Annotated in this window: 54 protein-coding genes (2 of these 54 cut by a window edge); 41 read left to right on the top strand and 13 right to left on the bottom strand. The window is 72.3% G+C overall.

From position 1 onward, the window contains the following. The 3 genes in view from ACTMTB_RS06125 to ACTMTB_RS06115 are tightly spaced (at most 40 nt apart) and all read left to right on the top strand, a layout consistent with a single transcriptional unit that may run on beyond the window. Positions 1 to 363, top strand: partial view of an ArsR/SmtB family transcription factor gene (locus tag ACTMTB_RS06125; protein WP_441143101.1) — the 3' portion only. Its footprint begins 222 nt before the window's first position; 363 of the gene's 585 nt are visible here — the last part of the coding sequence; its start codon lies beyond the left edge, outside the window; the stop codon is at positions 361 to 363. Positions 364 to 403: 40 nt separating this feature from the next. Next, positions 404 to 1705 (top strand): MFS transporter, encoded by a 1302-nt coding sequence (locus ACTMTB_RS06120; protein WP_441143099.1) that lies wholly within the window; start codon positions 404 to 406, stop codon positions 1703 to 1705. Positions 1706 to 1738: 33 nt separating this feature from the next. After that, positions 1739 to 2590 carry a menaquinone biosynthetic enzyme MqnA/MqnD family protein gene (locus ACTMTB_RS06115; protein ID WP_179802732.1) on the top strand — a complete coding sequence of 284 codons (852 nt, stop codon included), beginning with the start codon at positions 1739 to 1741 and terminating at the stop codon, positions 2588 to 2590. 54 nt (positions 2591 to 2644) lie between these two features. Here the strand turns inward: ACTMTB_RS06115 and ACTMTB_RS06110 are convergent, their stop codons facing one another. Continuing rightward, complete coding sequence (locus ACTMTB_RS06110; RefSeq protein ID WP_441143097.1) at positions 2645 to 3577, bottom strand: hypothetical protein; 933 nt, start codon at positions 3575 to 3577, stop codon at positions 2645 to 2647. Then, positions 3577 to 4563, bottom strand: a complete 987-nt coding sequence (locus ACTMTB_RS06105) for a hypothetical protein (RefSeq protein ID WP_441143095.1) — start codon at positions 4561 to 4563, stop codon at positions 3577 to 3579. The genes ACTMTB_RS06110 and ACTMTB_RS06105 overlap by 1 nt, the downstream gene beginning before the upstream one ends. Before the next feature lie 367 nt (positions 4564 to 4930). Here ACTMTB_RS06105 and paaA point away from each other — a divergent pair, with 367 nt between their 5' ends. From paaA to ACTMTB_RS05965, 28 genes are all read left to right on the top strand, one after another. Continuing rightward, a complete protein-coding gene (gene paaA / locus ACTMTB_RS06100; RefSeq protein WP_441143093.1) occupies positions 4931 to 5998 on the top strand; it encodes a 1,2-phenylacetyl-CoA epoxidase subunit PaaA in 1068 nt (355 codons plus the stop codon). Beyond that, positions 5995 to 6282 carry a 1,2-phenylacetyl-CoA epoxidase subunit PaaB gene (paaB, locus tag ACTMTB_RS06095; protein WP_088959289.1) on the top strand — a complete coding sequence of 96 codons (288 nt, stop codon included), beginning with the start codon at positions 5995 to 5997 and terminating at the stop codon, positions 6280 to 6282. The genes paaA and paaB overlap by 4 nt, the downstream gene beginning before the upstream one ends. Continuing rightward, a complete protein-coding gene (gene paaC, locus ACTMTB_RS06090) occupies positions 6279 to 7004 on the top strand; it encodes a 1,2-phenylacetyl-CoA epoxidase subunit PaaC (protein WP_441143090.1) in 726 nt (241 codons plus the stop codon). The genes paaB and paaC overlap by 4 nt, the downstream gene beginning before the upstream one ends. 40 nt (positions 7005 to 7044) lie before the next feature. Next, a complete protein-coding gene (gene paaD, locus ACTMTB_RS06085) occupies positions 7045 to 7521 on the top strand; it encodes a 1,2-phenylacetyl-CoA epoxidase subunit PaaD (protein ID WP_441143088.1) in 477 nt (158 codons plus the stop codon). Next, complete coding sequence (gene paaE, locus ACTMTB_RS06080; RefSeq protein ID WP_441143086.1) at positions 7518 to 8627, top strand: 1,2-phenylacetyl-CoA epoxidase subunit PaaE; 1110 nt, start codon at positions 7518 to 7520, stop codon at positions 8625 to 8627. The genes paaD and paaE overlap by 4 nt, the downstream gene beginning before the upstream one ends. Positions 8628 to 8658: 31 nt before the next feature. Beyond that, on the top strand, positions 8659 to 8937 hold the full coding sequence (locus ACTMTB_RS06075; protein WP_441143084.1) for a type II toxin-antitoxin system Phd/YefM family antitoxin: 279 nt from the start codon (positions 8659 to 8661) through the stop codon (positions 8935 to 8937). Then, positions 8934 to 9344 (top strand): type II toxin-antitoxin system VapC family toxin, encoded by a 411-nt coding sequence (locus ACTMTB_RS06070; RefSeq protein WP_441143082.1) that lies wholly within the window; start codon positions 8934 to 8936, stop codon positions 9342 to 9344. Before ACTMTB_RS06075 ends, ACTMTB_RS06070 begins: the two co-directional genes overlap by 4 nt. 76 nt (positions 9345 to 9420) lie before the next feature. Further along, positions 9421 to 10611 (top strand): cyclic dehypoxanthinyl futalosine synthase, encoded by a 1191-nt coding sequence (mqnC, locus tag ACTMTB_RS06065; RefSeq protein WP_210774444.1) that lies wholly within the window; start codon positions 9421 to 9423, stop codon positions 10609 to 10611. Positions 10612 to 10781: 170 nt separating this feature from the next. Then, positions 10782 to 11975, top strand: coding sequence for an LPXTG cell wall anchor domain-containing protein (locus ACTMTB_RS06060; RefSeq protein WP_441143080.1), 1194 nt, complete (start codon positions 10782 to 10784; stop codon positions 11973 to 11975). 551 nt (positions 11976 to 12526) lie between these two features. Further along, positions 12527 to 13756, top strand: a complete 1230-nt coding sequence (locus ACTMTB_RS06055; protein ID WP_441143079.1) for a PT domain-containing protein — start codon at positions 12527 to 12529, stop codon at positions 13754 to 13756. A gap of 110 nt (positions 13757 to 13866) precedes the next feature. Then, positions 13867 to 14577, top strand: coding sequence for a demethylmenaquinone methyltransferase (locus ACTMTB_RS06050; RefSeq protein WP_441143077.1), 711 nt, complete (start codon positions 13867 to 13869; stop codon positions 14575 to 14577). A gap of 87 nt (positions 14578 to 14664) precedes the next feature. Then, the gene (locus ACTMTB_RS06045; protein ID WP_088959280.1) at positions 14665 to 14889 is read left to right on the top strand and encodes a hypothetical protein; all 225 of its coding nucleotides are present in this window, start codon (positions 14665 to 14667) and stop codon (positions 14887 to 14889) included. Positions 14890 to 15023: 134 nt separating this feature from the next. Further along, positions 15024 to 16301 carry a geranylgeranyl reductase family protein gene (locus ACTMTB_RS06040; protein WP_280840671.1) on the top strand — a complete coding sequence of 426 codons (1278 nt, stop codon included), beginning with the start codon at positions 15024 to 15026 and terminating at the stop codon, positions 16299 to 16301. A 131-nt stretch (positions 16302 to 16432) separates the two neighbouring features. Next, entirely contained in the window at positions 16433 to 16798 is a 366-nt protein-coding gene (locus ACTMTB_RS06035; protein ID WP_088959279.1) for an NADH-quinone oxidoreductase subunit A, read from the top strand. A gap of 14 nt (positions 16799 to 16812) precedes the next feature. Continuing rightward, complete coding sequence (locus tag ACTMTB_RS06030; protein WP_088959278.1) at positions 16813 to 17490, top strand: NuoB/complex I 20 kDa subunit family protein; 678 nt, start codon at positions 16813 to 16815, stop codon at positions 17488 to 17490. Beyond that, positions 17487 to 18224, top strand: a complete 738-nt coding sequence (locus ACTMTB_RS06025) for an NADH-quinone oxidoreductase subunit C (RefSeq protein WP_377609758.1) — start codon at positions 17487 to 17489, stop codon at positions 18222 to 18224. The genes ACTMTB_RS06030 and ACTMTB_RS06025 overlap by 4 nt, the downstream gene beginning before the upstream one ends. After that, positions 18221 to 19546 (top strand): NADH-quinone oxidoreductase subunit D, encoded by a 1326-nt coding sequence (locus ACTMTB_RS06020; protein WP_179802748.1) that lies wholly within the window; start codon positions 18221 to 18223, stop codon positions 19544 to 19546. The genes ACTMTB_RS06025 and ACTMTB_RS06020 overlap by 4 nt, the downstream gene beginning before the upstream one ends. A 52-nt stretch (positions 19547 to 19598) precedes the next feature. Further along, positions 19599 to 20744: an NADH-quinone oxidoreductase subunit NuoE gene (nuoE, locus tag ACTMTB_RS06015; RefSeq protein WP_441143073.1), complete on the top strand. Its 1146-nt coding sequence runs from the start codon at positions 19599 to 19601 to the stop codon at positions 20742 to 20744. After that, positions 20741 to 22057, top strand: coding sequence for an NADH-quinone oxidoreductase subunit NuoF (gene nuoF, locus ACTMTB_RS06010; protein ID WP_154940357.1), 1317 nt, complete (start codon positions 20741 to 20743; stop codon positions 22055 to 22057). Before nuoE ends, nuoF begins: the two co-directional genes overlap by 4 nt. Then, entirely contained in the window at positions 22057 to 24573 is a 2517-nt protein-coding gene (locus tag ACTMTB_RS06005) for an NADH-quinone oxidoreductase subunit G (RefSeq protein WP_441143071.1), read from the top strand. The genes nuoF and ACTMTB_RS06005 overlap by 1 nt, the downstream gene beginning before the upstream one ends. Beyond that, the gene (gene nuoH, locus ACTMTB_RS06000; RefSeq protein ID WP_441143069.1) at positions 24570 to 25922 is read left to right on the top strand and encodes an NADH-quinone oxidoreductase subunit NuoH; all 1353 of its coding nucleotides are present in this window, start codon (positions 24570 to 24572) and stop codon (positions 25920 to 25922) included. The genes ACTMTB_RS06005 and nuoH overlap by 4 nt, the downstream gene beginning before the upstream one ends. 1 nt (position 25923) lies before the next feature. Next, positions 25924 to 26580: an NADH-quinone oxidoreductase subunit NuoI gene (gene nuoI, locus ACTMTB_RS05995; protein ID WP_441143067.1), complete on the top strand. Its 657-nt coding sequence runs from the start codon at positions 25924 to 25926 to the stop codon at positions 26578 to 26580. Then, the gene (locus ACTMTB_RS05990; protein ID WP_441143065.1) at positions 26577 to 27347 is read left to right on the top strand and encodes an NADH-quinone oxidoreductase subunit J; all 771 of its coding nucleotides are present in this window, start codon (positions 26577 to 26579) and stop codon (positions 27345 to 27347) included. The genes nuoI and ACTMTB_RS05990 overlap by 4 nt, the downstream gene beginning before the upstream one ends. Beyond that, complete coding sequence (nuoK, locus tag ACTMTB_RS05985) at positions 27344 to 27643, top strand: NADH-quinone oxidoreductase subunit NuoK (RefSeq protein ID WP_088959269.1); 300 nt, start codon at positions 27344 to 27346, stop codon at positions 27641 to 27643. The genes ACTMTB_RS05990 and nuoK overlap by 4 nt, the downstream gene beginning before the upstream one ends. A gap of 11 nt (positions 27644 to 27654) precedes the next feature. Beyond that, positions 27655 to 29613 carry an NADH-quinone oxidoreductase subunit L gene (gene nuoL / locus ACTMTB_RS05980; protein WP_441143062.1) on the top strand — a complete coding sequence of 653 codons (1959 nt, stop codon included), beginning with the start codon at positions 27655 to 27657 and terminating at the stop codon, positions 29611 to 29613. A gap of 64 nt (positions 29614 to 29677) precedes the next feature. After that, a complete protein-coding gene (locus tag ACTMTB_RS05975; protein ID WP_441143060.1) occupies positions 29678 to 31210 on the top strand; it encodes an NADH-quinone oxidoreductase subunit M in 1533 nt (510 codons plus the stop codon). Continuing rightward, on the top strand, positions 31207 to 32760 hold the full coding sequence (gene nuoN, locus ACTMTB_RS05970) for an NADH-quinone oxidoreductase subunit NuoN (protein ID WP_441143058.1): 1554 nt from the start codon (positions 31207 to 31209) through the stop codon (positions 32758 to 32760). The genes ACTMTB_RS05975 and nuoN overlap by 4 nt, the downstream gene beginning before the upstream one ends. A 91-nt stretch (positions 32761 to 32851) precedes the next feature. Continuing rightward, the gene (locus tag ACTMTB_RS05965; protein ID WP_441143056.1) at positions 32852 to 33937 is read left to right on the top strand and encodes a polyprenyl synthetase family protein; all 1086 of its coding nucleotides are present in this window, start codon (positions 32852 to 32854) and stop codon (positions 33935 to 33937) included. A gap of 61 nt (positions 33938 to 33998) precedes the next feature. On the opposite strand, the gene ACTMTB_RS05960 is transcribed toward ACTMTB_RS05965, so the two are convergent. Continuing rightward, positions 33999 to 35183 carry an MFS transporter gene (locus ACTMTB_RS05960; protein ID WP_441143054.1) on the bottom strand — a complete coding sequence of 395 codons (1185 nt, stop codon included), beginning with the start codon at positions 35181 to 35183 and terminating at the stop codon, positions 33999 to 34001. Between the two features lie 156 nt (positions 35184 to 35339). On the opposite strand from ACTMTB_RS05960, the gene ACTMTB_RS05955 reads away from it, so the two are divergent. Further along, a complete protein-coding gene (locus tag ACTMTB_RS05955) occupies positions 35340 to 36122 on the top strand; it encodes an IclR family transcriptional regulator (RefSeq protein WP_441143052.1) in 783 nt (260 codons plus the stop codon). 205 nt (positions 36123 to 36327) lie between these two features. Here the strand turns inward: ACTMTB_RS05955 and ACTMTB_RS05950 are convergent, their stop codons facing one another. Continuing rightward, complete coding sequence (locus ACTMTB_RS05950; RefSeq protein ID WP_441143051.1) at positions 36328 to 38448, bottom strand: PhoX family protein; 2121 nt, start codon at positions 38446 to 38448, stop codon at positions 36328 to 36330. 234 nt (positions 38449 to 38682) lie between these two features. Between ACTMTB_RS05950 and ACTMTB_RS05945 the strand changes: the two genes are divergently transcribed. Further along, positions 38683 to 39177, top strand: a complete 495-nt coding sequence (locus ACTMTB_RS05945) for a sigma-70 family RNA polymerase sigma factor (RefSeq protein ID WP_088959261.1) — start codon at positions 38683 to 38685, stop codon at positions 39175 to 39177. After that, positions 39174 to 39872, top strand: a complete 699-nt coding sequence (locus tag ACTMTB_RS05940) for an anti-sigma factor family protein (RefSeq protein ID WP_441143049.1) — start codon at positions 39174 to 39176, stop codon at positions 39870 to 39872. Before ACTMTB_RS05945 ends, ACTMTB_RS05940 begins: the two co-directional genes overlap by 4 nt. A 7-nt stretch (positions 39873 to 39879) precedes the next feature. Here ACTMTB_RS05940 and rarD read toward each other — a convergent pair whose 3' ends face one another. The 4 genes from rarD to eccE all read right to left on the bottom strand — a co-directional run bounded on the left by rarD (position 39880) and on the right by eccE (position 43656). Further along, entirely contained in the window at positions 39880 to 40803 is a 924-nt protein-coding gene (rarD, locus tag ACTMTB_RS05935) for an EamA family transporter RarD (RefSeq protein ID WP_280840686.1), read from the bottom strand. Then, positions 40800 to 41285: a GNAT family N-acetyltransferase gene (locus ACTMTB_RS05930; RefSeq protein WP_441143046.1), complete on the bottom strand. Its 486-nt coding sequence runs from the start codon at positions 41283 to 41285 to the stop codon at positions 40800 to 40802. The genes rarD and ACTMTB_RS05930 overlap by 4 nt, the downstream gene beginning before the upstream one ends. A gap of 111 nt (positions 41286 to 41396) precedes the next feature. After that, positions 41397 to 41783 carry a phage holin family protein gene (locus ACTMTB_RS05925; RefSeq protein WP_280840688.1) on the bottom strand — a complete coding sequence of 129 codons (387 nt, stop codon included), beginning with the start codon at positions 41781 to 41783 and terminating at the stop codon, positions 41397 to 41399. Between the two features lie 55 nt (positions 41784 to 41838). After that, a complete protein-coding gene (gene eccE, locus ACTMTB_RS05920) occupies positions 41839 to 43656 on the bottom strand; it encodes a type VII secretion protein EccE (protein ID WP_441143044.1) in 1818 nt (605 codons plus the stop codon). Between the two features lie 265 nt (positions 43657 to 43921). Here eccE and ACTMTB_RS05915 point away from each other — a divergent pair, with 265 nt between their 5' ends. Together ACTMTB_RS05915 and ACTMTB_RS05910 are read left to right on the top strand one after the other, a co-directional pair. Next, the gene (locus ACTMTB_RS05915; RefSeq protein WP_441143042.1) at positions 43922 to 44239 is read left to right on the top strand and encodes a WXG100 family type VII secretion target; all 318 of its coding nucleotides are present in this window, start codon (positions 43922 to 43924) and stop codon (positions 44237 to 44239) included. Positions 44240 to 44263: 24 nt separating this feature from the next. Next, positions 44264 to 44557, top strand: coding sequence for a WXG100 family type VII secretion target (locus tag ACTMTB_RS05910; protein WP_088959255.1), 294 nt, complete (start codon positions 44264 to 44266; stop codon positions 44555 to 44557). 67 nt (positions 44558 to 44624) lie between these two features. Here ACTMTB_RS05910 and mycP read toward each other — a convergent pair whose 3' ends face one another. Continuing rightward, positions 44625 to 45848, bottom strand: coding sequence for a type VII secretion-associated serine protease mycosin (gene mycP, locus ACTMTB_RS05905; RefSeq protein WP_441143039.1), 1224 nt, complete (start codon positions 45846 to 45848; stop codon positions 44625 to 44627). 140 nt (positions 45849 to 45988) lie between these two features. On the opposite strand from mycP, the gene ACTMTB_RS05900 reads away from it, so the two are divergent. Together ACTMTB_RS05900 and ACTMTB_RS05895 are read left to right on the top strand one after the other, a co-directional pair. Beyond that, positions 45989 to 49252, top strand: a complete 3264-nt coding sequence (locus tag ACTMTB_RS05900; RefSeq protein ID WP_441143037.1) for an SseB family protein — start codon at positions 45989 to 45991, stop codon at positions 49250 to 49252. Next, positions 49249 to 49614 (top strand): hypothetical protein, encoded by a 366-nt coding sequence (locus ACTMTB_RS05895; RefSeq protein ID WP_441143035.1) that lies wholly within the window; start codon positions 49249 to 49251, stop codon positions 49612 to 49614. Before ACTMTB_RS05900 ends, ACTMTB_RS05895 begins: the two co-directional genes overlap by 4 nt. 16 nt (positions 49615 to 49630) lie before the next feature. Here ACTMTB_RS05895 and ACTMTB_RS05890 read toward each other — a convergent pair whose 3' ends face one another. Further along, complete coding sequence (locus tag ACTMTB_RS05890) at positions 49631 to 50563, bottom strand: alpha/beta fold hydrolase (protein ID WP_358000711.1); 933 nt, start codon at positions 50561 to 50563, stop codon at positions 49631 to 49633. A gap of 171 nt (positions 50564 to 50734) precedes the next feature. On the opposite strand from ACTMTB_RS05890, the gene ACTMTB_RS05885 reads away from it, so the two are divergent. Genes ACTMTB_RS05885 through ACTMTB_RS05875 form a run of 3 tightly spaced genes read left to right on the top strand, consistent with a single transcriptional unit; the run spans position 50735 to position 52108 of the window. Continuing rightward, positions 50735 to 51082, top strand: a complete 348-nt coding sequence (locus ACTMTB_RS05885) for an ArsR/SmtB family transcription factor (RefSeq protein ID WP_441143034.1) — start codon at positions 50735 to 50737, stop codon at positions 51080 to 51082. Continuing rightward, positions 51079 to 51546: an SRPBCC family protein gene (locus ACTMTB_RS05880; protein WP_441143032.1), complete on the top strand. Its 468-nt coding sequence runs from the start codon at positions 51079 to 51081 to the stop codon at positions 51544 to 51546. The genes ACTMTB_RS05885 and ACTMTB_RS05880 overlap by 4 nt, the downstream gene beginning before the upstream one ends. After that, positions 51533 to 52108, top strand: coding sequence for a TIGR03086 family metal-binding protein (locus ACTMTB_RS05875; protein WP_441143030.1), 576 nt, complete (start codon positions 51533 to 51535; stop codon positions 52106 to 52108). Before ACTMTB_RS05880 ends, ACTMTB_RS05875 begins: the two co-directional genes overlap by 14 nt. A gap of 8 nt (positions 52109 to 52116) precedes the next feature. Here the strand turns inward: ACTMTB_RS05875 and ACTMTB_RS05870 are convergent, their stop codons facing one another. The 3 genes from ACTMTB_RS05870 to ACTMTB_RS05860 form a co-directional block, all read right to left on the bottom strand. Next, complete coding sequence (locus ACTMTB_RS05870) at positions 52117 to 52527, bottom strand: hypothetical protein (RefSeq protein WP_441143028.1); 411 nt, start codon at positions 52525 to 52527, stop codon at positions 52117 to 52119. Between the two features lie 204 nt (positions 52528 to 52731). Continuing rightward, entirely contained in the window at positions 52732 to 55119 is a 2388-nt protein-coding gene (locus tag ACTMTB_RS05865) for an immune inhibitor A domain-containing protein (protein ID WP_441144000.1), read from the bottom strand. 318 nt (positions 55120 to 55437) lie between these two features. After that, on the bottom strand, positions 55438 to 56569 hold the end of the coding sequence (locus ACTMTB_RS05860; protein ID WP_441143026.1) for an immune inhibitor A domain-containing protein. Its footprint extends 1175 nt past the window's final position; the window shows 1132 of its 2307 coding nt (coding positions 1176-2307); its start codon lies off the right edge, out of view — the gene reads right to left on this strand; it ends in the stop codon at positions 55438 to 55440.

The following is a 56569-nucleotide window of genomic DNA, read 5'->3' as shown; positions in this document are numbered from 1 at the left end:
AGCCGGGGCGACGCGCGGGAGCGGGTCTGGCGCACGTTCAGCCACGCCTGGATGGTGGATGCGGGCCAGGACGCGGGCCCCGAGGCCCGCGCCGCCGAGCAGGCGCTGGTGGAGGCGCACGCCGCCCGCGACATGGAGCGCACCCGGGACTGGTTGCGGCGCGCCGGGGGCGAGCCTCCCGAGTGGTACGACGTGGCGCTGTTCAACGACAGCCTGCTGCTGCTCACCCCCGCCGAGTTGGCCGAGCTGAACGAGGCGGTGCTGGCCCTGTTGCGGCCGTACCGGCAACGGAACCGGCAGGCCGACCCGCCCGCCGGGGCCCGCTCGGTGGCGGTCCAGTACAAGGCGGTGCCGCTGGCGTAGGGGGTTGAATCGATCAGGTGTGAAGGATTATTTTCGAAGTATGTCCTTCACACCTGACGGTTCCCGGTGGTCCGACGTCTGGCTGGCCGCCACCGCGCGCGGCACCACCATCTGCGGCGACTTCCTCGCCGCCACCGCGCTCGCGCTCGCTCTCCAGGCCGCCGGCGCCAGCGGGCTCGCCGTCTCCGGGCTGCTGCTGGCCGCGACCCTGCCGCTGGTGGTGCTCGCCCCACTCGCCGGGCGGCTCGCCGACCGGGTGGACAGCCGCCGGCTGCTGGTCAGCGTCGGGCTGGTGCAGGCCGCGCTCTGCGCCCTGCTCGCCTTCGCCGAGCATCCGGTCCTGGTCATCGGGCTCGTCGCGCTGCTCGCCTGCGGGCTCGCGGTCACCCAGCCCTGCCTGGCCGCGCTGCTGCCGGCGATGGTGCGCCCCGACGACCTGCCCCGGGCCAGCGCGGTCAACCAGACCGCCGTCTCCCTCGGCGCGCTCGCCGGCCCGGTGCTCGCCGGGCTGCTGGTCGGGCAGTTCGGCACCCGCGTACCGCTGCTGCTGGACGCCGTCAGCTACCTCGCGCTGGTGGTCGCCGGCCTGCTGCTGCGTACCCGGCGGGGTGGCCGGCGGACCGTGACCGCCACGGCCGCGACCACCACCGGACCGGCGCCGGCCTGGCGGCTGCGCCGCGACCCGCTGCTGCTGGCCATGGTCGTCACCACGGCCGCGGTGATCGCCGCGATCGGCGGCATCAACGTGATCGAGGTGTTCTTCATCCGCGACACGCTGGACAGCTCGGCCACCGTCTACGGGCTGGTCGGCGCGGCCTGGATGGCCGGCATGCTGCCGGGCAGCTGGCTCGCCGCGCGGCTGGCCCGCCGGCTCACCGACGACGCCGCCCTGGTGTACGGGGTGCTGGCCACCCTCGGCGGCTGCAGCCTGATGGTGGTGCTCGCCTCCGCCGTGCCGGCGGCCGGACTGCTGGTCCCGCTCTGGCTGGTGGGCGGCGCGGCGAACGGCGGGGAGAACGTCTTCGCCACCGTGCTGACCGCCCGGCGGGCCCCCGAGGCGCTGCGCGCCCGGGCCTACGCCACCTACGGCGCGGCCGTCCAGGGCGGTTCGATGGCCGGGTACCTGGCCGGCGGCGCGCTGCTGGCGGTGCTGCCGCCGCGCCCGCTGATCGCGGTGGCCGGGGTCGCCGGCCTGCTGGTCGTGCTCGCGTTCGTGCCCATCGTCGTCCGCGCCGTCCGGCGCGCGGGATCGGCCGTCGGCCCGGCCGAGCCGGCAGCGGCGGCCGAGCCGCGTGGACGGGCGGTGGATGCGGAGTTGGCCACTCCGGTGCCGGGCCGCTGAGCAGGCCGAGGAGCACGGGGCTACGGTCGGGTCATGGTTGAACGCGTGGCGCGCCCCCGGGTCGGGCACATCCAGTTCCTGAACTGTCTGCCCATCTACTGGGGGCTGATGCGCTCCGGCGCGCTGCTCGACGTCGACCTGCACAAGGACTCGCCGGACCGGCTGAGCGCCGCGCTGGTCGCCGGCGACCTGGACATCGGGCCGATCTCGCAGGTGGAGTACCTGCGGCACGCCGACGAGCTGCTGCTCCTGCCCGACCTCGCGGTCGGCAGCGACGGGCCGGTGCTCTCGGTCAACGTGGTCTCCACGAAGCCGCTCACCGAGCTGGACGGCGGCCGGGTCGCGCTCGGCTCCACCTCGCGTACCGGGGTGCTCCTCGCCCAGCTCCTGCTCGGCGAGCGGTACGGCGTCCGCCCCGACTACTTCCGCTGCCCGCCGGACCTGACCCAGATGCTGCTGGAGGCCGACGCGGGCGTGCTCATCGGCGACGTGGCGCTGCGCGCGCTCTACGAGGCCCCGCGTCGTGGCCTGGAGGTCACCGACCTCGGGCAGGCCTGGCGGGAGTGGACCGGACTGCCGATGGTCTTCGCCGTCTGGGCGGTACGCCGCGACTTCGCCGCCGCCCACCCGGGCATGGTCAAGGAGGTGCACGAGGCGTTCCTGCGCTCCCGTGACCTGTGCCTGGCCGAGCTGGACCAGGTGGCCGAGTCGGCCGCCCGCTGGGAGCCGTTCGACGCGGCGACCCTCGCCACGTACTTCCGTACCCTCGACTTCTCCCTCGGCGAGCGGCAGGTGGCCGGGCTGCGCGAGTTCGCCCGGCGGGCCGCGGCGATCGGCGAGGCCCCGGCGCTGCCGGACGGCGGTCCCGAGTTCTTCGCCGGCTGACCGCGCCGACGGGCTGATCGACACCGCCACATCGGTGCAAGGGTGGGAAGCGGCTCAGGTGGCCGGGCGGAGCACCGCCTCGGTGATCTTCTGGCAGTTCTTCATGCCGTACTCGTAGCCCATGCCGACCGGGTAGCGGACCATCACGCCCATCGTCCAGTTGTCGCCGATGGCCAGGCAGTTGATGTGCATCTCCTGCTCGCGGGTCCGGTCGACCCAGCCGTTCTTGATGGCGATGGCCTTCCGCTCGGCGAGCGGGAACGCCTTGCGGATGCCGAAGTCGCCGGTGCCACGGACCTGGCGCATCTCGTCGAGCAGCCACTTGGTCCACTTCGGGCCCGCCGCGCGACCGTCCTTGATGCACGCTCCCAGCCGGGCGGTGTCCCGGGGGGAGAGGTTGGTCCGGCTCCAGCCGCCGTCGGCGGCCGGACCGCTGTCGGTGGTCTTGCAGATGGAGACCATCCGCTTGATCGACGCGGACCGCCCGATCGAGTTGTAGAACTGCTCGGCCCGGGTGTTGTCGCTGTCCCGGATGATCCGGGTGGCATCGGCGAGCTTGGCGTCGCTCGGCGTCTGCCCGGCCTCGGCGGCCTTGCGCAGGTAGTCGGCGACGATCCAGGACTTGATCAGCGACGCGGTGGTGCTGGTCTCCTCCATGTTCTCCGAGCCGATGATCTTCCCCGTCCGGGTGTCCAGCACGCTCCAGGCGTACCAGCCCTTGATGTCGAGGTCGATCTGCTGGTCCGCGAAGGGCAGCGGCTCCAGCGACGGCGTCGGGGACGGCTTCGGGCGGTTGCTGCGGTCGGTGGGCTGGCCGGTGGAGCGGTCCGGTGCGGGCTCGCCCCAGTGCGAGGCGGCGGCCGACTGCAGCGGTGAGCCGGGCAGCAGCCGTAGCGACACCAGCACCGCGCCGATCAGGATGGCGGCGACGGCGGCCAGTGTCAGTGGCGTGGCGTTGCGCCGGTCACCACGGCGGCTGCCGGCCATCAGAGCTTCCCGACCGGCTGCTGCGGCACCTTCAGCGCCGCACCGGGCTGCGGCGTGACCAGCTGGGTCGCGACGCTGGCGCAGACCTTCGCGCCGTACTCCAGCTTGCTGCTCTGCGGGTAGCGCAGCATCACCGCGAGGCTCCACTTGTCGGTGACCGCGAGGCAGCTGACGTGCCAGTTGCCGTCGTAGCTGAGGGGGGTCCAGCCGTTCTTGATGGCGACCGGGCCCTGCGCCTTGATCTCGGCGGGCAGGCCGTCGACGATGCCCCACTTGCCGCCGCCGGACCTGGCCTGCTGCACCTTGACGCTGCCGCGGACCTGCGCCATCTCGTTGAGCACCCACTTGGTCCATTTCCGGCCGGCCGCCTTGCCGTCGGCGATGCAGTCGCCGAGCCGGACCGCGTCCCGGGGGGACATCCGGGTGAAGCTCCACCAGCCCTCGTAGGTGGCCACGTTGCCGCGCTTGGTGTCGGTGAGGCCGCAGATGCTGATCGCCCGCTTGACCACCGGGCCGGGCTGCCCGCCCGCCGGCACCTTGTACGAGCCGCCGGCGGCCTTGTAGACCCGGTTCGCCGCGTCGTCGTTGCTGTCCCGGATCGCGAGGCTCGCGTCCCTCTTGAGCGAAGCCGAGGGCTCCTTGTCGCCGAGCTGGCGCAGGTAGTCGGAGACGATCCAGGCCTTGAGCATCGACTCGGTCGAGCTGGTCGAGGCCAGGTTCTTCGAGCCGGAGATCTTTCCGGTCTTCCGGTCCATCAGGGCCCAGCCGAAGAACTCGCCCTTGAAGTTGACCGAGACCGGGCCGGCGGCCAGCGTCGGCGGCGGGGGCGGGGTGGGCGTCGGGGCGGGGACCTGCGCCCCGCCGCCACCGATGCCGCCGAGGCCGCTGCCGTCGCCGGCCAGCTTCGCGTACGCGGTGGGCACCAGCAGGCCGGCGCCGAGCAGGACCGCCAGGACGGCGAGCACCATGGTCACGCGAGATCGCATGAGTGGGTGAGCTCCAGATGTCAGGGCCGGGGGGCCGGCTGTTTCCGCATTGGTCGGCTCGACCGCTGAGGCCGGGGGATGGCCGTCGTCGTGGTGCGATCGTCAGCAGCCGATCGGTGGTGACCGGGGGAAGTCTACGTCCGGACGGGCGACTCGCCAGAACTGGACGCACGGCAACTTGCCGTGAACCCGGGATAAACAGCAGGTTTGCCGGCCTTGGGGGGATTCATCTTCAGTAAGTGACGCATGTCACAGGCGGAAGCCGGTGCAGGTGTCCACCCAGAGCGGCTGTCCGGTGACGCAGAGGCTTCTCGCAATCCTGTTACACCCTCTGGTGCCATCGGGGATGAGCTGTAACACTTGGACCATGTATGGCAACGACTTCGCCGCCGAGGGGGACGCTCCCGGTGGTGACCTGCTCGGTCAGGTCGAGGCGGCCGAGGCGGCGCTGCGCGAGGCGGCGGCGCGCGGTCGGCGCGGTGCTCCCGAGCCCGGTGCCGACCTGGCGGACTACTTCGCCGAGGTCATCGACGCGGACCAGAAGATCGAGCCGCGTGACTGGATGCCCGAGGCGTACCGCCGGACGCTGATCCGGCAGATCGCCCAGCACGCGCACTCCGAGATCATCGGCATGCAGCCCGAGGGGAACTGGATCAGCCGGGCCCCCTCGCTCAAGCGCAAGGCGATCCTGCTGGCCAAGGTGCAGGACGAGGCCGGCCACGGGCTCTACCTCTACGCGGCGGCCGAGACCCTCGGCATCAGCCGGGACGAACTGGTCGAGATGCTGCTCAACGGGCGGCAGAAGTACAGCTCGATCTTCAACTACCCGACGCTGACCTGGGCCGACGTCGGCGCCATCGGCTGGCTGGTGGACGGTGCCGCGATCGTCAACCAGGTGCCGCTGTGCCGCTGCTCGTACGGGCCGTACGCACGGGCGATGATCCGGGTCTGCAAGGAGGAGTCGTTCCACCAGCGGCAGGGCTACGAGATCCTGCACACGCTGGCGCACGGCACCCCCGGGCAGAAGGCGATGGCCCAGGACGCCGTCGACCGCTGGTGGTACCCGTCACTGGCGATGTTCGGCCCGCCGGACGGCGACTCGACCCACTCCGCGCAGTCGATGGCCTGGAAGATCAAGCGCTTCTCCAACGACGAGCTGCGCCAGCGCTTCGTGGACATGTGCGTGCAGCAGGCCGAGATCCTCGGCCTCACCCTGCCCGACCCCGACCTGCGCTGGAACGACGAGCGCCAGGCCTACGACTACACCCAGCCGGACTACGACGAGCTGATGCGGGTGATCAAGGGCGAGGGCCCGTGCAACCGGCAGCGGATCGAACACCGCCGCCGCGCGCACACCGAGGGCGCCTGGGTACGTGAGGCCGCCGCGGCGTACGCCGCCAAGCGGGCGCAGCAGAGGGAGAAGGTGGCCGCATGAGCAAGGAGTCCTCGCCGCTGTGGGAGGTGTTCGTCCGGGCCCGGCGCGGGCTGTCGCACACCCACGTCGGCAGCCTGCACGCCCCCGACGCCGAGCTGGCCCTGCGCAACGCCCGCGACCTCTACACCCGCCGCCAGGAGGGGGTGTCGATCTGGGTGGTGCCGGCGAGCGCCATCACCGCGTCCAGCCCGGACGAGAAGGACGCCTTCTTCGACCCGGCCGCCGACAAGGTCTACCGCCACCCCACCTTCTACGAGGTGCCGGACGGGGTGGCGCACCTGTGAACGGCCCCTTCGACTTCACCCTCGCGCTCGCCGACGACGCGCTGGTCGCCGCGCAACGGCTCGGCGAGTGGGCCACCCACGCGCCGGAGATGGAGGAGGACATCGCGCTGGCCAACATCGCCCTCGACCAGCTCGGCGCGGCCCGCCTGCTGCTGTCGTACGCGGGCGAGCTGGAGGGCGCCGGCCGGGACGAGGACGCGCTGGCGTACCTGCGCGACGACCGTGAGTTCCGCAACTGCCTGCTGGTGGAGCTGCCCAACGGCGACTTCGCGGTGACCATGGTGAAGCTGCTGCTGCTCTCGGCGTACCAGCTGCCGCTCTACACCGCGCTGGCCGGGTGCGCCGACGAGCGGCTGGCCGCGATCGGCGCCAAGGCGCGCAAGGAGTCCGCCTACCACCTGGACCACAGCTCGCTGTGGGTGAAGCGGCTCGGCGACGGCACCGAGGAGTCGCACCGCCGGGCCCAGGCCGCGCTGGACCAGGTCTGGCCGTACCACCACGAGCTGTTCACGGCGGACCCGGCGGCGCCGGTCGACCCGGCCACCCTGCGAGCCGACTTCGACACGTGCGTGTCCGCCGTGCTCGACGAGGCGACGCTGACCCGCCCGGAGACCGGCTGGGCGCCGGCCGGCGGGCGGGCCGGCGTGCACACCGAGCACCTGTCGTACCTGCTCGCCGAGATGCAGGTGCTGCACCGCGCGCATCCGGGGGCGAGATGGTGAGCGCGGCGCGGCGGAGCTTCGCGGACGGACGATGGCACCGGTGACCGACCCCAGGGCGGCCGTGGCGGCGGTGGTGGACCCGGAGATCCGGGTCATCACCATCGACGAGCTCGGCATCCTGCGGGCGGTCGACGAGGACCCGGCCACCGGCCGGGTCGTCGTGACCATCACCCCCACCTACACCGGCTGCCCGGCGATGGACGTGATCCGCGCGGACATCCGCCGGGCGCTGGCCGCCACCGGTCACCCGGACGCCGAGGTGCGCACGGTCTACAGCCCGGCCTGGAGCACCGACTGGATCTCCGACAGCGGGCGGGCCAAGCTGGCCGCCGCCGGCATCGCCCCGCCCGCCCCGGCCCGGACCGCGACCGTGGTGCCGCTGACCCTGGCCGTCCGCTGCCCGCGCTGCGGCTCCCCGGAGACCGAGCAGGTCAGCCGCTTCGGCTCCACCGCGTGCAAGGCCCTCTGGCGCTGCCGCGCCTGCTCCGAACCCTTCGACCACCTGAAGGCGCTGTGACTGTCACCATCACCCGACCCGTCCGCCGCCGGCCGGTCTTCCACCCGCTGGCCGTCGCCGCCGTCGACCGGCTCACCGACGACGCCGTGGCGATCACCTTCGCCGTGCCCGAGGAGCTGCGGGAGACCTTCGCGTTCTCCGCCGGCCAGCACCTCACCGTGCGCCGCGCGGGCGCGGACGGCGCGGAGGTGCGGAGGTCGTACTCGATCTGCTCGACTCCGGACGAGCTGGCGCGGCACGGCCGGCTGCGGATCGGCGTGCGGGAGATCCCCGGCGGCGCGTTCTCCGCGTTCGCCTGCGGGGCGCTGCGTGGCGGTGACACCGTCGAGGTGCTGCCCCCGCTGGGGCACTTCACCACGGCGTTCGCGCCGGAGCGGGTCCGGCACTACGGCGCGGTCGTCGCCGGTTCCGGCATCACCCCGGTGCTCTCGCTGGTCGCGACCGCCCTGGCCGTCGAGCCGGCCAGCACCTTCACCCTGGTGTACGGCAACCGCACGGCCAACACGGTGATGTTCGCCGAGGAGCTGGCCGACCTGAAGGACCGCTATCCGACCCGGCTGCACCTGGTGCACGTGCTCTCCCGGGAGCAGGGCGAGTCGCCGCTGCTGTCGGGGCGGATCGACGCCGAGCGGCTGGGCCGGCTGCTGGAGACCATCGTGCCGGGCGACGCCATCGAGGAGTGGTTCCTCTGCGGCCCGTACGGCATGGTGGTGCCGGCCCGGGAGCTGCTGACCGGGCGCGGCCTGCCGGAGTCGGCGGTGCACACCGAGCTGTTCCACGTCGATGCCCCGCCGGAGCCGGTGCGCCGCCCCGGTGACGAACCGGGTGCCGGGGCGGAGGTGACGATCCTGCTCGACGGCCGGTCGTCGAGCTTCACGATGGGGCGCGACGAGCGGGTGCTGGACGCGGCGCTCAAGGTCCGCGGCGAGCTGCCGTACGCCTGCAAGGGCGGCGTCTGTTCCACCTGCAAGGCGAAGGTCGTCGACGGGGCGGTGACGATGGCCCGCAACTACGCCCTGGAGCCCGACGAGGTGGCCGCCGGGTACGTGCTGACCTGCCAGTCCAGCCCGACGACAGACAAGCTCACCGTCGACTACGACGCGTGACCTGTAGAACGTTTCGTTCTACACTCGTGTGATGGAGCAGATCGCGGTTCGAGAACTGAACCAGCACACGAGCAGGGTTCTGGCCCGGGTGCGCGCCGGTGAGACGGTCGAGGTGACCGACCGGGGGCAACCGATCGCCCGCCTCGTTCCTGTTGTGGCCGGCGATGCGCTCCTCGGTCGGCTGGTCACCGAGGGGCGCGCCGCCGCGCCGACCGCCACCGGACCGCTGCCGATGCCGCCGGTCCTCGGTGACCCCACGGTCGACGTCGCGGCCACCCTGGCCGCATCCCGGGAGGAAGAGCGCTGGTGATCTACCTGGACTCGGCGGCGGTGATCAAACTCCTTCGCCGCGAGCAGGAGACCGAAGAACTGGTCACCTGGCTCAACGACAAATCCGGGTTGTCCCTGGTCTCCTCGGCGCTCGTGGAGGTTGAGGTGCCGCGAGCCCTTCGTCGCGCCGCGCCGCAGGCGCTGGTTGGCGTCCCCACGGTGCTGGCGCGGCTGTACCGCGTGGAGATCGACGGGACAATCCGTGCGGCCGCCGGCGCCTACCCCGATCCTTTGCTGCGCAGCTTGGATGCCATCCACCTCGCCACGGCGCAGATCCTGGCCGCTCAGGCGGGCGCCGACTTCGCCGCCTTCGTCACCTACGACCGTCGGCTGCTGGACGCGGCGAAGAGCACCGGCCTTCCCGTCGCCAGCCCGGGCATGGCCTGAGTCCCGTCGTGGGGCCCACGTCACCGGGGGCGGAGCGGCGTGCCGGCCTCCAGAGGGGCGACGTAGGCTCGGAGGCGTGACGGTGAGCCGGGAGATCGACGACATCCTGCAGCGCGGCGCGGACGGCGGGCGGATCACGCCCGAGGAGGCCCTGCTGCTCTACACCGAGGCGCCCTTCCACGCGCTGGGCGAGGCGGCGGACGCGGTACGCCGCCGGCGCTACCCGGACAACATCGTCACGTACCTGATCGACCGCAACATCAACTACACCAACGTCTGCGTGACGGCGTGCAAGTTCTGCGCGTTCTACCGGGCCCCCAAGCACAAGGAGGGCTGGACCCACCCGACCGAGGAGATCCTGCGCCGGTGCGGCGAGGCGGTCGAGCTGGGCGCCACCCAGGTGATGCTCCAGGGCGGCCACCACCCGGACTACGGCGTCGAGTACTACGAGGAGCTCTTCTCCTCGGTCAAGCAGGCGTACCCGCAGCTCGCCATCCACTCGATCGGGCCGAGCGAGATCCTGCACATGGCCAAGGTCTCCGGCGTGAGCCTGGACGAGGCCATCGCCCGGATCAAGGCGGCCGGGCTGGACTCGATCGCCGGCGCCGGCGCCGAGATGCTGCCCGACCGGCCACGTAAGGCCATCGCCCCGCTCAAGGAGTCCGGCGCGCGCTGGCTGGAGGTCATGGAGCTGGCCCACCGCCAGGGCATCGAGTCGACCGCGACGATGATGATGGGCACCGGCGAGACCAACGCCGAGCGGATCGAGCACCTGCGGATGATCCGTGACGTGCAGGACCGCACCCAGGGCTTCCGGGCGTTCATCCCGTGGACGTACCAGCCGGAGAACAACCACCTCAAGGGCCGCACCCAGGCGACCGCGCTGGAGTACCTGCGGCTGGTCGCGGTGGCCCGGCTCTTCTTCGAGACCGTGCCGCACCTGCAGGCGTCCTGGCTGACCACCGGCAAGGACGTCGGCCAGCTCTCGCTGCACATGGGCGTGGACGACCTGGGCTCGATCATGCTGGAGGAGAACGTCATCTCCTCGGCCGGCGCGCGGCACCGCTCCAACCTGCACGAGCTGATCGCCATGATCCGCTCGGCGGGCCGGATCCCCGCGCAGCGGGACACCCTCTACCGCCGCCTCGCGGTGCACCACACCCCGGCCGACGACCCGACCGACGAGCGCGTGGTCTCGCACTTCTCCTCGATCGCCATGCCCGGCGGCGGCGCCGGTAAGTCGCTGCCGCTGGTCGACGCCCGCTGACGGGCGGCGACCGGAGCCGACAACACCGGGGCACGGAAGACGCCGGTCAGGGAAGCGGGGATCGGCAGCAGTCGGGATGGTGACCGGACGACGCACGGGGCAGCGCGGCGGATGATCCGCCGCTAGCCTGCGCCGTACCTGTCGTCTTTTCCCACGGGGGGAACCGTTCCATGATCTTCCGCAACCGGCCGTTGGCGCGGCTGGGCGCCGTCGCGCTGCTCGCCTCCGGCGCGTTCACCGTCCTCGGCACCCCGGCGTACGCCGACAACCCGGCCACCGACCTGTCGCTGGACGTCGTGGGCACCCGCGTCGCGGCGGGCACCCCGGGCAAGATCGCCTTCGCCAAACTCTCCAACAAGGGCGAGAACACCCCGACCGAGGTCGTGCTCGCCGTCGATGTGTCCAAGCTGGACTCCACCAAGGTGGACGTCATCCCTCTGCTCGAACAGTGCGAGGAAATCACGGTCGAGGGGCGGCGCACGTGGGCGTGCGCGCTGACCAAGGAGGAGATCCCGACGCCGGGTGCGACCCTCGAGCTGCCGGCGCTCGCGTTCAAGGACACCGACGCGGTGACGGGCGAATACTCGGCGCCCGTCACCTTCCAGATCCAGTCGGAGAATGACACCGACACCGCGAACAACTCTCGGACCACCCAGGTGGAGTTCACCGCCGAGAACGGCGTCGACCTGCTGGTGCTGGCGCCGGACGTCCGTACCCAGATCTTCTGGCGGGCCAACGGCGAGCCGGACGTGAAGAAGCCGACCCTGAACCCGGGTGACGAGACGACCGTCTTCGCGCTCATCCTCAACCAGGGCGACATGATCGCCGACGGGGTCGACCTGAAGATGTCCCTGCCCAAGGGCGTCACCTTCAGCCAGGACCTGAAGGAGTGCGAGTACACCGCCGACCGGCGTACCGCCGACTGCAGGAGTGGCCTCACCCGGCTCAAGCCCGGCGCCGACCTGTACGGCGTCTTCCCGGTGAAGGTGGCGGCCGACGTCGATGCTCCGGTCAGCCTGACCGGCGGCGCCGTCGAGGTCAGCTCCCGGGGCGCCCTGCCGGCCAACGAGCGGAGCCTGGCCAACACCCCCAGCGAGCTGGCCTCGTTCCTCACCACGACCGCGCCGGCCGGGCTGGCCAAGGACGTGGACCCGAGCGACAACAGCGACAACTTCGCCGTGATCGTGGCCGCCCCGGCCGGCGGCGAGGGTGGCGGCGGTGGCCTGCCGGTGACCGGTCCGCAGGCCGGCCTGATCGGTGGCGTCGGTGCCGCGGTGCTGGCCGCCGGTGGCGCGCTGTTCGTGCTGGCGCGTCGTCGCCGGGTGGTCCTGGTGACCCCGGGCGACGAGAAGCCGACGGCCTGACCGGCGGGAGTGGATCGACCGGCCGCGACGAGGCCGGTGGACGCGGGGTGGGACGGGCGGCCGTCCCACCCCGCGCCGCGTCCCGGGGTCCATCCCGCCGCGACCGGAAGTCGTGGCCGCGGGGGGTCGGATGGGCATTCATGGCGGCCGTTCGGACGACGGTTGGCGGGTGAGCATCGGTGCAAGGCCGGTGATCCGGACAATCGCCTGGTGGCGGCTGGGGCACAGCTCGGAAACGATCGGCGCGCAGGGATGGTGGGGCCCCGCCGGCGACGGCTAACGTGCGGCCGACGCACCTGCTTCTTCCCGGGATTCGCCGGCGGCGGGAAGCGGGCAACCCGGGGGCACGTCCTCCATCGGCCCATGAGGGCCGTTCACATATAACGCACGGCAGTGGGGGCGGGATGGGTGACCATCCCGCCCCCACTGTTTCGTCCGGACGGGCACCGATGGCCGCGAATCGCGCGGCGGCGCTGGCGTACGCCCGTCGATCTCCGATACCGTCCGCTCGGTCCGCAACCCATTCCACTGTCCCTAACCCCGGGGGATCGATGACACTGTTCCACCGCTCGGCCCTGGCGCGCGCCGGTGCCGTCGCCCTGCTCGCCGCCGGTGGTCTCGCCACCGTCGCCGCCCCGGCGCACGCCGCCGACCAGGCGGACCTCGAGCTGATCCCGATCAGCAAGGAGTTGGCCAAGGGCGTCAAGGAGGCCAAGGCCAAGCCGTTCAAGTTCCAGGTCGACAACACGCGCGGCGCCGTCGACGCCAAGGACGTCGCGGTCACCGTCGAGACCAAGGGCCTCAAGGCCGGCAAGGTCGGCGTGGTCGTCCCGGACGGCTGCGAGGTCGAGGACACCCGCTTCACCTGCCTGCTCGGCGACCTGACCGCCGGCACCACTGAGGACTTCGGCATCCCGCTCTTCTCCACGGGCGGGCGCGGCGACGCCGGCACGCTGACGGTCACCATCAGCGCGGCCACCGCCGACCCCGACCTGGAGAACAACACCGTCGAGCACGACATCACCGTCGCCCGACCCGGCTACGACCTCACCACCTGGGTGCAGGATGTGTACGCCGACGTGGCGGTCGACGGCGACGAGGCCGGCGAGTCCGGCCTCAAGCCGGTCAAGCCCGGCGACACCGCCCCGCTGGACTGGGCGATCTACAACGACGGCAGCCGGAAGGCGACCGGCGTCGCGTACGGCATCACGCTGCCGGCCGGCGTCACCTTCGCCGAGGTGCCCGAGGGCTGCGTCGAGCAGGAGCTGGGCGGGCTCGCCCAGGTGTACTGCGAGGACGCCGGCGCGGTGCTGCGGCGGGGCCAGTTCTACACCTCCGACGTACGGGTGAAGGTCGGCGCGGACGTCACCGAGAAGGTGCTCCGGCCGGGCTTCGTCTTCGCCGCCGGTCTCGACGCCGCCGAGGGACAGCCGGAGGAGGAGCCGCAGGTCGCCAGCCTCGGCCAGCGCCGGGCGTTCACCGAGACCGACGACCTGGACAACACCGCCCAGTTCGACGTCTTCGTCGACCTGAGCACCGGGCCGTCGCCGAGCCCGACCGGCCAGCCCACCGCCACGCCGAGCGGCCAGCCGACCGCGACCCCGACCTCGGGCGGCGGCACCGGTGGCGGTGACGGCGGCCTGCCGGTGACCGGCGTGCAGGTCGGCCTGATCGGTGGCATCGGCGGTGCGGTGCTGCTCGCGGGCGCGGCACTGCTGGTGCTCTCCCGCCGGCGCAAGGTGGTGCTGGTGACCCCGGGCGACGAGAAGTCCGAGGACTGATCCGACCCACGACGCGAGGGCGGGGTGGGCGACCATCCCGCCCTTTCGCGTACCCGCCGGCCGACCGACCCAGCGGCCGCCGGCCGGAGCCGGGCTGGCAGAGTGGAGGGGTGAGCCGTACCCCGCAGGGCCAGCGCGCCAGCCTGGACAAGCAGCCGCACGAGGTCGCCGCGATGTTCGACGGCGTGGCGGCCCGCTACGACCTGACCAACACCGTGCTCTCCTTCGGGCAGGACCGGTCCTGGCGGCGGGCCACCCGGGCCGCGCTCGACCTGCGGCCGGGGGAGCGGGTGCTGGACGTGGGCGCGGGCACCGGGGTCTCGACCGAGGAGCTGGCCCAGTCCGGGGCGTACGCAATCGGCGCCGACCTGTCGCTGGGAATGCTGCACGCCGGCAAGCGGACCCGGCCGGAGGTGCCGCTGCTGGCCGGTGACGCGCTGAAGCTGCCCTTCGCCGACGCCAGCTTCGACGCGGTGACCATCTCCTTCGCGCTGCGCAACGTCAACGACACCGACGCGGCGCTGCGCGAGCTGGCCCGGGTGACGAAGCCGGGTGGCCGCCTGGTGGTCTGCGAGTTCAGCACCCCGGTCAACCCCGCCTTCCGCACGGTCTACCTGTCGTACCTGATGCGGTCGCTGCCGGCGGTCGCGCGGGCGGTGTCCAGCAATCCCGACGCGTACGTCTACCTGGCGGAGTCGATCCGGGCCTGGCCCGACCAGGCGGCGCTCGCCGCCCGGGTCGGCGCGGCCGGCTGGGGACGGGTGGCCTGGCGCAACCTGACCGGCGGCGTGGTGGCGCTGCACCGGGCGATCCGCGACTGACGACGCCGGGCCGGCGATAATCCGGCCAGACCGCCTTCTTTCGTGAATATCCGGCTTTGGTCCACTTTGCCCCGTAGGCTCGCCCCCATGACGGGACCAGAGCAGGTGGGTGGGGCCACCGACGACGACGCCGCCGAACTCATCGCCCAGCTCAAGGAGCTGGCCGGCGCGGATCCCGCGGACGTCCGTCAGGTCGTCGCCGAGGTGCTCGCCGCGCTGGACCGCGCCGCCGGCGGGGCGCTGCGCGAGCACCTGCCCGAGACGATCCGGGTCGACGCCGGCCTGGACACCGCCGCGCCGGCCCGCCCCTGACCTCGGCATGGACGCCGAACGGCGGATTTCCGGCGAGTTAGGTACCCCTCATCCGGCGGTGGTGTAACGCCGGTCATAGACTCCAACCCGATCGGCTTGTGAAGCATTTCACGAGCATGCGGGAGGAGGCGCAGATGACCGCGGTGGAGAACGACGCCGACGTGATCGTCGTGGGCGCCGGTCCCGGAGGATCGGCGACCGCGTACCACCTGGCGCGGCACGGCGTGCGTGTGCTGCTGCTGGAGAAGACCGAGTTCCCTCGGGAGAAGGTCTGCGGCGACGGGCTCACCCCGCGCGCCGTACGGCAGCTCGTCCGGATGGGTGTGGACACCTCACCCGAGGCGGGTTGGCTGCACAACAAGGGCCTGCGGGTGATCGGCGGCGGAGTACGCCTCGAACTGGACTGGCCCGACCTGGCCAGCTTCCCCAACTACGGCCTGGTCCGCACCCGGCTGGACTTCGACGACCTGCTCGCCCAGCGCGCGGTCGCCGCCGGCGCCAAGCTGCGCACCAGCGTGAACGTGGTCGGTCCGGTGCTCGGCGCCGACGACCGGGTGATCGGCGTGCAGGCCGAGGTCGGCCCGGAGAAGGAGCCGGCCACCTTCCACGCGCCGCTGGTGGTCGCCGCCGACGGCGTCTCCGGCCGCTTCCCGCTCGCCCTCGGGCTGGCCAAGCGGGAGGACCGGCCGATCGGCGTGGCCGTCCGGCGCTACTACCGCTCGCCGGCCAAGCACGACGACAACTACCTGGAGTCCTGGCTGGAGCTGCGCAGCAAGGACAGCGGCGACAACCTGCTGCCCGGCTACGGCTGGATCTTCGGCCTCGGCGACGGCCGGGTCAACGTCGGCCTGGGCGTGCTCAACTCCTCCTCGGCCTTCGGCAAGACCAACTACCGCCGGCTGCTCACCGACTGGCTGGCCAACACCCCCGAGGACTGGGGGATGACCGACGAGACGAACGCCGAGGGCCCGATCCTCGGCGCGGCGCTGCCGATGGGCTTCAACCGGGTTCCGCACTACACCCGGGGCGTGCTGCTGGTCGGCGACTCCGGCGGCATGGTCAACCCGTTCAACGGCGAGGGCATCGCGTACGCGATGGAGTCCGGCGAGCTGGCCGCCGAGGTGATGGTGCAGGCGCTGGCCCGGCCCGCCGGCCCGGAGCGGGAGCGCGCGCTGGCGGCGTACCCGACGGAGCTGAAGGCGCGGTTCGGCGGCTACTACCGGCTCGGCGGGATCTTCGTGAAGCTGATCGGCCGTCCGGAGATCATGCGCATGGCCACCAAGCACGGCATGCCGCACCCGACGCTGATGCGCTTCGTGCTCAAGCTGCTGGCCAACCTGACCGACCCCCGCGGCGGGGACGCGATGGACCGGGTCATCAACGCGATGACGAAGGCGGCGCCAGCCGTCTGAAGGACCACGTCCGGGCCGGTGCCGGCCCGGCGGGACAGAGATCGACCCCCGCTGGAGGACCCGGCGAGGGACGTGAATAGTGTGATTTTCGTCAAGCACCAGGGGCAGGGGAAGGACGAGCAGGAGAAAAGATGTCGCTCTCGCCTTACGCACCGATCATCGGGCTGTTCGCCCTCGCCGCGGGGTTCTCGCTGTTCTCCGTGGCCGCCGCCCGCTTCGCCGGTCCCCGGCGCTTCAACAAGGCCAAGCTCGAGGCGTACGAGTGCGGCATCGAGCCGAGCCCGCAGCCGGTCGGCGGCGGTCGGTTCCCGATCAAGTTCTACCTGACGGCGATGCTCTTCATCGTCTTCGACATCGAGATCATCTTCCTCTACCCCTGGGCGGTCTCGTTCGACGCCCTGCCGATCTTCGGCTTCGTGGAGATGGTCATGTTCATCGTCGCGGTCTTCGTCGCTTACGCCTACGTGTGGCGGCGCGGCGGCCTGGACTGGGACTGAGGGAGGTACGTCAGATGGGCATCGAGGAGAAGCTCCCCGCCGGCGTCCTGCTCACCTCCGTGGAGAAGCTGGTCAACTGGTCGCGGAAGTCGTCCGTCTGGGGCGCCACCTTCGGCCTGGCCTGCTGCGCCATCGAGATGATGGCCGCCGGTGGCCCGCACTACGACATGGGCCGCTGGGGCATGGAGGTCTTCCGGGCCTCGCCGCGTCAGGCCGACCTGATGATCGTGGCCGGCCGGGTGAGCCAGAAGATGGCTCCGGTCCTGCGCCAGATCTACGACCAGATGGCGGAGCCCCGCTGGGTGCTCTCCATGGGCGTCTGCGCCAGCAGCGGCGGCATGTTCAACAACTACGCGATCGTCCAGGGCGTCGACCACGTGGTGCCGGTGGACATGTACCTCCCCGGCTGCCCGCCCCGGCCCGAGATGCTCATCGACGCGATCCTCAAGCTCCGCGAGAAGATCATGTACGAGCCGCTGGGCGCGAACGGCCGCAAGATGCTCCAGGCCCGCCAGGAGCGCGGCGACGTCCCGGTCGTGCCGTACGGCTCGATGCCGTCCTCGTACCGCAACGACAAGGCCCGGCGTGCCGAGTGGACGAAGGCCGTCCGCGAGGGGCGCGAGGAGCAGTTGCGGATCGAGAACTGGATGAACGCCCAGAACCACCTCCACGCGCACGGGGGCCCGAAGTGACCGCACCGAACGACAGGACCAACGACGGCGGGGTGCCGGTACCGGTCACCCCGGCGGGGGCCAGCAGCGGCGCCCCCGCCGAGCACCCGCCGTCCAGCCCGGCCGGCCGCGGCATGTTCGGCAACCAGGGCAGCGGTGACGTCTCCGGCTACGGCGGCCTGGTCCGCCAGCGCCGGCCGATCGAGGAGACCCCCCGGCCGTACGGCGGGTACTTCGACGAGGTCCGCGACGCGCTGGAGGAGGCGTACCCGGCCTTCGGCGACGCGATCGAGAAGGTCGTCGTCGACCGCGGCGAGCTGACCCTGCACGTCCGCCCGGAGCGGATCGCCGAGGTCTGCCAGGTGATGCGGGACGACCTGGCGCTGCGCTTCGAGCTGTGCTCCTCGGTCTCCGGTGTGGACTACCTCGGCGCCGACGACCGGCGGCTGCACGTCGTCTACCAGCTCACCTCGATGACCTACCGGCGTCGGGTCCGGCTGGAGGCCGCGGTCTCCGCCGAGCAGCCGCACCTGCCTAGTGTCACCGCCGTCTACCCGACCGCCGACTGGCAGGAGCGGGAGGCGTACGACATGTTCGGCATCGTCTTCGACGGCCACCCCAACCTCACCCGGATCCTGATGCCGGACGACTGGGAGGGGCATCCGCAGCGCAAGGACTACCCGCTCGGCGGCGTGCCCGTCGAGTACAAGGGCGCGGAGATTCCCCCGCCGGACCGTAGGAGGTCCTACCAGTGACCACGTCCAACTACGCGACCGAGCGCGAGACCACCGAGGGCAGGGTCTTCACCGTCACCGGTGGGGACTGGGACCAGGTCGTCGCCGGCACCGACCCGATCAACGACGAGCGGATCGTCGTCAACATGGGTCCGCAGCACCCCTCGACGCACGGCGTGCTCCGGCTGATCCTGGAGCTGGAGGGCGAGACGGTCCGCGAGGCCCGCTCGGTCGTCGGCTACCTGCACACCGGCATCGAGAAGAACCTCGAATACCGCAACTGGGTCCAGGGCTCGACCTTCGTGACCCGGATGGACTACCTCTCCCCGCTGTTCAACGAGACGGCGTACGCGCTGGCGGTGGAGAAGCTGCTCGGCATCACCGACGAGGTGACCGAGCGGGCCACCACCATCCGGGTCCTGATGATGGAGCTCAACCGGATCTCCTCGCACCTGGTCTGGCTGGCCACCACCGGCATGGAGCTGGGCGCGATCTCGATCATGCTGTACGGCTTCCGCGAGCGGGAGTACATCCTCGACATCTTCGAGACCATCACCGGCCTGCGGATGAACCACGCGTACGTCCGGCCGGGCGGCGTCGCGCAGGACGTGCCGGACGAGGCGATCGCCAAGATCCGCGACTTCCTGAAGATGATGCCGAAGAAGCTCAAGGAGTACGAGGACCTCCTCTCCGGCCAGCCCATCTGGACCGAGCGGACCAAGGGCGTCGCGGTCCTCGACGTGACCGGCTGCGTCGCGCTCGGCGTGACCGGCCCGGTGCTCCGCTCCGCCGGCCTGGCCTGGGACCTGCGCAAGACCATGCCGTACTGCGGGTACGAGACGTACGAGTTCGACGTCCCGACCCACCCCGACGGCGACGTGTGGGGCCGCTACCAGGTCCGGCTCGCCGAGATCCGCGAGTCGCTGAAGCTGGTCGAGCAGGCGCTGGACCGGTTGAAGCCGGGCCCGGTGATGGTCGCCGACCGCAAGATCGCCTGGCCGGCGCAGCTGGCCATCGGCGTGGACGGCATGGGCAACTCGCTGGAGCACGTCGCCAAGATCATGGGTCAGTCGATGGAGTCGCTGATCCACCACTTCAAGCTGGTCACCGAGGGCTTCCGGGTTCCTCCGGGCCAGGTGTACGTCGGCATCGAGTCGCCCCGCGGCGAGCTGGGCGTGCACGCGGTCTCCGACGGTGGCACCCGGCCCTACCGGGTGCACTACCGGGAGCCGAGCTTCGTCAACCTGCAGGCCCTCCCGGCGATGGCCGAGGGCGGCCTGATCGCCGACGTGATCGCCGGTGGCGCCTCGCTGGACCCCGTCATGGGGGGGTGTGACAGGTGAGCGCGAGGAGTGAGCTTGCGAGCCCCGCAGTCGCGAACGGAAGGCGGCTCTGATGACGACTTTCACTGAGCAGACCCGGGAGCGGGCGCGGGAGATCATCGCCCGGTACCCGGCCGACCGGTCCCGGTCGGCGCTGCTGCCGCTGCTGCACCTGGTGCAGTCCGAGGAGGGCTACGTCTCCCCGGCCGGCGTCGAGTTCTGCGCCGAGGTGCTCGGGCTGAACAAGGCCCAGGTCGGCGCCGTGGCGACCTTCTACACCATGTACAAGCGCAAGCCGACCGGCGACTTCCTGGTCAGCGTCTGCACCAACACCATGTGCAACGTGCTCGGCGGCCAGGAGGTCTACGACACCCTCGCCGAGCACCTGGGCGTCGGGCACGACGAGACCACCGCCGACGGCAAGATCACCCTGGAGCACGCCGAGTGCCTCGCGGCCTGCGACTACGGCCCGGTGATGACCGTCAACTACGACTTCTTCGACGGCGTCGACCCGCAGGGCGCCCTCGGGGTGGTCGAGGAGCTGCGCGCCGGTGGCCGGCCGATGCCGACCCGGGGCGCCCGGCTCTGCACGCTCAAGGAGATGGCGGTGCAGCTCGCCGGTTTCGCCGACGAGCGCGAAGGCGCGGTCGCCGACGGCGGGCCGGGTGAGCCGACCCTGCGCGGCCTGCGCCTGGCCGAGCAGCACGGGATCTCGGTGCCCGGCTTCGATCCGAACACCCCGATCCGGAGCAAGGCCGAGGCCGACAAGGCCGCCGCGCAGGCGAAGGCCGCGGAAGCCGCCAAGGCCGAGCCGGCCAAGGCCCCGCCCGCGAGCGGCAACGGCGCCAAGCCGGGTACGCCCGGCAACGCCGGCACCGGCGAGCCGGCTCCCGCCGCCGCGGCCAGCGGCAGCACCGCCCCGGACGTGAAGGCGCCGGACGACAAGTCGCCGCAGGTGCGTACCGCCGAGACCCGGCAGCCCGACGCGCAGACCGCCGTGCCGGACGCCCCGGGCACCAAGGTCCCGACGGACAGCAGCGCACCGGCGCCGCGCGACGCGCAGGAGGCGCAGGCCGCCGGCGTGGCGGCCAACCCGCCGGCCGGCGACGGCAAGCCCGCCGGCGACGAGGCCGGTGCGCAGCAGCGCAACCTCAAGGATGCGGAGGCGGGAGCCAACGCCGGCCCCGTCGTCGCGAGCGAAACGGGGGGCCAGAAGTGACCACGCCTCGGCCGGAGACGCTGGCCAAGCTCACGCCGGTGCTCACCAAGCGCTGGCTGTCGCCGGACGCCTGGCGGATCGGCACCTACGAGAAGCTCGACGGCTACGCGGCGTTGCGCAAGGCGCTCAAGGCGCACCCGGACGACCTGATCCAGCTGATCAAGGACTCCGGCCTGCGCGGTCGTGGCGGCGCCGGCTTCCCCACCGGTCTCAAGTGGGGGTTCATCCCGCAGGGCGACGGCAAGCCGCACTACCTCGTGGTCAACGCCGACGAGGGCGAGCCGGGCACCTGCAAGGACCTGCCGCTGATGACGCACGACCCGCACTCGCTGGTCGAAGGCGTGATCATCGCGTCGTACGCGATCCGGGCCAACCGGGCCTACATCTACATCCGGGGCGAGGCGGTGCACGCCGCGCGCCGGCTGCGCAACGCCGTGCAGGAGGCGTACGCCAAGGGCTACCTCGGGCGCAACATCCAGGGCAGCGGCTTCGACCTCGACCTGGTGGTGCACTCCGGCGCCGGGGCGTACATCTGCGGTGAGGAGACCGCGCTGCTGGACTCGCTGGAGGGCTTCCGGGGCCAGCCCCGGCTGCGCCCGCCGTTCCCGGCGACCCACGGCCTGTACGCCAGCCCGACCGTGGTCAACAACGTCGGCACCATCGCCAGCGTGCCGTACATCGTGCTGGGCGGCGCGGACTGGTGGAAGACCATGGGCACGGAGAAGTCCTCCGGCCCGATGATCTACTCGCTCTCCGGCCGGATCGCCAACCCGGGCCAGTTCGAGTGCTCGATGGGGATCACCCTGCGCGAGCTGATCGAGCTGGCCGGCGGCATGCAGCCCGGGCACAACCTGCGGTTCTGGACGCCGGGCGGCTCGTCGACGCCGCTGCTGACCGCCGAGCACCTGGACGTGCCGCTGGACTTCGAGGGGGTGGCGGCGGCCGGCTCGATCCTGGGCACCACGGCCACCCAGATCTTCTCCGACCAGGACTGCCCGGTCTACGCGACCTACCGGTGGCTGGAGTTCTACCACCACGAGTCGTGCGGCAAGTGCACCCCGTGCCGTGAGGGCAACTACTGGATGGTCCGGGTCTACCGGCGGATCCTCGCCGGTCAGGGCACCCACGAGGACCTGGACACCCTGCTCGACACCTGCGACAACATCCTGGGCCGTTCGTTCTGCGGCCTCGGTGACGGTGCGACCAGCTCGGTGACCTCGTCGCTGAAGTACTTCAAGCAGGACTACCTCGACTACATCGAGGGACGTACCGCGCCGAAGCTGTCGGACAAGCAGTTGGTGGGAGCGCACTGATGACTGACGTCGTAAAGGCCCCCGACACCGTCACGCTCACCATCGACGGCGTCGAGGTCACCGCCCCCAAGGGAGCGCTGCTGATCCGGGTCGCCGAGCAGTTGGGCACCGAGATCCCGCGCTTCTGCGACCACCCGCTGCTGGCCCCGGCCGGCGCCTGCCGACAGTGCCTGGTCGAGGTGGAGGGGCAGCGCAAGCCGGTCGCCTCCTGCACCCAGACCGTCGCCGACGGCATGGTGGTACGCACCCAGCTCACCTCGCCGGTCGCCAAGAAGGCGCAGGAGGGGGTCATGGAGCTGTTGCTGCTCAACCACCCCCTCGACTGCCCGATGTGTGACAAGGGCGGCGAGTGCCCGCTGCAGAACCAGGCCATGTCCACCGGCCGCACCGACTCCCGGTTCCACGAGCACAAGCGGGAGTACGAGAAGCCGATGCCGATCAGCACCCAGGTGCTGCTCGACCGCGAGCGCTGCGTGCTCTGCCAGCGCTGCACCCGGTTCTCCGAGGAGATCGCCGGCGACAAGTTCATCGACCTGATGGGCCGGTCGTCCGCCGAGGAGATCAACATCTACCGGGACGACGCGTACGGCGCGGAGAGCGGGGACGACAGCGGCGACGTGCCGTTCAACTCCTACTTCTCCGGCAACACCGTGCAGATCTGCCCGGTGGGCGCGCTGACCGGCGCGCAGTACCGGTTCCGGGCCCGCCCGTTCGACCTGGTCTCCAGCCCGAGCGTCTGCGAGCACTGCTCGGCCGGTTGCGCCCAGCGCACCGACTGGCGGCGGGGCAAGGTGCTGCGCCGGCTGGCCGGCGACGACCCGGCGGTGAACGAGGAGTGGAACTGCGACAAGGGCCGGTGGGGCTTCCAGTACACCCGCGCCTTCGACCGGCTCAGCACCCCGCTGGTCCGCGACGAGCGCACCGGTGAGCTGCGCGAGGCGTCCTGGAGCGAGGCCCTGACCCGGGCCGCCGACGGGCTGCGCGACGCCCGGGACTCCGGCCGGGGCACCGCGGTGCTGACCGGCGGCCGGCTGACCGTCGAGGACGCCTACGCGTACGCGAAGTTCGCCCGGGTCGCGCTGCACACCAACGACATCGACTTCCGGGCCCGGCCGGTCTCCCGCGAGGAGGCCGACTTCCTGGCCAGCACGGTCGCCGGGGCGACCGAGGTGACCTACGCCGACGTGGAGAAGGCGCCGGCGGTGGTGCTGGTCGGCCTGGAGCCGGAGGAGGAGTGCCCGATCCTCTTCCTGCGGCTGCGCAAGGCGTACCTGAAGAAGAAGCTGACGGTCTACGCGATCGCCCCGTTCGCCACCCGTGGCCTGGAGAAGCTCGGGGCCAAGCTGGCCCGGGTGGTGCCGGGCGAGGAGGCGAGCGTGCTCGCCGAGCACGACACGGTGGCCGAGGCTCTCAGCGCCGAGGGCGCCATCCTCTTCGTCGGCGAGCGACTGGCCACCGTGCCGGGCGCGCTCTCCGCCGCGGCGGACGTGGCCCGGCGTACCGGGGCGAAGCTGGCCTGGGTGCCGCGGCGCGCGGGTGACCGCGGCGCGGTCGACGCGGGCTGCCTGCCCAACCTGCTGCCCGGTGGGCGTCCGGTCACCGAGCCGGCCGCCCGCGCCGAGCTCGGCGAGACCTGGGACATCCCGGCCGGGGTGATCCCCAGCCAGGCCGGGCGGGACACCGACCAGATCCTCGCGGCGGCCGCCAACGGCCAGCTCGGCGCCCTGGTGGTGGCCGGGGTGGACCCGGCCGACCTGGCCGACCCGCGCCTGGCCGAGCAGGCCCTGGACGCGGTGCCGTTCCTGGTCAGCCTGGAGCTGCGCAACTCGGCGGTGGCCCGCCGGGCGGACGTGGTCTTCCCGGTCGCCCCGGTGGTCGAGAAGGCCGGCAGCTTCCTGGACTGGGAGGGCCGGCTGCGCACCTTCGAGGCGGTGCTGAACACCGCCGCGATGACCGACGGCCGGGTGCTGGACGCCCTCGCCGCGCAGCTCGACGTCCGGCTGGGCACCGGTGACGTGCCCAGCGTCCGCCGCGAGCTGGGCGGCCTGCCGCCGACCCGGGTCGAGCGCCCGGCCGCGCCGTCCGTCGCGCCCGCCGCGGTACCGCAGCCCGGCGCCGGCGAGGCCGTGCTGGCCACCTGGCACCAGCTGATCGACCTGGGCAGCCTGACCGACGGCGACGAGCACCTCGCCGGCACCGCCCGCCCGCCGGTGGTCCGGCTGGGCAAGGGCACCGCCGAGACGCTCGGCGTCGCCGACGGCGACCCGGTGACGGTGGGCACCGACCGGGGGGCGCTGACCCTGCCGGCGGAGATCACCGAGATGCCGGACGGCGTCGTCTGGCTGCCGACCAACTCACCCGGTTCGACCGTCCGGCGCAGCCTCGGCGCGACGTCCGGAGCGGTCGTACGGATCTCCGTTCCCGCCGCCACCGGCACGGCCATCCCGGCCGGCCGGGTCGCGGCGGACGAGACCGACCGTCCGGGTCCGCTCCTCAACGCTGGGGGTAACCAGTGAGCGCGCTCTACCTCGCGCAGGACCCGACGCTGGCCGACTTCGGCAAGGACCCGTGGTGGCTGGTCCTCGGCAAGATCGTCTTCGCGTTCGTCTTCGGCCTGCTGGCCACGCTGCTCGGCGTCTGGTTCGAGCGCCGGGTCGTCGGCTACATGCAGGTGCGGCCCGGACCCAACCAGGTCGGCCCGTTCGGCCTGCTGCAGACCCTCGCCGACGGCCTGAAGATGGCCTTCAAGGAGGACATCCTCCCGCGGACCGCCGACAAGGTCGTCTACTTCTTCGCGCCGACCATCTCGGTGATCTGCGCGGTCACCGCGCTGTCGGTGGTGCCGTTCGGCCCGATGGTGAGCATCTTCGGCCACTGGACGCCGTTGCAGGTCACCGACGTGCCGGTGGCGGTGCTGGTGCTGCTGGCCTGCTCCTCGATGGGCATCTACGGCATCGTGCTCGGCGGCTGGGCCTCCGGCTCGACGTACCCGCTGCTGGGCGGCCTGCGCTCCAGCGCCCAGATGATCTCGTACGAGGTCGCGATGGGGCTGAGCATCGTCGCGGTGTTCATGACCGCCGGCACGATGTCGACCAGCGGGATCGTCGCCGCCCAGGCGAAGGGCACCCAGCTCAGCATCGGCGGTTTTGACCTCCCGGCCCCCGGCTGGTACGCGATCCTGCTGCTGCCCAGCTTCATCATCTTCTTCATCTCCACCGTCGGTGAGACCAACCGGGCGCCGTTCGACCTGCCCGAGGCGGAGTCCGAGCTGGTCGCGGGCTTCATGACCGAGTACAGCTCGCTGAAGTTCGCGCTCTTCATGCTCTCCGAGTACGTCTCGATGGTGACCATGTCCGCGGTCACCACGACGCTCTTCCTCGGCGGCTGGCGGGCGCCCGCGCCGATCACCACCTTCTGGGCCGGGGCCAACTCCGGTTGGTGGCCGATGCTCTGGTTCTTCGGCAAGGTGCTGATCCTGGTCTTCGTCTTCGTCTGGCTCCGGGGCACGCTGCCCCGGCTCCGCTACGACCAGTTCATGCGCTTCGGCTGGAAGGTCCTGCTCCCGATCAACCTGGTCTGGATCCTGGTCCTGTCCGGGCTGCGCTCGATCGAGGACTGGCAGTCCCGGGACCGGCTGCTCGCCACCGCCATCGGCGCGGGCGTGCTGCTGCTGGTGACGCTCTTCTGGCCGAGCCGCCGGCAGGAGCGGAAGCCGACCGTGCAGGAACAGGTCAACAGTCGGCCGCACGGCAGCTTCCCGCTGCCTCCGATGGACCTTCAGGTACCACCGAGCCCGCGCACCAAGCGCGTGGTCGCCGAGCGGGAGCCGGCCAACATCGCCGGCTCGGACTCCAGGGAGGTGTGACGTGGGCGCGATCACCGGAACGTTCAAGGGCTTCGGTGTCACCTTCTCGCACATGTTCAGGAAGGTCGTCACCACCGACTACCCGTTCAAGCCGCCGGTGTCGGCGCCGCGCTACCACGGGCGGCACATCCTCAACCGGCACCCGGACGGCCTGGAGAAGTGCATCGGCTGCGAGCTGTGCGCCTGGGCCTGCCCGGCGGACGCGATCTTCGTCGAGGGTGGCGACAACACCGACGAGCAGCGCTTCTCGCCGGGTGAGCGGTACGCCAGCGTCTACCAGATCAACTACGCCCGGTGCATCTTCTGCGGGCTCTGCATCGAGGCCTGCCCGACCCGTTCGCTGACCATGAGCAACGAGTACGAGCTGGCCCGGGACAACCGGCAGGATCTGATCTTCACCAAGGAGCAGCTGCTCGCGCCGCTGCTGCCGGGGATGGAGCAGCCGCCGCACCCGATGCGGCTGGGTGACAGCGAGAAGGACTACTACGTCGGCGCGCTGACCAACCCGGGCACCTCGGCCGGCGCCGAGCACGCGGCCAACAGCCCGGGCCGGTACCAGGTGGAGGAGCACCCCGGGGTGACCTTCCCCGGCGCCGAGCAGCACGCCCAGCGGGCCGCCGCCAAGGGGTCCGCGGCAGGCAAGGGAGCGGGATCATGACCACGCAGACGGTGCTCGCCGCGGCGGGCCAGGTGTCCGGCGGTGAGGAGGTCACCTTCTGGATCCTCGCCCCGCTCGCGCTGATCGGCGCGATCGGCATGGTCTGGGCCCGCAACGCCGTGCACTCGGCGCTCTGGCTGGTGCTGACCATGCTCTGCCTGGGCGTGTTCTACGTGCTCCAGGCGGGTCCGTTCATCGGCATGGTGCAGATCATCGTCTACACCGGCGCGATCATGATGCTCTTCCTCTTCGTGCTGATGCTGGTCGGCCGGGACGCCTCCGACTCGCTGATCGAGACGCTGCGCGGCCAGCGGGTCGCCGCGGTGCTGCTCGGGCTCGGCTTCGCCGGCCTGGTCGGCACCGGCCTCTACCGGGGGCTCGACGGGGTCACCGCGGTCGGCCTGGAGCAGGCCAACGCCGAGGGGAACGTCCAGGGCATCGCCCGGCTGCTCTTCACCAAGTACGTCTTCGCCTTCGAGCTGACCTCCGCGCTGCTGATCACGGCGGCTGTGGGCGCGATGGTGCTGGCGCACATCGAGCGGCGCCGGGAGGACAAGATGGACCAGGTCGCCACCATGCGGTCCCGGTTCCGCCCCGGCAACTACCCCGGCCCGAAGCCCGGGCCCGGCGTCTTCGCCACCTCCTCCTCGGTGGCCACCCCGGCCCGCCTGCCCGACGGCCGGCTGACCGACCGCAGCACCCCGGCGATCCTTCCGCAGCGGGAGCTGACCGCCGAGGAGACCGCGCTGAAGGGGACGGACAAATGACGCCGGACTACTACCTGATCCTCGCCGCCGTGCTCTTCACCATCGGCGCCGTCGGCGTGCTCGTGCGGCGCAACGCGATCGTGCTGTTCATGTGTGTCGAGCTGATGCTCAACGCGGCCAACCTGACGCTGGTCACCTTCAGCCGGATCAACGGTGACCTCAACGGCCAGATCATGGCGTTCTTCGTGATGGTGGTGGCCGCGGCCGAGGTCGTGGTCGGGCTCGCGATCATCATGTCGATCTTCCGGACCCGGCGCTCCGCGAGCGTCGACGACGCCAACCTGCTGAAGTACTGAGGGGCCCTGCGGTGGATGAGATTCTGACGTACGCCCAGGCAGAGCCAACCGGCGCCGTCGCCTACGCTCCGGCTGGTGGCCTGCTGAGCAGCGTCTGGCTGCTGGTGGCGATTCCACTGGTCAGCGCGGCGATCCTGCTGCTGCTCGGCCGGCGGGCCGACCGCTGGGGGCACTGGCTGGGCGTGGCCGCCATCGGCGCCGCGTTCGTGCTCGGCCTCAGCTACTTCTTCCAGCTTCGCGGCCTGGACAACAAGTCCGTCGAGCTGAGCCTGTGGGACTTCATCACGGTCGGCAACCTGAAGGTGGACTTCGGTCTGCTCTTCGACCCGCTGGCCGCGGTCTTCGTCCTGCTGATCACCGGGGTGGGTTTCCTGATCCACCTCTACGCGGTCGAGTACATGGCGCACGACGAGGGCCGGCGACGGTTCTTCGGGTACTTCAACCTCTTCGTCGCCGCGATGCTGCTGCTGGTGCTCGGCAACAACTACGTGATGCTCTACTTCGGCTGGGAGGGCGTCGGTCTGGCGTCGTACCTGCTGATTTCCTTCTGGTACGGGCGGCCGAGCGCGGCCACCGCCGGCAAGAAGGCGTTCCTGATGAACCGGGTCGGCGACGCCGGCCTGGCGATCGGCATCTTCATCATGTTCGCCACCCTCGGCACCACCCAGTACGACGAGGTCTTCAACGGCGTCGGCGCGCTCCAGGCCGGCACCGTGCTGGCGCTGGGCCTGCTGCTGCTGCTCGGCGCGGCCGGCAAGTCCGGCCAGTTCCCGCTCCAGGCCTGGCTGCCGGACGCGATGGAGGGCCCGACTCCGGTGTCGGCGCTCATCCACGCCGCCACCATGGTCACCGCGGGCGTCTACCTGATCGCCCGGTCCAACCCGATCTTCACCGCGAACGCCACGCTCCAGCTCGTGGTGGTGAGCGTCGGCGCGCTGACCCTGCTGATGGGCTGCGTCATCGGCGCCGCCAAGGACGACATCAAGCGGGTGCTGGCCTGGTCGACGGTGAGCCAGATCGGCTACATGTTCCTCGGCGTCGGACTGGGCGGCGCGGCGTACGCGCTGGCCATCGTGCACCTGCTGGCGCACGGCTTCTTCAAGGCCAACATGTTCCTCGGCGCCGGTTCGGTCATGCACGGCATGAACGACCAGGTGGACATCCGTCGCTTCGGCGGCCTGTCCAAGTACATGAAGGTCACCTGGATCACCTTCATGATGGGCTGGCTCGCCATCATCGGCATGTTCCCGTTCTCCGGCTTCTTCTCCAAGGAGCCGATCATCGTGGCCGCCTTCGAGCGGGAGGGCTGGACGGCCTGGCTCTTCGGCGGCGCCGCGCTGCTCGGCGCCGGGCTGACCGCGTTCTACATGACCCGGCTGTTCGTGCTCACCTTCCACGGGCCGAAGCGGTGGACCGAGGACATCGAGCACCCGCACGAGTCGCCGAAGCTGATGACGATCCCGCTGATCCTGCTGGCGATCGGCTCGGTCGGCGCCGGCTTCCTGCTGGCCACCTCCGTACCGGACTGGCTGGAGGCCACCGCCGGTCTCGGCGGCCAGGAGGAGGGCCACCACGCGGTGCTGTCGCACGGCGTGATCACCGCGCTGTCGCTGCTGGTCACCGTGCTCGGCGCCGGCCTGGCCTGGATGCTGTTCCGCAACGGCACGGCCACCGCGCCGCAGCCGGCCGGCGTGCTGGTCACCGCGGCCCGGCGCAACCTCTACACCGACGCCTTCAACGAGGCGGTCTTCGAGAAGCCGGGCATCTTCCTCACCCGGGCGCTGGTCTTCCTCGACAACCGGGGCGTCGACGGGCTGGTCAACGGCCTCGCCGCGGCGGTCGGCGGTGGCTCGGGCCGGCTCCGGCGGCTGCAGACCGGCTTCGTCCGGTCGTACGCCACGTCCATCCTCACCGGCGCGCTGCTCGTGATGGCGGCGTTCCTGGCCGTGCAGGCGGGGTGGCTGTCGTGATCGACCTCTTCCCGGCCGCCCCCGCCGGCGGACCACGCAGTGACGACGGAGGTAAGGCCGAATAATGTCCAACTTCCCGTTCCTCTCGGTGCTGACCGTGGCACCGCTGGTCGGCGCCCTGGTGGTGGCCTTCCTGCCGCGTCGCCGGCCGGAGCTGGCCAAGCAGGTGGCGTTCGGCTGGTCGCTGCTGGTGCTGGTGCTCTCCGTGGTCATGTGGGTCTCCTTCCAGGCCAACGGCGATCGGCTCCAGTTCCGTGAGTCGTACGCCTGGATCCCGACCTGGGGCGTCAACTTCACCTTCGCCGCCGACGGCATCGCGCTGGTCATGCTGATGCTGATCGCGGTGCTGGTGCCGCTGGTGATCCTGGCCTCCTGGCACGACGCCGAGTCGTCGAAGCGGTCGGTGCCGGTCTACTTCGCCCTGCTGCTGGTCCTCGAGTGCACGATGATCGGCGTCTTCGCCGCCGCCGACGTCTTCCTGTTCTACGTGTTCTTCGAGGTCATGCTGGTGCCGATGTACTTCCTGATCGGCAGCTACGGCGGCCACCAGCGGCAGTACGCGGCGGTGAAGTTCTTCCTCTACTCGCTCGTCGGCGGGCTGTTCATGCTCGCCGCGGTGATCGGCCTCTGGGTGGTCGGCGGGAAGACCTTCGACTGGCAGGCGCTGACTCAGGTGGACATCTCCACCGGCACCGAGCGCTGGCTCTTCCTCGGCTTCTTCCTCGCCTTCGCGATCAAGGCGCCGTTCTTCCCGTTCCACACCTGGCTGCCGGACGCCGGTGGCGCCGCCCCGGCCGGGGCCGCCGCCCTGCTGGTCGGCGTGCTCGACAAGGTCGGCACCTTCGGCATCCTGCGCTACTGCCTGCCGCTGTTCCCCGAGGCGTCGAAGTGGTTCGCCCCGTGGGCGCTGGCGCTGGGCCTGATCGGCATCATCTACGCGGCGCTGCTCGCGGTCGGCCAGTCCGACCTGAAGCGGCTGGTGTCGTACACGTCGATCGCGCACTTCGGCTTCATCGGCGTCGGCATCTTCGCCTTCACCACCCAGGCCGGCACCGGCGCGGTGCTCTACATGCTCAACCACGGCCTCGCCACCGGCCTGCTCTTCCTGGTGGTGGGCATGCTGATCGCCCGCCGCGGCTCGGCCCTGATCAAGGACTTCGGCGGGGCGGGCAAGCTGGTGCCGCTGCTGGCCGGGGTGCTCTTCTTCGCCGGTCTGGCCTCCCTGGCCCTGCCCGGCACCGCGCCGTTCGTCTCCGAGTTCCTGGTGCTGATCGGCACCTTCACGGTGAACAAGCCGGTCGCGGTGATCGCCACGCTCGGCATCATCCTGGCCGCCGCGTACGTGCTCTGGATGGTGCAGCGCACCACGCAGGGCACGCTCAACCCGGAGCTGACCGAGGTCGAGGCCATGCGCCGTGACCTCAGCCTGCGCGAGAAGGTCGTGGTCGCACCGCTGATCGCCCTGATCGTGCTGCTCGGCTTCTACCCCAAGCCGGTCACCGACGTCATCAACCCCGCCGTCCAGGCGACCATGAACGACGTCGGCCGGACCGATCCCGCCCCGACGGTCGGCAGCGTCCAGGAGGCCGCAAAATGACCGAGCTGAAGTTGCCGTCGATCGACTACGCGGCCCTCGCTCCGATCCTGATCATGCTGGGCGTCGCCCTGCTCGGCGTGCTGGTGGAGGCCTTCGTGCCGCGCCGCCGGCGGCACGTCGTGCAGCTCTCGCTCGCTCTGCTGGCGGTGCTCGCCGCGCTGGTGATGACGGTGCTCAACGCCGACGACCGGCTGCTCACCGCCGGTGGGGCGATCGCGGTGGACGGCCCCACGCTCTTCCTCCAGGGCACCATCCTGGTGCTCGCCGCGATGGCGCTGCTGCTGATCGGTGACCGCACGGTGGAGCGGGGCGGGGCGTTCGTCGCCCAGGCTGCCATCACCGCCGAGTCGGCCGACGACCGGCGGCAGGCCGAGGGGAGCAACGGCGCCACCGAGGTCTACCCGCTGACCACCTTCGCGATCGGCGGCATGCTGATCTTCGTGGCGGCGAACGACCTGCTGACCATGTTCATCGCGCTGGAGGTCTTCTCGCTCCCGCTCTACCTGCTCTGCGCGCTGGCCCGTCGTCGGCGGCTGCTGAGCCAGGAGGCGGCGATGAAGTACTTCCTGCTCGGGGCGTACGCGTCGGCGTTCTTCCTGTTCGGCGTGGCGCTGATCTACGGCTTCACCGCCGGCATCCCGGGCCGGTCGGCCGGCGTCGACTTCGCCACCGTGCACGCCGCGGTGAAGGAGTCGCCCGCCAGCGAGGTGCTGCTCTTCGCCGGGATGGCGCTGCTCGCCATCGGCCTGCTCTTCAAGGCCGCCGCCGCGCCGTTCCACGTCTGGACCCCGGACGTCTATCAGGGCGCCCCGACGCCGGTCACCGGCTTCATGGCGGCCTGTACCAAGGTGGCCGCCTTCGGCGCCCTGTTGCGGGTGTTCCACGTGGCGTTCGCCGACGCGGCCTGGGACTTCACCCCGGTCCTCGGGGTGGTCGCGGTGCTCACCATGCTGGTCGGCGCGGTGCTGGCGGTCACCCAGACCGACATCAAGCGGCTGCTGGCGTACTCCTCGATCGCCAATGCCGGTTACCTGCTGGTCGGTGTGCTCGCGCCGACCGGCGAGGGCGTCTCCGGCACGATGTTCTACCTGGCCGCGTACGGCTTCTCGGTGCTCGCCGCGTTCGCCGTGGTGACCCTGGTCCGGGACGCGGACGGCGAGGCCACCCACCTGTCCCGCTGGGCCGGGCTGGGCCGCCGGTCGCCGTTCTACGCCGGGATCTTCACCTTCATCCTGCTGGCCTTCGCCGGTATCCCGCTGACCAGCGGCTTCACCAGCAAGTTCGCGGTCTTCGGCCCGGCGCTGGAGAGCGGCCACGCCTGGCTGGTGGTGGCCGGCGTGCTGACCAGCATGGTGCTGGCCTTCCCGTACCTGCGGGTCGTGGTGATGATGTGGCTCTCCGAGCCGGGCGAGAGCACCCCGACCGTCACCGTGCCGGGCGGGCTGACCGCGACCGCGCTGATGATCGGCGTGGTGGCCACCCTGGTCCTGGGCGTGGCCCCGGCTCCGCTGCTCGACCTGGCCACGGACGCCGCAGCGTTCGTACGGTGAGACGTCTGCCCGAGGACGCGGGGCCGGTGCGCGATGGCGCGCCGGCCCCGCGCCTGTATCCCCGCTCCGGAGCAGGTCGAACGGGTGTGGCATGGTTGAAGGCGTGGTGATTCCGGCTGGCGAGCGTTCAGGCGTCGTCGGCTCCGGCGGTCGTCGGAGCCGGGCGGGCACGAGTCAGGTCGGCGCGCTCGGGGTGCATCTCACCGATCCGCGCGTCGAGGCCTCCGTGCTGGGCGTGCTCGACGGCGTCGAGGCCGAGCTGCGGGCCAGTGTGGCCAGCGCCGACCCGTTCGTCACCGAGGCCGCCCGGCACCTGGTGGAGGCCGGCGGCAAGCGGTTCCGGCCGCTGCTGGTGGCGCTGGGGGCGCAGTTCGGTGACCCGGCGGACGCGCAGGTCGTCCCGGCCGCCGTGGTGATGGAGCTCACCCACCTGGCGACGCTGTACCACGACGACGTGATGGACGAGGCCGCCGTGCGGCGGGGCGCCCCGAGCGCCAACTCCCGCTGGACCAACTCGGTGGCGATCCTGGTCGGCGACTACCTCTTCGCCCGCGCCGCGGATCTCGCTGCCGACCTGGGCACCGAGGCCGTCCGCCTCCAGGCGCGCACCTTCGCCCGCCTGGTGCACGGCCAGATCGCCGAGACCGTCGGCCCCCGGGCCGGCGAGGACCCGGTGGCGCACTACCTGCACGTGATCGCCGAGAAGACCGGCTCGCTGATCGCCACCTCGGCCCGCTTCGGCGGCATGTTCGGCGGGGCGTCGGCGGAGCACACCGAGGCCCTCGCGGGCTACGGCGAGACCATCGGGGTCGCCTTCCAGCTCTCCGACGACCTGCTCGACATCGCCAGCGAGTCGGTGCAGTCGGGCAAGACGCCCGGCACCGACCTGCGCGAGGGCGTGCCGACGCTGCCGGTGCTCTACGCCCGGGCGGCCGACGACTCCGACGCCGCCTCGGTGCGGCTGCGGGAGATCCTGGCCACCGGCCCGCTGGTCGACGACGCGCTGCACGCCGAGGCGCTCGGCCTGCTCCGTGAGTCCCCGGCGCTCAAGCGGGCCCGGGAGACCGTCCGCAGCTACGCCGAGGACGCCCGCGCCCAGCTCGCCCCGCTCCCGCAGGGCCCCGCCCGTGGCGCCCTCGAATCCCTCTGCGACTACATCGCCGACCGCACCAGCTGACCGCTCCCGCCCGGGAGCCGCTCCACCGGTCGATCACGAGGTGGACCGCACCGGTCGCAGGTCAGGGGGTGCGGGTCAGCATGCGGCTGCCGAGCAGCATGAACGCGGCGGCGGCCAGCATCGCGACGGCCGCGGTGAGCCACATCGCCGGATAGCCGGCCGCGCTGGCGGTGGCGCCCAGGGCGAGCGGGCCGAGACAGCCGCCGGCGTACACCCCGGTCTGGGTGATCGAGGTGGCGGCGGCCGGGGCCTGCGGGTGCAGCCTGACTACCGCGAAGTTCATCAGCCCTGGCCACGCCCAGCCGAGGCCGAAGCCGAGCACCACGCCGACCACCAGCGGCACCGCGCCGGCCAGGGCGAGCAGCCCCAGCCCGGCCGCGCCCACCACCAGCATCCCGGCGATCACCGCCACGTGCCCCTCGGCCCGCCGGTCGGCGAGCCAGCCGGCCCCGATCCGGGCGGTGACGCAGACCGCGCTGCCCAGCGTGAGGGTCAGCCCGGCCAGCCCCGGCGCGAGGCCGCGCGCCACCGACGAGTCCACCACGAAGGTGCCCAGCGCGTTGGCGGCCGCCGCGGCGAGGGTCGCCGCCACACCGACCACCACCAGGGCCGCGGTGGCCCGCCCGCCGCGCGCCCCGGCGGCCTTCCCGGCCGGTCCGGGCTGCCCCGGGGGTACGGCGGGCAGGGCGGCCAGGGCGGCCCCGGCGGCAGCCACGAACGCCCAGCGCCAGCCGGCGGTGAGGGCGATGGTGGGCACCGCCGCGCCGGCCAGCAGGGTGGAGACCGGAATTGCCGCCTGCTTCACCCCGAAGGACAGGCCCTGCCGCCGGGCCGGCACGTGCCGGGCCAGCGCCGCGTTGCTGGCGAGCTGCCCGAGCGCGTTCGCCGCGGCGCTCAGCCCGAGCAGGGCCACCAACACCGGGTACGACCGGGCCAGCACCGCGATGGCGAACAGGCAGCCGGCGGCCAACAGGATGCCGGCCCGGGCCACCACCGCCGGGCCGTACCGCTCGACCAGCCGGCCGGACGGCACCGAGGCCAGCGCGCTGATGCCGAAGTAGACCGAGACGGCCAGACCCAGACCGGCGGGGGAGAAGCCGAGATCGTCACCCATCTGCACGGCCAGGCCGCCGACGAGGAACACCGGCAGGACCGAGGCGACGGTGGTGGCGATGGCCCCGGCGCCGGCCCGCAGCGGGGCTACGGCCGGCGGGCTGGGCGAGGGAGTCAGCGCGGTGTCGGTCATCGTCTGGCCAACCTACGTGAGCCCAGCTCACGGGCGCCCGGCGTGTCGCAGCGATACACGCCACGTGCGGTCTGATCTGGAATCCTCGACCCGAACGGGCGTTCCGTCCCCGGGCGGTTTTTCATATGGTGTAAGTCCCCGGCTGCGGAGGTGGTTGTGCGCGACCCCCTGGCGGAGCCTTCGGATCTCATCCGGAGCGTCTCCCGCGCGCTACGCGTGCTCGAGTCGGTCGGTCGCGCCCCCAAGGGGCTGACCGTCAAACAGATCGCCCGGCGGTGCGAGCTGACCGTCGCGACGACGTACCACCTGGTCCGCACCCTCGCCTACGAGGGCTACGTGATCCGGCGGGAGGACGGCACCTACATCGTGGGGCTGGAGGTCGCCGACCGGTACCGGGAGCTGGTGACCGCCTTCCGGGGGCCGCCGGCGGTCGGGGAGACGCTGCGTCGGGCCGCCGCCGACACCGGCTGGAGCCACTACCTGGGCCGCTTCGTGGGCGGGCAGGTGGCGGTCACGGCGGTCGCCGAGGGGCCGCGCTCGCCGCACCTGGAGGACCTGGTCCCCGGCTTCGACGAGGGGGCGCACGCCACCGCGCTCGGCAAGTGCCTGCTGGCCACCCTCACCGCCGAGCAGCGCTTCCGCTACCTGCGCGAGTACGGCATGCGCCCGTTCACCACGGCCACCCTGACCACCGTCGAGGCGTTCGAGGCGGACCTGGCCGCCGGGGACCGGCGCGGCATGCAGCTGGAGCTGGGGCAGTTCCGGCAGGGGGTGGCCTGCGCGGCGGTGCTGGTCACCCCGGACAAGGACATGGAACGCCGGGTCGCGCTGGCCTGCGCCCTGCCGGCCAGCGAGATGATGACCTCGGCCCGGGTGGTCCGGGCCAAGCTGCTCACCGTCGCCCGCGCCGTCGCCGACGGCATCGCCGCCGACGCCTGACCCCGGCCCGCCCTGCGCGTGCGCGGCCGGCCCGGCGTTGATCGACTCCGTTTCGCCGAACTGGCGGCATCCCACCGCAGCCGATGCGCCATGTCGCCGAAACGGAGTCGATCGACCCCTGACCTGGACGTCGGAAGGGCCCCGTCCCTGGCGGGGAGCGGGGCCCTTCGACCGGTGGCCCGGCGCCGGGCCACCGAGGGGAACGTCAGCTGCCGATCGGGCCGCCGTCCAGCCGCCAGGTGACGACCACGCCCGGCTTGGCGTAGTCGCCGTCCGGCCAGGTGGACGCCGGCTTCTCCACGGAGGCGCCGGTGATCTCACCGGGGTGCTGCACGGCCACGAAGACCGAGCGGTTGTCGCCGGTGATGAACGGCCCGCAGGTCTCCGCGCCGACCGGCACGGTGAGGAACTGCTTGAGGTGCCCCCGCTCCGGACCCTCGACCGCGGTGGCGAAGAGACCGTCGTTGCTGCCCAGCGCGTTGCCGTCGGTGGAGATCCAGAGGTTGCCGGCGGCGTCGAAGGCGACGTTGTCCGGGCAGGAGATCGGCGAGACCTTGGTCTTGTCGTACCCGGCGAAGTAGGTCGACGGGTCGGTCGGGTCGCCGGCGACGATCGGCAGCGACCAGGCGAAGCTCTCCGCCGTGTTGTCGCCCCGGTCCTCGACCAGCTCCAGGATCTGGCCGTGCTTGTTGAGGTTGCGCGGGTTGGCCTCGTCGGCCGGCGCCTTGCCCGGCTTGCCCCGGTCGGTGTTGTTGGTCAGCGCCACGTACACCTTGCCGGTGAGCAGGCTCGGCTCGACGTCCTCCGGCCGGTCCATCTTGGTCGCGCCGACCTTGTCCCCGGCGAGCCGGGTGAAGGTCAGCACGTCCGCGGCGGTCATCCCGTCGACGTACGAGCGGTTGCCGCTGACCAGCTTGATCCACCGGCCCCGGCCGTTGAACGCGCCGTCGGCCGGGAGCTTGCCCGAGCCGTCGATCTCGGCGGCGCTGGTCTGCTCGAACTGCGCCACGTAGAGCGTGCCGGACTCCAGCAGGGTCAGGTTGTGCTTGCGGGCCACCCACGAGTCGCCCGGCAGGAACTTCTTGTCGGAGACGAACTTGTAGAGGTAGTCGAAGCGCTCGTCGTCGCCCATGTACGCGACCACGTGCCCGCTCTTCGCCACGATGACGTTGGCGCCCTCGTGCTTGAACCGGCCCAGCGCGGTGTGCTTGCGCGGGCGGCTCTCCGGATCGAACGGGTCGATCTCCACGATCCACCCGAAGCGGTGCGCCTCGTTCGGGTGCTTCGCCAGGTCGAAGCGCTCATCGGCCCGCTCCCACTTCCGGCTGCCGCTGGGGTAGCGGGCGGTGGTGGTGATGCCGTAGCGGGCCAGCTTCGGCTTCAGCTCCTCCGGGGTGGCGTCCGCCCCGACGAAGTACTGGTTGAAGTTCTCCTCGCCGGAGAGCACCGTGCCCCACGGGGTGACCCCGCCGGCACAGTTGTTCAGGGTGCCGACGACCGTACGACCCTTCGGGTCGGCGGCGGTGCGCAGCCAGGCCGAGCCGGCGGCCGGGCCGGTCAGCTCGAACTTCGTGCCCAGCGCGGTGACCCGCCGGTTGTACGGCCGGCGGCCGCCCGCGACCGGACGCCACTGCCCGGTGCCGTCGACCCGCTCCAACTCCACCACCGACATGCCGTGCGCGGCCATCGCGGTGCGCAGTTGCTCCACGGTCAGCGCGTCCAGGCCGGTGAAGCCGGGGAACATCAGGTCCTCGTTGGTGTACTCGTGGTTGACCACGAGCAGCGCCCGCCGGCCCCGCCGGTCCAGCGGCAGCACGCCGACGAAATCGTTGTTGTAGCCGAACTGCTTCGACTGCGCGGCGGCGTTCTGCCCGTGCAGGTCGAACTCGGGGGCGCCGGGGACCACCGGGTCGCCCCAGCGGATGACCACCGCGTGGTCGTACCCGTTGGGCACGACCAGGGTGTCGAGCTGGTTCGGCGGGATCGGCTTGAAGGTCAGCGCGCCGGTGGACGGCTGCGGGCGGCCGAAGTCGGTCGCCTCGGGCACGACCGGCGTGCCGGGGGCGGCGGCGGCCGGGGCGGCCCCGGCGAGCGCGCCGGCGGCCGCGCCGCCGAAGCCGAGCACCAGCGCGCCGACCGCGCCGGCCCGGACCACGCCGCGCCGGGACACCTCGGCCTCCACCAGGTCCCCGAAGTACGCGTTGTCGGAAGAATTGGGCACCGGGTGGTCGCAGGCGTTGCCGCACCGGTACAGACAGGTCATCGCATCGCGGCTGCCGTGGCGGGTGGCGCCCAGCAAGGGGAGCAGCCGGGGACGGTCGCTCATTTCAGGAGCCTCCTGGAAGCAAGATCGGTGGCACGCCGGATCACCCGATCGACGTGCGTACCGGCCGGAGGCTGCCAGGGCGCGGTGAGCGGTCGCCGGACTCGGCGTTAACCGGATGTGAACAGCGGTCGCAGGTGAACCGATCGGCGTGACGGCGCGTATCCACGGGCGAACGCATTCGCCGCACTCGCCGCGGAGAGCGAGGGGATCACCATCAGCGACCACGACGCCCAACTGCTGCGCGCGCTGCACGACGAGCACGCGGAGGCGCTGTACGCGCACGCGCTCCGACTGGTCAACGGCGACCGTACCCGGGCCGAGGACCTGGTGCAGGAGACCCTGCTGCGGGCCTGGCGCCACCCCGAGTCGCTCGACCCGCGGCGCGGCTCCGTCCGTGCCTGGCTCTTCACCACGGCGCGGAACCTGGCGATCGACGCCTGGCGGCGCCGGTCCACCCGGGTCGGTGAGGTGTTCACCGACGACCTGCCCGAGCCGCCGGAGGCGGTCGACGAAGCGGAGCGCGCGGTGGAGGCGTGGACCGTCGCCGAGGCCCTGAACCGGCTCAGCCCCACCCACCGGGAGGTGCTGGTCGAGTGCTTCTACCAGGGCCGTTCGGTGGCCGAGGCCGCCGCCCGGCTGGGGGTGCCACCGGGGACGGTCAAGTCCCGCACGCACTACGCGCTGCGCTCACTACGGTTGGTCCTGGCCGAGATGGGGGTGACCGGATGACCCGCTGCGAGTTCGCGCACGACGACGGCGCGTACGTGCTGGGCGCCCTCGCTCCCGCCGACCGCGCCGCCTACGAGCGGCACCTGGCCGGCTGCGCCGCGTGCCGGGAGGCGGTCTCCGAGATCGCCGTGCTGCCCGGGCTGCTCGGCCGGCTCGACCCGGCCGCGCTGGACGAGTTCCTGCCCCCGCCGCAGGAGCCGAACCGGGTGCCCGCGCTGCTCGCCGCCGCCCGGGACCGCCGGCGCCGGGAGCGGTCCGGCGCGCGCCGACGGTACGCGCTGACCGCCCTGGCCGCCGCCGCGCTCGCCCTGGTCGTGGGCGTCGGGGGCGCGGCCGTGCTGCGGCCTCCCACGCCGCCCGGGCCGACCGTCCAGGCGGTGCGGATGGTCGCCATGCAGCCGGTGGCGGCGAAGGCCCCGGTGCACGCCGAGATCGGGTTGACCGGCACCGACTGGGGCACCGAGGTCACCATGCGCTGCGGGTACGACGCGACCGCCGGCTACGGCAAGGCGTACACGTTCCGGCTGGTGGCGCACGGCCCGGACGGCGCCACGGAGCAGATCGGCTCCTGGCTGGCCGCGCCCGGCGACGAGGTGCGCCTCAGCGGCGCGACCCGCTTCACCGACGCGGAGCTGGTCCGGCTGGAGCTGGTCCGCGCCGACGGCACCGCCGTGCTGGGCTACGACGTGCGCTGAGTTCCGGTCACCGCGTGGCGGCGGTGGCCGGGACCGGGGTGCGGGCGGCGGCCCGGGTGCGGCGGGTGTGCCGCACCGCGTCGACGGTGAAGACGATCAGCGCCACCCAGACCAGCGCGAAGCCGGCCAGCCGGGCCGGCGGCATCGGCTCGTGGAAGATCAGCACCCCGCAGCCGAGCTGGAGGATCGGCGCGAGGTACTGCAACATCCCCAGGCCGGACAGCGGAAGCCGGTTGGCCGCGCCGGCGAAGAGCAGCAGCGGGACGGCGGTGGCCGCGCCGGCGAGCACCAGCAGCAGGGTGTGCCCGAGCGAGACGTGCCCGAAGGTCGACTCGCCGCGCCGCGCCAGCCACCCGAGGTACGCCAGGGCGGGCAGCGCCAGCACCGCGGACTCGACGAAGAGCCCTTCCGCGGCGGGCAGCCCGAGCCGCTTCTTGACCAGGCCGTACCCGGCGAAGCTGAACGCGAGCGTCAACGCCAGGTACGGCAGCCGGCCGTAGTCGACGGTGAGCACGACCACGGCCGCCGCGCCGACGCCGAGCGCCGCCCACTGCGCCGGGCGCAGCCGCTCGCGCAGCACGAAGACGCCGATCAGCACCACGACGAGCGGGTTGATGAAGTACCCCAGCGCCGTCTCCACCACCCGGTCGGAGTTGACCCCGTAGATGTAGGTGCCCCAGTTCACCGCGATCAGCGCGGCCGCGACGACGATGGCGGCCAGCGTCCGGGGGCGGCGGGCCAGCGCGCGCAGGAAGCCGATGTTGCGCATCGCGGCCAGCAGCAGCGCGACGAAGACCACCGACCAGACGATCCGGTGGGCCAGGATCTCCACCGGTCCGGCCGGGCGCAGCAGCTTCAGATAGATCGGGAAGAAGCCCCAGAGCAGGTACGCGCCGAAGCCGTACAGGTAGCCGAGCCGGACTGGATTCACCCCTCCACCGTAAGGGGCGCGGCGGGTGGGTGTTCCTTTCCGGTGACCGGCTTCACCGGACGGTGGTCCAACTCCATCCAGCGGCCCGGCTCGACCGGGGCGAAGCCGACCTTCGCGTACACCCCGTGGGCGTCGAGGGTGGCCAGCAGGATCCGGCGCACCCCCAGCCCGGCCAGGTGGTCCCGGACGGCGGTGGCCAGCCAGGTGCCCAGCCCGCGACCGCGCTCAGACGGCGCGACGTAGACGTCGCAGAGCCAGGCGAAGGTGGCCCGGTCCGTGATCACCCGGGCCACCGCCACCTGCTCGCCCCCGGCGTACATGCCGTACGGGATCGAGCCGGCGAAGGAGGCCGCCACCGTCTCCCGGCTCCGGCCGAGCGCCCAGTACGCGTCGGTGGAGAGCCAGCGGTGCACCCGGTCGAGGTCGATCCGGTCGGGATCGGTGCTGAGCAGGTAGCCGTCGTCGCGGGTCAGGGTGAACACCCCGGCCACGCTAGCCGGGACGCCCCCGGCCCGCGCGAGCCAATTCCCGGCCACTGGCCGCCGTTCCCGCCCGGGCGTCGCGCCTGCGCGTCCCGCCCGGGCGTCGCCGGGTCAGTCGCGGTCGAGGATGGCGCCGAGGATCCAGGTCACGATGCTGACGAAGAGCGCGCCGAGCACCGCCTCGGGCCAGAAGCTGTCGACGTGGAAGGGCAGCCCGGCCTCGCCGGCGATCCAGCTCGTCAGCAGGAAGAGCAGGCCGTTGACCACCAGCGCGATCAGGCCGAGGGTCAGCAGGTAGAAGCCGCAGCCGACGGACTTGATGACCGGCTGGAGCACCGCGTTGACCACGCCGAAGATCACCGCCACCAGCAGCAGCGTGGTGACCGTCTCGACGGCCGAGTCGGAGTCCAGGGTGATGCCCGGGATGAGCAGCGTCGCCAGCCAGAAGGCGGCCGCGGTGGAGCCCAGCCGGATCAGAAGGCCCTTCAGAAAACCCATGGCGGGGATCGTGCCACGCACAGCCCACTCGGGGAACCCTCCGCGTACCCCGGGTTCAGCGGCGGGCCGGCCGGCCGATCAGCTGCGATTCGATCGGGGTGGGCGAGAGCAGCGCCCAGCGCAGCGCCCGGCGGTTGACCACCGCCACCATGTCGTCCCGGATCCGGGTCAGCCACTCCGCCGACCCGCCGAGCCCGAGCGCCGCGCCGGCCAGCACCGCCTCCCGCTGGTCCAGCGGTTGCAGCACCGCCAGGTCGGCCCGGCCCAGGGTGTCCGCGTCGGCCGCGGCCAGCTCGTCCCGGACCACCAGGGTCGCCTGCCAGGCCGGCCCCGGCCCGGGGTCGTCGGCCGCCGCGCCCGCGTCGACCACCAGCAGCAGGGGGCACAGCGGCGAACCGGGCGCCCCGCCCAGCGGGCGGCCCGGCGGGAGAACCGCGATGCCGCCCCCGATGCCGCCGACGCCCCGCACGAAGGGTTCCCAGGCCCGCGGCCGGCCGGTGCGCACCGCCACCCGGGCGCCGAGCGCCATCGCCCGCAGCACCAGCAACTGCGCCGCGCGGAGCCCGCCGACGAGCACCAGCCGAGTGCCCTCGGCGCGGAACAGTCGGACGGTCACCGCTCCGCCGTGCCGGTTGGCGCCGACCATCAGCCCGGCGTCGCCGAGGGACAGCTCCAGCGGCTCCGGGTCCGGGCCGGGCGCCACCGGGCCGGCGGCCACCGCCAGCGGCAGCGTGGCGGCCAGGGCGGCGAGCTGCGCACCGTCGAGCCGGCGTACCTCGCCGCCGGCGTCGGCGACGAGCCGGTGCAGCGCCTGGCCGGCCAGGGCCAGCTCTTCGGGCGTCCGGGCGGTGAGGCGTACCGTCAGCTCGGCCGGCACCGGCGCGGCGTCGGCGGCGGTGCGCGGACCGGCGCAGAGCGACACGCTGGTCGCCGTGGCCGGCAACGCCAGCAGCCGGGGCACCAGCCGCCGACCCAGCTCGGTGCCCGGGTCGGGCCAGCGGGCCAGCCGGAAGCCGGCCTGGAGCAGGTCGGCGGAGCGCACCGCCGGCCAGGTCTCCCGGATCGGCCGGCCACCGTCGTGGTGGGCCAGTTCCCCGAGTACGCGCAGCGCCGCGTGCTCGCCGAGCGGTCGGGCGCCGACCGGTCCGAGCCGGCGGACCAGCCGGCGTACGGTGCCGGACAGGGCCCGGCGCAGCTCCTCGTCCGACCAGCCGTCCACCCGCAGCGCCCGGACGGCGAGCAGCGCCCGCTCCTGGCCGGGCAGCCGCCCCTGGGTCAGCTGCCGGTACGACGTCCCCGCCGTCCCGCCTGCCGCGCCGGGCGCCGGGGCCGGGGCGGCGTGCAGCAGGAGCTGGACCCGCAGCGGCGGATGCTCGGTCGTGGCGGGCGGCAGTAGCGCGGCCGGCCCGGGCAGCGCGCGCGGGCCGTCGCCGAGCAGGTCTCCGGGATCGCCCAGCTCGATCAGGGCGGTCAGCCCGGCGGCGTCGTCGATCACGGCGGCGGGCCCGCCGGCCAGCTCCACCGACCGCACCACGGCGCCGGGGAGCACCAGGTCCAGCAGCGCGGCCGGACCGGCGGCCGGACCGAGCAGTCGCCGGCGGGTGGCGTACCCGACGCCGGTGCCGAGCCACTCGAACAGCCACCGGCCGCGCCAGCGGACCCAGGCCGTGGCGAGCAGCAGCCCGGCGGCGAGCAGGGCGAGCGCGAGAGCCGCCACGCCCCGGCCGAGGGTCGCGACCGGCAGCGCCAGCGCGACCTGCGCGGCCGCCACCTGACCTGCGCGGACGGCGGTCGACCGGCGGACGGGGACCGCGTTCCACTGTGGCGGGAGGGGCTGGCGGTGGGCCGGCCGTGCCGTCGTGCTCGCCGTCACCGCGTCTCCTCCGCTCGACGTGTCGGACCGCCAGGCCGCCGCCGGACCACCGGTGCGCACCGTACCGCTACGGCGACGTGACCCATGGTAAGGGGAACCGTCGGTGCCGGTTGTCCACAGGGGAGGGCGAGGGGGTAGCACAACGGCGATCGGGCCGCTACCGTCAGCGACGAGTTCGGCTGACCGTCGCCGCCGTGGGCCCCGCCTCGAGGCGTCCATGGATCGTCCGGCGGCAGCCACGACGGAGAGACGAGGTGACGTCCGGGTGGCCCAGACCCAGGCAGAAGCCGCGGTGATGCAGCAGACCGCCGCGAGGTTCGAGCAGGTGGACCAGTCGCTGCAGAGCATGCTCAGCGGCCTGATGGCCGAGCTGGAGGTGTTGCAGCAGGCCTGGCGCGGCGCCGGTGGCCGCTCGTTCGAGCAGGTCAAGCAGCAGTGGTCGCAGGACCAGGCGACGTTGCAGCGCGCCCTGCGGGAGACCGCGTCGGCGATCCGCACCGCCGGCCGGCAGTACGACGTCTCCGACGACGAGGCGGCCAGCCGGGTCTCCGGCACCAACCGCGGCATCCAACTGCCGCTTTAACCACACCAGGGGGAGGAGCATCCGATGGACCACGGTGTCCTGGTCGTCAACTTCGCCGCGCTGCAACAGGCCAGCGCGGACATCCAGAAGGCGTTGAACACGCTCGACTCGCAGCTCGGCCAACTGGAGCGCGACGCCGCCCCGCTGGTGGCGAGCTGGGCCGGCGAGGCGCAGCAGGCGTACGAGCAGCGGCAGGCGCGGTGGCGGTCCGCCTCGCAGGACCTGCAGGCCATGCTGCGCGACATCAAGCTCGCGGTGGACGACTCCGCCACCGACTACCTCGACACGGAGAAGAAGAACGTCGGCCTGTTCCAGTGAGCCCGGCCGCGCGGCGGCGCCCGACGATCCCGTGGGCGCCGCCGTCGCCGTGTCGGCCACCGGCGGGTCAGGCCGGTCCGGCCGGGCGCCAGCCCCGCCCGGCGCCGCGCGGCAGCACCAGGGTCAGCAGCACCGCCGCCGCCACGGCCGCGCCGGTGACCCCGGCGACCAGCAGGGCCCGGTCCCGCGCCGCCGCGCGTCGCGCCCGCTTGGCCAGCAGCGCCGGATCGGGCCGGTCGGCCGGCAGGGCCGCCGCCCCGCGCACCCCCGCCGTCGCGGCCGCCCCGGTCTCGGTGACCGCCCGGTACGGGTTCAGCACGCCCGCGCCGTACCCGCCCCGACCGTCGCCCGGCGCCGGGTCGGTGGTGCCGACGATCCGCCGCGCCACCTCCGTCGCGCTCAGCTCGGGCCGGTACTGCCGAACCAGCGCCGCGGTGGCGGCCACGAAGGGCGTGGCGTAGCTGGTGCCCTCGGCCCGGTGGTGCCCCTGCTCCGGCGCGGCCATCAGCACGTCGCTGCCGGGCGCCACCAGGTCGACGTAGGAGCCGGTCTGGGAGAAGGCGGCGCGGGTGCCGTCCGGGGAGATGGCGCCGACCCCGAGCACCCCGTCGTACGAGGCCGGGTACGGGCGCGGGTCGCCGCTGTCGTGCAGGTTGCCGGCGGCGGCCACCACCACCACGTCCCGGCGCACCGCGTAGCTCACCGCCTCCCGGACGGCCGGGTTGTCCGCGTACAGCACGACGGAGAGGTTCAGCACGTCGGCGTCGTGGTCCACCGCCCACCGGATGGCCTGGGCGAAGTCCGCCGCGCCGACCGTGCGCCCCGACTCCCGTCCCTCGACCACCTGCTGCTCGCTCACCCGTACCGGCAGGATCCGGGCGCGGGGTGCCAGCCCGTGGAAGGCGACGCCGTCGACGGACGCGGCCGTGATGATGCTGGCCACCCCGGTGCCGTGACCGGCGCAGTCGCGGGTGCCGTCGCCGCCCGGGTCGAGGAAGTCCGCACCGTCGAGCACCCGGCCGCGCAGTTGCGGGTGCCGCCGGTCGACCCCCGAGTCGATCACCGCGACGGTCACTCCCGCGCCGGTGGCCAGCGGGACCAGCCGTTCCGGGGCGTACCGGCGCTGGGCCCACGGGGCGCCGGTTACCGAGCGGGCCGGGGCGAGCGGGGCGGAGCAGGCCGGCGCGGCGGCCCGGGCGGGGGTGGCCGACGACACGGCGAGCGCCGGCAGGCCGGTCAGCAGGACCGCCGCCAGGCCGGCGAAGGTCGGCCGCGCGCTGGGCCGGTGCATCGACCGCCTCCGTATCGTGTCGACTCCGGAACGCGATGTTATCGCCTCGCGACCCCACGCGGTCAGCCCATTGTGATCTTGTTCGTACCTTGTAGGTTGTACGCGATGCCTATGGCCTGTTGGCGGGAGGAGAGGTGGCCGTGACCGACTGGGAGCCGGCTACCGAGGCCGAGACGGCGATGCGCGACGCGCTGCACGCCAACAACCAGGAACTTTACTTCCGCATCCTGGCCGGCACCGAGCTGCTCCTGCCGGTCTCCGCACAGGCCCTCGCCGGCGAGGCACCGCTGGGCTGGGGCACCTGGACCACGGGTGGCCGCACGCACGTGCTGGCCTTCACCTCCACCGCCGCGCTGCGCGCCTGCCTCGGTGCCACGGCCGGTCCCAGCCGCCGTGCCCCGTACCCCGACCTCGCCGCCACCTGGCCCAACCACGAGTGGTGGCTGGCCGTCAACCCGGGGCTGCCGATCGAGGGCTACCTGCCGGCGTGGTTCGTCTCCCAACTCTCCCGTGGCGACGTCCGCCTGCCCGGTCGCACCATGGGCGCCCGCGCCCGGCTGGAGCGCGTGGAGTCGGTGGCCCGCGGTCAGGCCGACAGCACCGGCCCCGCCCGGGCGACCGAGGCGCGGGACCCCGCCCCGGACGCCCGGTCGCAGCCGCGCCCGGTGGCGCCGCCGACCCCCACGCCCGCCATCGGCGCGGGACCGGACGCCTCGGCCGCCCGCCCCGGCGCTCCCGGGCCGGCACGGGTGCCGCACCCCGCCCGCCCCTCGGCCGCGCCGTACCGCCCGGAACCGGACCGGCCGCGCCCGTCGGGTACGGACCCGGTGGTGCCGGCAGCCGCGTCGTATCCGGAGGTGCCGGCGGCCGCGTCGTACCCGGACGTCGTGCCGGCCGCCGGGGGGACGCGGCCGGGCGGCGAGCCTCGACCACCGGCGGACCCGGCCAACGGCCGGCCGGCCGCCACGCCATCGTCCGATCCCGACCGGCCGCCCGTCGCACCCTGGATGACCTCGCCCCGGCGTCGGCTCCTCGGGGAGGGGCTGGGCGCCCGTCTCGCCGGGGACGGTGGTCCGCCCAACGGCCGCAGCTCGTTCTTCGAGCCGTCCTCCGAGCGGGGTGCCTCGCCCCGCGCGTCGCGGGACCCGCTGCGTACCGGTGAGCGGGCCGCGCCGCCGCCGCGGCCCGGGCTCGGTGGCCAGGCCTTCCCCCGGCGCCGCCCGGCGACCGCGCGGCCGGGGGAGGAACCGACCAGGGCGTTCCAGTTCGACCGGCCCGACGGACAGGCGCCGCCCCCCGCGCCGGCGGACCGACGGCCGGACCCGCTGGCGGAGGAGTCCACCCGGGCGTTCCGGGTGCCGGCGCCGGACGCCGAGGCGACCCAGGCGCTGCCGCGACGGCACCCCACGCCCACGGCGCCGCCCGCCGAGGAGCAGATTCAGCGCCTTCCCGACCCGTCCGCGCGGCTCACGCCCTCGCCGGTCGAGGAGCTGCCGGTGTCGATCGCCGAGCCGGTCTCCGGGCCGCCGGCACCGCGTCGCGGCTTCTCGCCGATCGTCATCGAGGGCACCGTCATCGAGTCCCGGGACCTGCCCGTCACCCCGGCGCCGGACCGGATCCCGCCGGCCACCGCCGGCCTGGACAACAGCGCCAGCATGAACGGCTCCGCCGGCGGCGGGCAGTTCGCCGCCTCCGGCCCGGCGGGAACAACCTTCCCCCGCCCGGCCTTCGGCTCGCCGTCCGCCGACGACCCCACCGAGCCGATCTCCCCCGCCCCCGGGCAGCGCACCGAACCGGTCTTCCCGGCCGCCGAGCAGCGCACCTCGTCGCTCTTCGCGGCTCCCGAGCAGCGGACGGAACCGGTCTTCCCGGCTGCCGGGCAGCGCACCGGGTCGGTCTTCCCAGCTCCTGAGCAGCGGACAGAGCCGATCGCTCCGGTGCCGGGCGGCGGGTCCGCGGCGCAGGCCGCTCCGGACGACGAGGAACCCACCGAGCGGCTCGCCCCGGTTTCCGACGACCGCACGGAGTCGCTCTTCGCGGCCCCGACCGCGCCCGTGTCGCCGGCTTTCGGTGCCCGGCCCGAGGAGGCGCCGACTTCTGCCGCCCCCCTCTCGCCGGCTTTCGATGGCCCAGCCGAGGGTGCGCCGACCGCCACCGCATCCGTATCGCCGGCCGCCGGCGGCCGGACCGAGGCGGCAGCGCCGTCTCCCGCCGCGCCCGTCTCGCCGGCCTTCGGCGGTCAGCAGGCGGCGACCGTGCCCACCCCGCCCGTCGCCCCGGCCTTCGGCGGCGCGCCGGCGGGGACGCCGGTGGCCGAGGCCGCGCCCGCCGGGCCGACCCCGGCCGGCCCCTCCGTCGCCGAGCACACCCGGCCGGGCGAGGCGGCTCCGTCGTCCAGCGGTGCCGGCCGCGTCACTCCGGCTCAGGCGGTCGAGGCGTTCCAGCCCGCCAACGCGGTCGAGGAGGACCTGCTGGACGCGGCCGGCTCCGGCAGCACCGACACCTTCCTCTCCACGCTGCTCCTGGCCCGGGTGCTCCTGCCGGTGGCACCCGACTCGGTGCCCGGCAGCCGTCCCGGCGATCCCGGTTTCGTCTGGCGTACGGAGGAACTCGACGGCGAGACGTACGTGGTGGTGCACACCTCGCCGGAGCGGCTGGCCGACCACTGCCCGGAGCCGGTGGAGACCGTCGAGGTCCGGTTCGTGCAGCTGATCCGGCGCTGGCCGCAAGAGGTGTGGTCCTTCGCGGTCAACCCCGGCAGCCCGATCGGGGCGAAACTGCCCGGCGAGCAGATCGTCGGGCTGGCCAACTGGGCGGCCGAGGTGGGGCTCGGTGACGACACCGAGACCGAGCCGGAGGCGGTCGCGGTCGAGGAACCGGCCGAGCGGCCCCGGTACGCCCCGCAGGTCGCCGACCCGACCCGGCCGGTGACCATGCAGAAGGCGGTGGCCCCGAGCCAGCTCGCCTACTACCTGGAGCGCGGGTACGACCGGGTCTCCGGTTTCGTGCACCGGGCCAACGAGCTGGCGCACCTCAACACCCCGGCGCAGTTGCACGACGCGCTCGGTCTCGCCTACCCGGACTCGCCGTTCGCGCGTGACGCCGACCGGATCTACGTGCTGCGCTGGCCCGCGTACCGGCCGAGCCTCTACCGGATCCCGTACGGCGGGCAGAACGAGGCCGCCATGCGGGCGATGGAGGGCTGGGTCATCGAGCGCCCGCCGTTCCGGGGCAACGGCTTCGCCCCGGGCGACAGCACCGAGGTGGTGGCCGAGTTCAAGGTGGACAGCGCCCGGCTGCCGCACGGCGCGCAGCTGTGGCGGATCGGTGCGGACGGCACCGAGCGGGTGGTCGCCCTGCTCGACACCGACGCGCTGCTCTGGCGACAGGTGGGTGAGCCGTGATGCGCGACGGTTACGTGGCCCGGTGGCGCGGGCGGGAGTACCAGGCCAGCCCGGACGGCGACGACGTCCGCATCTACCAGCCCGAACCGGGGGACGGCTTCGCGGAGGTACGCCCCGGCCGGCACGTCCGGGTGGTCCCGGCCGGTGAGGTCGAGGACCTGGCGTACGTGCGCACCACCTGCACGTGGCAGGGGCAGCCGTTCGTGGTCCTCGGCGAGCACGACGGCTGGCTGCGGGTGGAGTACACCGGTGGGCGCTGGCCGGTGGCGCAGGCGATGGGCCTGGAGGTCTTCGACTTCGGCGTCTACCAGGGCTGGGCACCCGCCGGCGAGGTGGCCGACCTGCGCGAGCAGCGGGTCTGATCCGCCGCCCGCCCGGTCACGACTTCGACCAGCGGAGGATCTCGCCGAGCACCGTCTCCGGGGCCTCGACGTGCGGGAAGTGCCCCACGCCGTCGAGCAGCCGCCACTCGTATTCGGCGGTGACGTACCGGCCGGAGCCCTGGGCGGTACGCGGCAACGAGGCGGTGTCCAGCGCCCCGTGCAGTTGCAGGGTCGGGGTCACCAGCGGCTTCTGCATCAGCCGGACGAACCGGTAGCCGTGCAGCCGCAGCACCGACCGGAACGCCCAGCGGTAGCCCTCCAGCGCGCAGAACGCGGCCTGCGGGATCTGGATCGCCTCCCGGCAGCTCCGCGCGTACGCGTCGAACTCCGGCCCCCGGGTCCACTGCGGGCCGCCCCAGCGGCGCAGCATCTCCTCGACGGCGGCCCCGCCGTCCCGGGTCAGCAGGTGCTCGTACCGGGGCAGCTGGAACTTCAGGGTGGGCGTGGAGGCGGCGAACTGGCCGCGCGGGTCGGCGAAGATGGCGGCCCGCAGGCGCAGCGGGTGCGGCGCGCCGAGCACCACCAGCCGGCGGACCAGGGTGGGGTGGAACGAGGCCGCCGTCCAGCCGATCAGGCCGCCCGCGCCGGTGCCGACCACGGTCGCGGAGCGTTCGCCCAGCGCCCGGATCAGTCCAGCGACGTCGGCGGCGAGGGTGTAGCCGTCGTATCCCCGGGGTGGCTTGTCGCTGGCGCCGTAGCCGCGCAGGTCGACGGCGACCGCCCGGAAGCCGGCGTCGGCGACCGCCGGCAGCACCTGGTGCCAGGCCCACCAGTACTCGGGAAAGCCGTGCAGGAACAGCACCATCGGGCCGGCGCCGGCCTCGACGACGTGGAACCGGCTGCCGTTCGCGCCGACGAACCGGTGCGTCCACGGCCCCTCGGTGAGGACGCAGGACTCGTCGACGGGTCCGCCACGCTGCTCGGTCATGGGGCACAGCCTAGGTGTTCTGTGCTGCCGACCAGCAAAGGGCGTTCCGTGTTCGTCCCCGCCCCACCGGGTGCGGATGGCGGTCCCTGGAGTTGGTGCCGCATGTCCTTGACCTCGGCACACCAGCCGCCTACCGTGTCTTTAAACCGATCGGTTGAAACGGGGGCGCCGATGTCGCTCGACACCTTGTCCAAGGTTCTCGCGGCCCTCGCCGACCCGACGCGACGCGACATCGTGGCGAGGCTCTCGGTCGCCGACGCCACGGTGAACCAGCTCGCCGAGCCGTACCAGATGAGCGTGCAGGCGGTGTACAAGCACCTGCGGGTGCTGGAGGAGGCGGGTGTGGTGAGCCGATCACCAGGCCCCCAGCCGCGCCCGGTGCACCTGGAGATCGGAGCGCTCGACCTGATGGACGAATGGATCGAGCGGTACCGCCGCCAGGCCGAAGATCGCTACCAGCGCCTCGACCGGGTCCTGGCCGCGATGAGCGATGCCAACGAGGAGGAGAGCCAGTCATGACAACGGTGGAAGCGGATCCCACGGTTCCGATCATCCGGATCACCCGCGACTTCCAGGCCACACCCGAACGGCTGCTGCGGGCGCACACAGACCCGGAGCTCTTCGCCCAGTGGGTCGGCCCGAACACCATGCACACCCGCATCGACCATTGGGACGCGCGTACCGGCGGTAGCTTCCGGTTTGTCTCCATCCGGGACGGATCGGAGTTCGGCTTCCGTGGCTGCTTCCACGAGATACGGCCGGATCGCATCGTGCAGACGTTCACCTTCGAGGGCGACCCGGACGGGGTGGCCCTGGAGACGCTCTGGTTTGAGGATCTCGGCAACGGCCGGAGCAGGCTCCGTACCCAGTCTCTCGTGGACAGCTTCTCCAGCCGCGACGCCTGGCTGAAGAGCGGCATGGAGATCGGCGTGGAGGACGGCTACACCAAGCTCGAGAGGATGCTGGCCGATGGCGCTGTCTGACCTCGGCCCCGCGGAGCGGCACCGCCGCATCGCGGCCACCTTCACCGACCGGGTCCGCGACGCCAAGCCATGGGATGCCCCCTCGCCGGTGCCCGGCTGGACGGCCCGTGACGTGGTACGTCACCTCGTCGAATGGTTCCCACCGTTCCTCGCCGCCGGCGCCGGCGTCGAGCTGCCCAGCGGGCCGAGCGTGGACGACGACCCGGTCGCTGCCTGGCAGGCCCACTGCGACGGGGTGCAGGCACTGCTGGACGATCCGGAAACCCCGCAACGGATGCTCGTCAACCGGCACATCGGCGAGGTGCCACTGGACCAGGCGATCGACAGGTTCTACACCTGCGACGTGTTCATGCACACGTGGGACCTGGCCCGCGCCACCGGGCAGGACGATCGGCTCGACACCGACTTCTGCGCTGTCCTGCTGTCGGGGATGGAGCCACTCGAAGACGTGATCCGGTCGTCGGGCCAGTACGGCCCCGGCGTCCCCACCCCGGACGACGCCGACGCTCAAACCCGGCTCATCGGGTTCATCGGCCGCGACCCGTTCTGGACGCCCGCCTAGGGCCTGGGTCAGCCGACCCGGCTGATTTTGACGATGCTCGCGCGGGTACCCGGCCCGCAGTCGTGTGCCGGGTCGCCCGGCGCGATGGTGACCAGCACCGTGGTCCCGGTGCCGAAGACGCCCATCCCGCTGCCGTGCAGGGCGTACTCCCGGCCGTCGTCGGTGACCAGGCCGTAGCAGGGACCGGAGCCGCCGCGGGTGATCCGGCCGGCGAGCACGTCGGTCACCCGGTTGTCGGTGGGTTTCTTCGGCGGTCCCGGGGGTCGCGGCAGGGTCGGCGGTTCGATCGCGGAGAGCGGGGTGGGCCGGCCCGCCGACGGGACCGGGGGGCCGGAGGGCGCGGTCGCGGGCGGGGACGGCGGCGGGGACGCCGCGCCGGCCGAGGCGGGCGGGTTGACCGGCGTCGGGTCGTCGGACACGGAGTCTCCCTTCCCGGCGCAGCCTGCCAGGGGTACGAGCAGCACCAGCGCGAGAGCGGCCGGCAGGGCGGCGGTTCGTGGTGTCACCCGGATGGGACTCGCCGGGGGCCTCCTTGGTTCCGTTCCCGGAGCGGACCGGCGGCGGAAAGGGCGATGCCCGGGCAGGTGACCTGCCCGGGCATCGGTGGAGCGCTGATCAGTGGCTCAGGAGAAGCGGACCTTCAGCGAGGTGCCGTCCTGCTCCAGGACCCGGATCTTGGTGCCGGTGGCCGGGAGCTTGACGCCGTGGTTCGGCAGCTCCGCGTACCAGTACTTCTGGGTGTCGTCGAACAGCGGCTGCGCGGCCTGACCCCGGATGTAGGAGGGCTGGCTGTTGATGTGCAGCGTGAACGAGTCGGCCTTCTTCAGGCTGAACGGCGCGTCGTAGACCTGAACCCGGGCCCGCCAGGGGTTGCCGGTCAGGTTGTAGATCGGCCGCGGGTGCGCATCGATGATCATGTTACGACCCTCGCCCGGGTGGACGAACGTGTCGTTGTCGGCCCACCGGAGGTTCCAGTAGGAGATCAGCAGACCCGTCTGGTACGCGTAGTGGTCCACGTAGTCCGGCCGGGTGTTCGCGTAGCCGAAGAAGTACGGGCCGGTCTTGAGGTACTGGTCGTACGAGACGTACGACCGGTTGCCGGCGATGTAGTAGTTGTCGAACTTGCGCTTGTAGGTCTCCTCCACCACGGTGAACCCGTTCAGGGTCCAGCCGGTGGCGCCGGCCTCGGCACCGTCGCTGAGCACCGTCTGCCCGTCGGCGGTGACGGTGATCGCGTCACCGTAGAAGCCACCCGAGGAGACGCCACCGTCGGTCTGGTAGCGCAGCCGGAACTGCACGACCTTGCCGGCCGCGGCGTCCATCGGGATGGTGACGTCGACCCAGTTGTCGCCGCTGGAGCCGTCCAGGGCGAAGCGCCCGGGCGAGATCTCCTTGAGGGCCTTGCCGTTGGCCGTACCCGGCAGCGTCGCCCAGGTCTGGCCGTTGTCGGTGGACGCCTCGAAGAAGAGGTAGTCGTAGTCCTCTTCGATGTTGTAGCGACCCTTCATCGACAGCGCGGCGCTGGTCTTCCCGGTGAGGTCGATGGTCCGCGTCATCGTCGTGTTCAGGTCGTCGTCGTTGCCCGAGAAGAACTGCTTGGTGCCCTCGAACGGCTTGCCGTTCTGGAAGGTGTACTCCCGCTGCGGCAGCACCACGACGGCGCCCTGGGCCTTGGCGGTGTTGTACTCCTGCGGCCCGAGCTCCAGGGTGCGCTTCTGGCCGGCCACGATCACCTCGTAGTCGAGCCAGCCGAGCTGGAGCTTGTTCCAGGCGCCGAGGTCGCCGCCCCGCTCGCCGATGCCACCGTCGTTCTTGGCGCCGAGCCGGCTCTGGGCCATCAGGGTCCAGTGCTCGTTGTTGTTGTCCCCACCACTGGTGACGTTGTAGTCGTCCGGCAGACCGAGGTCGTGGCCGTACTCGTGGTAGAAGACGCTCCGGCCGCCGTTCTCCGGCTGGATGGTGTAGTCACCGATCCACACGCCCGTGTTGCCGATCTGGGTACCGCCGGCCGGGAAGTTGGCCGGGCCGGTGTTGCCCTGGTCGGACGCGAAGGCGTACCAGCGGTGGCTCCAGATCGCGTCCTCACCCTGGTACGGGTCACCGTCGGCCTCGTCGCCGCCGGAGTGGACGATCTGGAAGTGGTCGATGTAGCCGTCCGACTCGTTGAAGTCGCCGTCCTGGTCGAAGTCGTAGCGGTCCCACTGGTCCATCGCCTTGACGTCGGCGGCGACCTGCGCGTCGGAGCGCCCCTGCGCCTTCTGGTCGGCGACCCACTGGTTGGCGGCGTCCCGGACCAGCGCCCAGGTGTTGGTGCAGACGTTCGAGGCACAGGGCTGCCCGCCGGAGCGGCCGTACCGGGCCTCGTTGTACTGCACCTTGACCCAGTTGGTGACCTCACCCTCGACGCTGTAGCGACCCGAGGACTGGGCCTCGTAGTACTGCTTCAGCGACTCGTCGCCCTGACCCGTCCCGAAGTAGAGCTTGCGGAAGTAGTCAGCGCTGTAGTCGGCCTGCCAGACGGTGGAGTTGTCCACCGCCCGGTTGGGGGCCGGGATCTCGTTGTGCAGCGGCCCGTCGAACCGGGTCGGACCTGCGGTGTCCGGGTCGGTGTCCTGGTCCGGGTAGTTCGGGTGCCGATCGTTGCCGAACTCCGCGAGGATCACGAAGATCTTGTCGGTCCGCTCGCGGGAGAGCTCGACGTACTGGTCCTGCGTCAGGCTGGCGGCCGTGGCCGTGCGGGCGGCCTGCCCCTCGGCCTGGGTCTTGCCGACCTTGACGACCGTGCTGCCGTTGATCCTCTGTGCCTTGGCCTTGCCGGAAAGGACCTCGCTCAGGCCCTCCTGGCGCAGCGCCCGCCGCTTGTCCTCCAGCGGGTTGGGCAGATCGTGGTCGACATGGGCAGGCTCGGCGACCGACGGGGCGGCCGCCGGCAACTTCGGCGTCGGCGCGGCGCTGGCGGACGTGCCCGCCACCAGTCCTGTTGCCGTCAGCGAAAGCCCGAGCAGACCCACTGCGACTTTGCGCACGTGGTACCTCCGGTGTGAGGGAACCGGCCCAACGGGGGTACGGGCCGGTGAAGTCGTCCCACTAGTGGGACTGATGGTGAAGATAGACACTCCTGCGACGCGTGGGAAGACGGACGCGTCGATTTGTTGCAAGATTTTGTTGGGAATGCTTTTCACCGTCACACCCGTGCGGTTCATCAATGCGTTGAGCAGGGCGGATCCGCGAGCGGTGGATCATAGTGACATATTTCGATCAGATTGCGGCGGATGCAAAACAAGGGGCCGGTGGCGTCACCGCCACCGGCCCCACTGTTAACAAATTGGTCAGTTGCTGACCTTCACGACCATGTCGTCGGTCGGGTTGGTGCCCTGCTTCAGGATCTGGATCGTGGTGCCGGTGCCGGCCACCTTGACCGAGTTCCACGCGTTGCCCGAGGTCCAGTACTTGGCGATGCCCTTGTCACTGAAGATCGGGTTCGGGGCGAGCTCCGGCAGCGTGACCGGCACACCGTTGCGGTGGAAGGTCTGCGCCGGCTTGGCGTACAGGCTGAACGTCGCGTCGAAGCCATTGCGACGGTTGCTGATGGTGCCCTGGCCGCCAACGTTGATCTTGTCGGGGCGAACGTCCACCGGCAGGTTCAGGCCGTAGCCCGGGTGCTGCGAGGTGTTGTTGTCGCCGTACGCGTAGTTCACGTACCAGACCAGCATGCCCTGGTGGTTGGAGAAGCGCTCCACCCAGTTCGGGCGGGTGTTGGTGAATCCGTAGTTGTACCCACCGGTCCGCAGCGTGTCGTCGTACCCGAAGTAGGTCCGGTTCTCCGCGATGTAGAAGCGGGGGTACACGTCGGTGATCGAACCGGTCATCCGGGTGAAGCCCTTCGCGGTCCACGCCGCGTCCAGCGTCTCGGCGTCGTCGGTCCAGGCGGTGGCGCCGTTCTTGACGAGAGAGACGTTGTCCAGGAACACGCCGGCGAGGTGCACGCCGCCGTCGGTCTGGTAGCGGTAGCGGAACTGCACGGTCTGCCCGGCGTACGCCGACAGGTCGTAGGTCAGGTCGACCCAGTTGCCGCTGGTGGAGCCGTCGACGCCGGTCTCACCGGCGTCGATGAGCGAGTTGCTCAGCGAGGTCCAGCTGGCGCCACCGTTGGTGGACACCTCGGCGTAGACGTAGTCGTAGTCCTCTTCGATGTCGTACGACGCCTTCGCGGTGATCGACGCGGACGTCGCACCGGTCAGGTCCAGCTGACGGGTCAGCGTGTTGTTCAGGTCGTCCGCGCTGCCGCCCCACCACTCGTACGAGCCCCCGAACGGGGTGTTGTACGAGGTGGTCTGGGTCTGCGAGGGCAGGTTGACCACGACCGCCTGGGCCTTCGGCCCGTCGCTGTCGCCGGCCGGCCCGAGCGTCACCTGGGTGCTGCCCTTGCCGTACTCCACGGTCGAGTAGTTCAACCAGCCG

It is taken from the genome of Micromonospora sp. L32, assembly GCF_052068055.1.
Lineage (GTDB): Bacteria > Actinomycetota > Actinomycetes > Mycobacteriales > Micromonosporaceae > Micromonospora > Micromonospora purpureochromogenes.
This window is presented reverse-complemented; position numbering and strand designations above follow the sequence as displayed.

What these genes read in the sequence shown, in the direction of transcription:
- ACTMTB_RS06030 (WP_088959278.1), top strand. Translation starts at nt 16,813, where the DNA reads ATGGGCATCGAGGAGAAGCTCCCCGCCGGCGTCCTGCTCACCTCCGTG.
- ACTMTB_RS06075 (WP_441143084.1), top strand. Translation starts at nt 8,659, where the DNA reads ATGGAGCAGATCGCGGTTCGAGAACTGAACCAGCACACGAGCAGGGTT.
- ACTMTB_RS06040 (WP_280840671.1), top strand. Translation starts at nt 15,024, where the DNA reads ATGACCGCGGTGGAGAACGACGCCGACGTGATCGTCGTGGGCGCCGGT.
- ACTMTB_RS05885 (WP_441143034.1), top strand. Translation starts at nt 50,735, where the DNA reads ATGTCGCTCGACACCTTGTCCAAGGTTCTCGCGGCCCTCGCCGACCCG.
- nuoE (WP_441143073.1), top strand. Translation starts at nt 19,599, where the DNA reads ATGACGACTTTCACTGAGCAGACCCGGGAGCGGGCGCGGGAGATCATC.
- ACTMTB_RS05890 (WP_358000711.1), bottom strand. Translation starts at nt 50,563, where the DNA reads ATGACCGAGCAGCGTGGCGGACCCGTCGACGAGTCCTGCGTCCTCACC.
- ACTMTB_RS05965 (WP_441143056.1), top strand. Translation starts at nt 32,852, where the DNA reads ATGGTTGAAGGCGTGGTGATTCCGGCTGGCGAGCGTTCAGGCGTCGTC.
- ACTMTB_RS05910 (WP_088959255.1), top strand. Translation starts at nt 44,264, where the DNA reads ATGGACCACGGTGTCCTGGTCGTCAACTTCGCCGCGCTGCAACAGGCC.
- ACTMTB_RS06115 (WP_179802732.1), top strand. Translation starts at nt 1,739, where the DNA reads ATGGTTGAACGCGTGGCGCGCCCCCGGGTCGGGCACATCCAGTTCCTG.
- ACTMTB_RS06055 (WP_441143079.1), top strand. Translation starts at nt 12,527, where the DNA reads ATGACACTGTTCCACCGCTCGGCCCTGGCGCGCGCCGGTGCCGTCGCC.
- ACTMTB_RS06005 (WP_441143071.1), top strand. Translation starts at nt 22,057, where the DNA reads ATGACTGACGTCGTAAAGGCCCCCGACACCGTCACGCTCACCATCGAC.
- nuoK (WP_088959269.1), top strand. Translation starts at nt 27,344, where the DNA reads ATGACGCCGGACTACTACCTGATCCTCGCCGCCGTGCTCTTCACCATC.
- paaB (WP_088959289.1), top strand. Translation starts at nt 5,995, where the DNA reads ATGAGCAAGGAGTCCTCGCCGCTGTGGGAGGTGTTCGTCCGGGCCCGG.
- ACTMTB_RS06120 (WP_441143099.1), top strand. Translation starts at nt 404, where the DNA reads ATGTCCTTCACACCTGACGGTTCCCGGTGGTCCGACGTCTGGCTGGCC.
- ACTMTB_RS05975 (WP_441143060.1), top strand. Translation starts at nt 29,678, where the DNA reads ATGTCCAACTTCCCGTTCCTCTCGGTGCTGACCGTGGCACCGCTGGTC.
- ACTMTB_RS05950 (WP_441143051.1), bottom strand. Translation starts at nt 38,448, where the DNA reads ATGAGCGACCGTCCCCGGCTGCTCCCCTTGCTGGGCGCCACCCGCCAC.
- ACTMTB_RS06035 (WP_088959279.1), top strand. Translation starts at nt 16,433, where the DNA reads ATGTCGCTCTCGCCTTACGCACCGATCATCGGGCTGTTCGCCCTCGCC.
- ACTMTB_RS05925 (WP_280840688.1), bottom strand. Translation starts at nt 41,783, where the DNA reads ATGGGTTTTCTGAAGGGCCTTCTGATCCGGCTGGGCTCCACCGCGGCC.
- ACTMTB_RS05990 (WP_441143065.1), top strand. Translation starts at nt 26,577, where the DNA reads ATGACCACGCAGACGGTGCTCGCCGCGGCGGGCCAGGTGTCCGGCGGT.
- mycP (WP_441143039.1), bottom strand. Translation starts at nt 45,848, where the DNA reads ATGCACCGGCCCAGCGCGCGGCCGACCTTCGCCGGCCTGGCGGCGGTC.
- ACTMTB_RS06045 (WP_088959280.1), top strand. Translation starts at nt 14,665, where the DNA reads ATGACGGGACCAGAGCAGGTGGGTGGGGCCACCGACGACGACGCCGCC.
- ACTMTB_RS05940 (WP_441143049.1), top strand. Translation starts at nt 39,174, where the DNA reads ATGACCCGCTGCGAGTTCGCGCACGACGACGGCGCGTACGTGCTGGGC.
- ACTMTB_RS06105 (WP_441143095.1), bottom strand. Translation starts at nt 4,563, where the DNA reads ATGCGATCTCGCGTGACCATGGTGCTCGCCGTCCTGGCGGTCCTGCTC.
- paaA (WP_441143093.1), top strand. Translation starts at nt 4,931, where the DNA reads ATGTATGGCAACGACTTCGCCGCCGAGGGGGACGCTCCCGGTGGTGAC.
- ACTMTB_RS05960 (WP_441143054.1), bottom strand. Translation starts at nt 35,183, where the DNA reads ATGACCGACACCGCGCTGACTCCCTCGCCCAGCCCGCCGGCCGTAGCC.
- ACTMTB_RS06060 (WP_441143080.1), top strand. Translation starts at nt 10,782, where the DNA reads ATGATCTTCCGCAACCGGCCGTTGGCGCGGCTGGGCGCCGTCGCGCTG.
- ACTMTB_RS05880 (WP_441143032.1), top strand. Translation starts at nt 51,079, where the DNA reads ATGACAACGGTGGAAGCGGATCCCACGGTTCCGATCATCCGGATCACC.
- ACTMTB_RS06110 (WP_441143097.1), bottom strand. Translation starts at nt 3,577, where the DNA reads ATGGCCGGCAGCCGCCGTGGTGACCGGCGCAACGCCACGCCACTGACA.
- nuoN (WP_441143058.1), top strand. Translation starts at nt 31,207, where the DNA reads ATGACCGAGCTGAAGTTGCCGTCGATCGACTACGCGGCCCTCGCTCCG.
- ACTMTB_RS05875 (WP_441143030.1), top strand. Translation starts at nt 51,533, where the DNA reads ATGGCGCTGTCTGACCTCGGCCCCGCGGAGCGGCACCGCCGCATCGCG.